Genomic DNA, 57,671 nt, shown 5'->3' with positions numbered 1-57,671 from the left:
TATCTAAAAGATTCACAGTGAGCGATCGCCATTCTACTATAACTTCCGAACCCGGCAAGTAACTCTGCTCAAAAATAGCCGAATCTTTTGCCCGCAGCAGCCCAATATCCAAACACAAACCGCCGTTTCGGTACTCCGGCAATCCCGTTAACTCATCCAATCCGGCGACTTCTAAACCAAGTTCTTGCAGCGGTTCCAACAGCGAATAAGTCAACCACTGCGATAGTTTGTGAAACGGCACGAATTCATCTCCCAGATTTTCTCCTTGTAATGCCCGATGCCGCCAAACATCGCCTAAATTAACACCACCAATTGCATATCTTCCCGGCCAAATTTCCCCAAAACCTGACAAAACAGCCCTCAATACTTCAGAAGCCTTCACAGTTTTGTCTCCAGAAACCCGACTGTCGAGCAAGTATTTTGCCAAATTGCCGGGACGCGGGTTTTCGCTGCCAAATAATAATGGATGCCGGCAAATCGCATTTCCCAAACGCTGCAATAATTCTAATCTGCCTGTTAAACCAACTAGCGGATTGTCTCGACTTACCTGAAATCCTGCAGCTAAGGTTTCTAGTTTTAACTGAGAAAGTCCGCGATAATCAGCTTGCCAAGGAAAATCGGGATTGCTGGAAAAAACACCTTGACAAAACATCCGCAAGCTGGCTATTGCTAACCCTTCAGAACGGCGGTAAACCTGTCCGGTTTCGGATTCGCAATACTGCCAATCTGCACCAGCACCGGCATCAAGCAAAACGCTGATAATTGCTAAATCAAATTTTATCTTAGCTTGCTCTATGGGTAAAAATTCGGCTATTGCTGCATCCAATTCAGCGACGCGCGGCAGGTTGTCGGCTGCAAAATGCCGCCAGCGACTGTGAAAGGGAATGTTAAAATCGGGATACTGTTGGCGCGTCGTGTCAATTACATAATTTGCTGCTTTGTCGAGTTGGGATAAATCGACGCGGAAGTAGCGGAGTTTGTCAAGGCGGGCTAAATCAAAAAGCCGATCGCACTTTTGGCGAATAGCAGTCGGCGTTCTCAGATATTCTACAGTCTCAAGTTCACTATTGCCCAACTTCATACTACCAAACACCGGTAAACATCGTTTTCTTGAAAAAAGTCAAACTGACTGTAATCTAAAAGATTATCTAAAATCGCATTTTTATCGATTTTTATCAGCTTGTATTCCCACTTCGAGCCGCTGACTTCGCGTTTTATTTGATCGGAAACTATGACTGAATTTCTTTCTCTACCCGGAGTTACTATTTTACTTAAATCTTCCAGCCTGTCGGCTATGTGAATATCTTTTCCGTAAGTGCAAGACCTAAATATATATAAATTTCCCTTAGCAACTCCCACCGACAATCCGCAAGGTATTTGATTGGCGTTAATAAAAAGTTTCCAATTCTCGCACAGACTTTCCATTGCCGCTAAGGCTGAGTGAGCTTCCGGGAAAGTCAACAAATGCGAATCCCCAACAATACTCCGAATTGTGCCGCCGTATTCTTCGCAAATTGTTTTTTCAAAAGTATCAAAATTGGTGAGCAAATATTCCACATCTTTGATAGAATTAGATTCTTGATAAGCTATAAAACCTCTCAAATCTGCTTTAATTATTGCTTGATTCTTGATGATTCGCGTTTTGTAACTTTGGTCAACTTTGTATACTTTTTCAGGTTCGCTCATCCCTTTCAAAGAAAACTCGTTGACAAAAGACGTTTGCACTTCTGCTTTGTTGAGCGCCAGCCATGCTGCTTGGGACAAATATATTTCATCCGGCGGAGTTACTGATTCTATGCGCGCTGTTAAATTCACCGTATCGCCAAAGATATCTTTATCTTGATGCAAGACATCTCCTAATGTAATCGACACGCGAATAGCCAATCGTTCGTCGTTCGCCTTGCTAGATTGTTGCGCTCTCAATTCTTGCTGCATTTCTATGGCTGCTACGGCCGCTGCTGTGACGCTGGGAAAAATTATCCAAAATGAATCACCTTCCCCTTTAATCACGCTGCCTTCATTTCGGGCGCTAATATCTGAAACAAAAGTTTTATGCTCGTTTAACAAACTACTTAAGTCCGACTGAGATAATTTTTTGACTCTGGCGGTATATCCACAAATATCTGTTTTTACGATCACACTAGAACGCAAATTAGCCATAACCTACCCTGACTGATCAAAAACCAGCAATAAATTTTATGTAGCAAAGACGCGATGGTTCGCGTCCCATCGGTCGCGTCTTTGCCCTCTCAATCTCCTAAATCCCGTCCGATCGCTTCTGCAAGAATTGTAGCATCTGGCACAGGGTCTGGCGTGTAGTAGCCGGCGGCTTTCTTGGCGACGATTTCGACTTGTGCGTCTGCGGGAATCCAATCTTCAGGAATAGGGATGCGATCGACCACCTGAATGCCAGAATTGATAATCGCATTGTATTTCATATCGCTCATAGAAACTAAACTGTCAATGCGAGAGATCCCCAACCAGTGCAGCACGTCTGGCATTAGTTCTTGAAACCGCATATCTTGAACTCCCGCAACGCATTCAGTGCGCGTAAAATAGGCATCAGCTCGATCGCCGCCTTCCTGCCGTTTTCTGGCATTGTACACCAAAAACTTAGTCACTTCCCCCAAAGCTCTCCCTTCCTTGCGGAAGTAAACTATTACCCCAGAACCGCCTGATTGTGCCGTTTGGATGCAAATTTCCATCCCGTGTACCAAATAAGGGCGACAAGTGCAGATATCGGAACTGAAGACATCAGAACCGTTGCATTCATCGTGTACCCGTACCGCCAACTGCTTATCCGGGTCAGAAATATTCGCGACATCGCCAATAATATAAACCGTAGTTCCGCCAATTGGTGGTAAGAAAACGTGCAAGTCCGGCCGCGTCACTAAATCCGAGAACATTCCGCCTGTTTGCTCGAACAGGACACGGCGGAGAACGCTTTCTTGGGCGCCGATTCGCCTAGCAATTCCCGGCAAATACCACACCGGATCGATCGCAATTTTAGTTACTGCTAAATTGCCACCTGCTTTGACTATTTTGCCATCAATTTGCACTCGCCCCTTAGCAATAGCATCTTGCAATTCCGGCATATTCATGTGAGCTTTAGTGACAGCAATTGTCGGTCGAATATCATATCCCTGCTGGAGAAATGAAGTATAAACTTCGCTGACCAAACCCCCAAAGGGATCGAGAGAAACAATCAAATTGCGATCGCCCCAACTCGGGTGCGGCCCGATGTGTGCGGCCGGAGAGGTGTTGGTAAAATCGGGGCGGTGATCTGCTTGGAGTGCGCCGGAAGCAACTGCTAGCGCGCGATAAACAGAGTAGGAACCCGAATGAGTGCCGATCGCATTCCGGTGAGACGATTTGGTGAGGCTGCCAATCACAGGCCCCCGTTTCAGCGGCTCGATTTCTCCCCAGGAAATCGGATGAGGTTTTGTGCCGGATCTGTCGGGATGGGATGTTAAAACTATATGCTTTGGTTTTGACACAGTTGTTTTTGGCTCTTGCTATGGATGCTGCTGTTAGTTGAACGTGAAATTGCAATTTGAAGCAGTGATTTATGATAGCAACAGGATTCAGGCTCTGGAAGTATCCGGCGTAGGCCAACTCGTGACGCTGACTTTCGCGCTGTCCTGAAAATATAAAAATTTTGCATATGTGCTTCAGTGATTAGGGCGGGAGTGCGAACAGCAAAGCTACCTATTTAATCCAAGTTTTTTTAGTGATTCTATTTCATTTGTGCATGAGATTTTTTTGAACTAACCACAGAGGGCGCAGAGGACGCAGAGGCTCTATAAAAGAGAAAAAGAGGAAAAGAGAGATGTTCACAATTCCTGCCAGGGTTGCTATAGTTACAACTGGTAGTGCTGAACGATCGAGAAAATACATACTAACTCACAAAATTAATGTTGCCAAGTACATCTAATTATTTGCTCAAAAATAGTCGCGTACCCGCGTCTCTTCTAGAGATGCAATCGATCGCCCCGTCAGCTTCTACTGTCGCAACAACGGGGAGTGAGAGCAATTTATGTGCGGTGGATATGGAAATTGCAGCGGGTACGATCGCCGAAATTATCCCAGCAGGTACAAAACCTATATCCTCCTCTGCAGATATCCCAGTTATAGATTTGCAGGGCGGCTTAATCTGGCCTTGTTTTGTGGATATGCACGCGCATTTAGACAAAGGTCAAATTTGGGAACGATCGCCCAATCCGGATGGAACTTTTGCCAGCGCGATCGAAGCGGTAGGCGCTGATGCCCAAAAAAACTGGAATGCAGAGGATGTTTACCGCCGGATGGAGTTTGGCCTCAAGTGCAGCTACGCCCACGGAACCAAGGCTATCCGCACTCACATCGACAGCGCGGGCGAACAGGGAACCGTTAGTTTGGGAGTATTTGAAGCCCTGCAAGCCGAATGGGGCGATCGGCTGATCTTGCAAGCAGTTTCCCTGGTTTCCCTCGACTATTTCCTGACACCAGCCGGCGAAAAATTAGCCGATCGCATAGCCCAAATCGGCGGCATTCTCGGCGGCTTCGCCTATATGAATCCCGACTTAGACAAACAACTCGATCGAGTTTTTGCCTTAGCCAAAGAACGAAATTTAAACCTCGACTTCCACACCGACGAAAACGACGATCCAGATTCAGTAACACTGCGGGAAGTCGCAAAAACCGCCATCCGCCACGAATTTTCCGGTCAAATTATCTGCGGGCACTGCTGTAGTTTAGCCGTACAACCCTCAGATTTAGTAACAGAAACTCTGGAATTAGTCAAGGAAGCAAATATCGGCATTGTCAGCTTGCCGATGTGCAACCTTTACCTGCAAGACCGAGAATCTCAGCATACACCGCGCTGGCGGGGAGTGACACTGCTGCACGAACTCAAAGCAGCCGGAATTCCCGTTGCAGTTGCTAGCGACAATTGTCGCGATCCGTTTTACGGATTTGGCGATCACGATGTTTTGGAAGTTTTTAATATGGCAGTCCGCATCGCTCATTTAGATAGGCCTTGGGGGGATTGGCACTGTGCAGTGACAAAGACTCCAGCAGATTTAATGGGATTGCCGAATTTAGGACGAATTGCAGTTGGTTTACCAGCAGATTTGATTTTGTTTAAGGCGCGGAATTTCAGCGAACTGTTATCTAGGTCGCAGCGCGATCGCACAGTTTTGCGGCAGGGCATTAAAATTGATACAACTTTGCCCGATTACCGCGAACTAGATGACTTGTTAGCAATTTAAATCTGACATCCTGCATCAATCTCAAGAACAGGCTTTCCGGCCTGTTCCACAAAAGATGAATTTTCTTTCTACTGGTTACTAGGCTCTGGCAACCAGTTAAACAGGCACTATAGATTATCAAGCAACGTCCCTTCTCTTTTCTTTCTTCGCGTACTTCGCGTCTTCGCGGTTCGTTCAAAAAAATATCTTTTAACAAGCATTTAGCATTGCTATCTTGTCAATTTGCAACTAATTTGATATAAATATAAAAGCTAATTCGAGTGAGGATGTTTTAAGTGAAAGCAGTTATTTTATTGTCGGGAGGGCTGGATTCCTCAACTGTTTTGTATCAAGCCAAAGCCGACGGCTGCGAGTGTTACGCTATTTCCTTTGACTACAAGCAAAGACATCGGCGGGAGTTGGAATCAGCAAGGGCGATCGCACTTTCAGCCGGTGTTAAGGCACATCAGATAGTAAACTTTGACTTGACACTGTGGGGCGGTTCGGCTTTGACGGATAATGAGATGGAATTGCCGATCGATCGCAATCTTGCAGAAATGTCCCAAAACATCCCAATTACCTACGTTCCTGCCAGAAATACAATCTTTCTCAGCTTTGCCCTCGCCTACGCAGAAACTCTAGAAGCCGATCGCATTTACATCGGTGTCAACGCTTTAGATTATTCCGGCTATCCCGACTGTCGCCTCGATTACATCCAAGCCATGCAGGAAGTATTTCGGTTAGGAACAAAGCAGGGAAGAGAAGGAGAACCTATTAAAATTATAACACCTTTGATCGAACTTAAAAAAACCGAAATTATTCAATTAGGCAACAAATTAGGAGTACCTTGGGAGCAAACTTGGTCTTGCTACGCAGGCGGCGAAAATGCCTGCGGCGTTTGCGATTCTTGTCGGTTGCGGCTGGCTGCTTTTGAGGAATTGGGATTAAAAGATCCGGTGCCTTACGCTTAAATATGACTTACGCATTTCGTAGGGTGCGTCAGAGGTAAAACCTAATTATTTCGTACTCGCTTCAAGCCTGACGCACCTTACAAACAAAACTAAAATTTAGGCGGCTTATTTACCTTCCGGCTCATCCTCAACTTCCGGTTGACCCTGGTCTTCCTGGTTAAACTTAATTTCATTTTGCAGCGAATTCAACGGGACTAAAAGCATATCAGCTATTTGCGATTGTCCTCTAGCCCTGTAGATATCTATCGCTTTCTGAACATCTTCTACTGCACCCTGTAGGTTTTCTAATAAAGTTTGAGCATCAGCGCGAACCATATGCGCTTCGGGAAAGCTAGGATTGAGATTAATTGCTTGAGTTAAAAGTTCAACTGATTCTTTATATTGTCCTTTGCGAGCGAGGTCTAATCCTTGTTGATAAAGTTCTTGAGCTTTCATAATGTTTTTTAATTTCTGCTGTTCATCGCGCTTGCATAAAGGATCGAGTCTATTTACTTGACCTGATGAATCAATTATAAAGCACCCTGGTTCTTCCTGAGCAGTCGCTACAGTCTGAAAAAGAGGTAGAGACGCAATAATTACAGAAGAAAAAACAGAAATTAAGTAGGGGTGTTTCAGCATTACTGGTACTGTTTAAATATTATTTACAGCAGATTCCACGTTTATAAAGTACAACCGAAAGCGATCCCTGTAGGGACACGGCAATGCCGTGTCCCTACACTTCATAAACCTGCAATGCGCTATATGTAGACAGATATCATACCTGTCTGGTTCCAAATGTAACATTGGTCATAGCAATAGGTGATTTATATCACTTACAGTGAAATGCTCTGCTCGTAACATCCTATAAATCACGCTCTGCAATAAATTTTGTAAGCATCATGTTGTAAGTATCATTAGAGCTTCAGCTATGAACTACTTTCAAAAAACCGCATTATTTATCGGGGTAGCAACTGCTATTAATGGGCTTAGTTTTGCAGCTAAGGCTCAGTTCTGTGCAGACCCTTCTCATACAGCAGCAACCAAAGCTAGACTCGATGAAATTGCCGAGAGTCAAGGGATACCAATCAATAAAGTTGGAAAAGCTTATGAAAATTTTGCACGAGCTACAATTAGACCAGGTACTCCAATTCCAGAGAATTTTAGGTTATTTCCTTCACCCGCAAGGGCAGCAGCCACAGGTGGTGCTACCCGAAATGTACAACCTGATGGAGTTCTTCCACTTGTGTTCGTAAACTTTCCAGCAGGCCCAACTGAAACATATCCTGATAGCGTTTTCTATGAGGTAAAGGCACTGCAAGGAGGTCTCCTCCCCCCTAGTTACTCAGATTATCAAATTCTTGGTTTCATTGATGCGCTCGGTAACAGCCCTGCCAAGACAGCAGGCAAAATACCAGCAATCATTTTTATCACTAGCGCCGATATCAAGCAGATTAGTAATGCTACAGTAGCAGAAGCTTCATTGAGAGGTGTAGCTGTCTGGCACGCTATAGGTTGTGAAATTCCGGGCAGCTTTAATCAGCTTCAACTAGGTGAAGCTTCGCTGAGAAATCCCCAAGTTTACATTTTCCAGCTAACGATTCCAGAAGCAATAGGCCCTGGAATCCCCGGCAGGATTTTCATACCAAATCCGACTTAAATACCCCCTTGATGACTTGGCGGTTGAAACCGCTTTGGGGGTGCAAAATCGAATGTAGCTTCTCAAGTCATTGGATTTTTACCCCCAACTATACAAACGAAGCCCGCCTCTTTGGCTCGCGAGCTAGGACGCTCCTACTAAGGAATAAAAGTGACCCGAAACCCGGATTTTGTATCACCAATTAAAGGTTAATTATTTACTCTTTCATACTTTACTCAATGGTGAAAATCATGTCTATTGAAGAGCGCCGAGGTATTGAATCTATTGACGTAAACCAAAATCTACTTCTCGTTCGCGCTCCTATTGAATTAGTGGCGGAAAAGCTTAGTAGGGCGAGACGCGCGGATGTCTGGGAACGGGATATCTACGATCGCGAAATCGAAATTACGGCCGAAAGCTATATTGTATTTCAGTTCCGAGGACATCCTTGGACGATCGTTGAACAACTGAATTATCAGCCCGGTCACCTTGTATTTGGAGTAGGAGATGCTATCACCCTTTCCAGCTTCCCATCCACTCGCGCCCTCTACTACACAGGTAGCGACACTTGCGGCTATATTGGTTATAACTGCTACGACGGAGGTGCATTTGCAGAGATGCTGTACTTTGAAGCAGAAATGGATCTCCTATTCCTCTCTGACTTTCGTGAGGTCAAAGCTGAGGACATTGACAGTGCCTTTCGCTTTACTTACGCTTTTATGCAGGAGCAAGATATATATATTCCCAACGCACATTACGAAAATGTGAAGGTTGGCGATCGCATTAATTTACGCCCCAAAGGCCCGACGTTAGATGATTTAGTACGCAGCGACTTCGAGCGAGTAGATTATGTAGGCATTAGCTAAAATATGCTCAACTAGAAAATTTCGCCACACCACTCAACCCGCTATTCTTGCGCCCTTTCCCCACAACTTCCTCATCCGCTGCTGCAATTCCATCTAAAGCTCGATCGCCCGCAGCCCCTTCCAACAAGTGAATTTGAAGTTGCTCCAACCGCGGCCCGGACACAGAAACAACCGTAAGTTCCACATTTTCGCCGCGCCAAACTTCCCCAGCAGCCGGCATTCTTTGCAACTGATAACTCAGAAAACCTCCAATTGTCTGATATTCGTCAGTTACTGGCAAATCCAAATTCAATATTTGATTCACATCATCTACATTTAACTGCGCTTGCACTAAATAAGTGCGATCGTCCAATACTTGCAAAGCAATTTCTTTGCTGTCGGGCGACTCGTAGCTGCGGCCGATAATTTCGGCAATCAAATCCCTCAGCGTCACTAACCCGGAAATGCCGCCAAATTCATCAACTACGATCGCAATTTCTTCCGACGAACTCTGCATCAAAGGCAGCAGTTCCCCCAGCAGCATCATCTCCGGCACAAACCTCACCGAACTCATCCAAGGTAAAATTGGCGTGTCGGGAGATAGCAAACCTTCAGCTAGGGGTTTCGCAAGTTGTTTGAAGCCAATAATGCCGATAATTTCGTCTAAAGAATCTCCCGTCACGGGATAGCGGGAATGGTGAGAAATCGCCATTTCGTCGAGCAAAGTTTGAAAAGTTGCCGTCTTGGGAAGTGCGACAATGCTAGGCCTCGGCACCATCACTTCTTCTACCCAAACTTCGCCAAATTCAAACACGTTGTTAAGCAGTTCTCGCTCTTCTGCTTCCAAGCCGCTGGATTCGCTGGAAGTAGCTATAATTAATTGCAGTTCTTCGGGCGTAACCGGCCGGTGCCTCAGATCGTATTCGATGCCCCCAAACCGCAAGAGCGATCGAGTAGATTGATTGAGAAACAACACAAAGGGATTGAACAAACGGGCAATCAATAAACTCGGAGGCCCTAGAGTTCTGGCTAGCTGTTCGGAATACAGTAACGCTACAGATTTGGGAAAAAGTTCGCCCAGTACGATTTGCAGGTAAGCTAGCAACAAAAAAGTTACTATTGATATGCTAAAAGAATGGGCGATCGCCGACTTGATGTAAATTGGCAGCGGCAAAGAGCCGATCGACATTCTCACTAGCACGGCGATCGTACTTTCCCCAATCCAGCCGAGAGCTAAACTAGAAAGAGTGATTCCCAACTGCATTGTCGAGAGCAATCGCTCAATACTTTGCTGCAAAGATTGCACCGTTTGAGCTGCCACGTCGCCGGCATCCACTAACTGATTGATGCGCGATCGGCGTACCGTCACCATCGAAAACTCAGCCGCCACAAAAAAAGCATTGATCGCAATCAGCAACAGCACTGACAGCAACCGCGACAGCACCTCTGTCCAACTCATCGCGGGTAAATCAGATATCTCCTGCACTCTCGCCCCTAAAAGTGACACAATGCTCCCTAAAAAAAATTTCTCGATCGAACCTGAGAATCCGTCTGCCGGTTTGGTATCCTTTTATTTTACTTCGCCACTGGAATGCCAGATATTTGCAACTGAAGTTTTTGACCTGGATAATCTGTCAGCGTCAACGAAACTTCCTTAGCATTTTCCAGCAAAGCTGTGGGAATACTCACCGTACCGTAAAACACCTGCCCGTTGGGGGGCAGTTCCGACGGCAAATCCTCGGCAGTCGCGCTCAGGGCCCGGCCGCGATCGTCAGTGACGTTCAAGAAACTGTAGAGAAACCTCACAGCTTGGGAGCCTTCATTTTTCATGCTCACGTCTAGCAGCATGGAATTGTTGCGCTGACTGGCCGCGCTTACCTCCAGGGTTATTCCCCCGTCGCGACTGTTCAGGGGAAACTTGGCGCTGGCATTTTGTGCCGCCGGTTTTTTGGCCGCGGCTGGTTTAGAGCTTGCCTTCTCCGTTTTCGTATTTGCCCCGGCCGTTGTTTTTTCGGGATCGCGACCTTCTATCCGTGCTTTGACGGTTGTGAGAATGTCTTTTTCTTTCAAAATGCTCGCTTGGTCTTTGCTAGCGGTCGTTCCAGGCTTGCCGCTGCCAGCATTGTTGCTGGGACGAACATCGGGTTGAGTCGTTCCTTGTAAGGCTTCGCGACCTATAGTAAATCCCCAAACAGAACTCGTCACGCCTGCTCCAAACATGAGAGCCAGCAGAATTAGAGTCAGCACTACCGTCGAATTCACTGCCATTGCCTATAAGTTTATGCCGAGTCGTAGAAACTGCTTTGTCCGGTCGATCGGCTCCAGCACATTGGCTAACAGGCGATCGGGACTCAGCAGATCTAAAGATTTTGATTTTTGTTCTCTAGTTCTAGCACGGACTGGGAAATTATGTTATAATTCATTTTGAGTTAGGTCGAGGAAATCGATTTAACGGCAGTTGGCCGAGCGGTTTAGGCAGCGAACTCATAATTCGCCCCAGGCAGGTTCAACTCCTGCACTGCCGATTTTCAATAAGTCAAGACGCTCCGCGCGCGAAAAACCCCGTTTCTTCCTAAAGGTTTGCTGACCCAAAAGCCCCAATTCTGGTAGAAACCGGGTTTTTTACGTTGTCAGCGGGCGGAAACGAAGTATTTTGCTCGGTGATGGACGCAAAAACTGGCTTGACGCGCTAGTTACAGCCCACCCTAAGTAGTTTATTTAGCTGGACTTTGTTTAACAGTCAGTTTTGCCCATCTAAAATCTCAAATCTAAAATCGTATTATCCCTTAATTAACTCCACTCCGTCCCACCCGTCTAGTTCTTGAACGTAAACCTTAACTTGTTCTTCCTTTGCAGTCGGCAACTTTTTACCTGTAAAATCTGGCTGAATCGGTACTTCTCGGTGGCCGCGATCGACTAATACCGCCAACCAAATTTTCTCCGGCCGCCCGTAATCGTTTACCGCATTCAAAGCCGCTCTAGTCGTTCTGCCTTTATAGATAACATCATCTACCAACACCACGGTTTTGCCCGTCAAATCGAAAGGAATTTCTGTTTTCGCCGGTGTCCGCATCGCAACTCGATCCAAGTCATCTCGGTAAAAGGTAATATCCAAAGCGCCCACGGGTACTTTGACTTGTTCGAGGACTTCAATTTGATCTGCCAAAATTTGAGCTAAAGGCACTCCTCTACTATGAATGCCCAACAGCACTAACTCCGAGGGGTTCCCTGATTTTTCGACAATCTGGGAAGCGACGCGGGTGAGAGTGCGCCTCACTTCATCAGGCGATAAAATTTCGATAATTTTAGTCATTGGTTGCTGCGAGCTAATTGTTGGCTGTTGGCATATCGAACAATTTGAGATTTTAGATAGATGGACTTGACAGATGAATCTGGGGGTTTGAACAAAGGTCAATCGATTTGAGATTTGAGATTTGAGATTTGAGATTTTAGCATTGACTTGCGCGAGATAAATTCGGGGGCTCCTCGATCGGATACAGGTTTTTTATTTCTGGACGGATGAATCCGGGGGCTTGTATCCTGGATGCTCGATCGTCAAAACTTTTTTTACTCCTGTCGGTGGCGGATCTCTGTCTTCTGCTGGACTTACCTCTAACGGATGAAAAGCAGATGCTGCGATTGCAAGGCTTGGAGCGCGAACAATGACACAAATACGTTATTTATGCCTCCGGGACTGTTCGGGTAAGGTGATTAGTTAGCCGCTCAAAAATAATAAGGTATAAAAAAGCAATGATAGTCCCAACCAAATCAGAAAGCAATACCGAGTTAATTGCAATGCTTGGCAAATTAGCGGCGGTGTGATAGGGTGAACCGGCTCGCCTAACAGCGGTTTGTGTTTGAGAACTCCGCGATAGGAATTAGTACCTCCTAGTTGCACTCCCAAGATGGCGGCGTAAACGCACTCGCTCCAACCGGAATTGGGACTGGCATCTTTAACAGCATCTCTCTGACAAATCTGCCAAATGTAAATCGGTTTGCCAGATATAAGGGCTAAAGTAATCACTGTTAGCCGACAAGGAATCCAAGTCAGCACGTCTTCTAGTTTGGCGCTAAACCATCCTAAATCAGTGTATGGCGCTTCTTTGTAGCCGATCGTAGAATCTAATGTGCTGGCTGCTTTGTAAGCGATCGCCAAGGGGACTATAGCACTCGCCCACATCGAGTTAGGATCGATCTGCCCAGCGGTAACACTTAATAATAGATGCGGCCCAGCGAACCCAAGTAAGGCATAAAATAGCGGTGCTGTCACGCCATCGACTGCATTCTCTGTTACAGTTTCTAACAATGCTCGCAGAATTTCAGGCTCCGATAAGTTTTCGGTATCCCGGCCGACGTAAAGGCTCAACCTTTCTCGCGCCTTGACTAAATCTCCAACATTGAAAGGTGCTAGCACATCCTCCGCAGCCGCCCTCAAACTGCGACCTGCAAAACAGCTTGCCAGCAAAATGGTGTCTAGGGCAATACCTAAAAGAGGATGCACCCAACTAGCAGCTTGGACGATCGACCAACTGACAGTATAACTGCCTACAATCAGCCCGATCGCTAGTATTGTACCAGCACACCGTAGCAGCAGTTTGGGCCGATCGCCAGCGGGACGATCGCCTGCTTCAGGCATTTTGCCTGCGGGATTCTTCCATATATTAAAGACAAGTCGAGTATAGCGGTCGATCGCCCAACCCATCGCCTGCACGGGATGCGGCCAACCCCAAGGATCGCCGATCGAATAATCCAACACCGCAGCTAAAATCAAAACAGGAAATTCATCCGGCATCATTATATATTGTGTCAAACTTGATAGTCCGTCAATCGATTTTAGATTTGAGATTTTAGATTAAAGATTCAAGAATTGAAGAAAGCGACCCCACCGATCGATCCGGGGGCTGGCGATGGGGAGCGAGGAGCTTTTTTCTCGCTCCACGGATGAATCCGGGGGCCCGAACCATCTTCCTTGATTGTCACAGCAGGAGCGCTCGCAATGGTAGCGCAGGTTTTAACTACTCCTACCCTTGCGGACTTTGATGTTTGAGCTGCAATTTTAACTGCTGAGATTACTTTCGTCGCGGAGCAAGTGTACGTTCTCCTCCCAATTAACACCGTCAAAGGGTAGGATCTGAAAGTGTTCGATGGCATCTGAGTCAAGACAGCGGACGTTGACATCAAAATGATCGGGATGCGATCGGGGGCGATAGAACGAGTGAATGCCGCAAATTCGGCAGAAAGTATGTTGAGCAGTTCCTGTATTAAATGTATAGGTTGTCAAAACATCTTCGCCGCTGAGCAAGGTAAAACGTTCCGGCGGCACAATGAGGTGCAAAAATCCCTTCTTTTTACAGATTGAGCAGTTGCAATCAGATGCTTCGTGTTTGTCAACGGCGACACGGAAGCGGACAGCTCCGCAGTGACAGCCTCCAAAGTAAGTAACAAGTGTTGCGTCCATGTGTGCTTGCTGCCGATCGAATGAATGAACTTACCATTTAAATGATAAAGCTAGTTTCTTCCCCAAGAGCCGCTTGCCAACTGCGGACATCATAGTATAAGTCTTCGAGGGAAATACCGTACAGCGCTTCGGCAAGTTTTTTGTGCAATCGGTTCCACAAACTGAATGTTACCCAGTCCTCTGCTTGCGTCGCGTCGGGAAAATGTCGAGGTAAAGGTTCAATAGTTTCACCTACAGCCTCTAAGATTTGTCCTAAAGAGATTTGAGCGGGCTGGCGGGCCAATTGATATCCTCCTTGGGCACCCCGAACTGATTGGACTAAACCGGCTCGTCGCATTTCAATCAGCAATTTTTCTAGATACGGAGCCGGTAACTCCTGTCGCTTCGCTATCGATTTCACCGATGTCGGCCCAAAGCGAGGTTGCAAACTTAGATCCAGTAATGCTTTGACACTGTAGTGTCCGCGTGTGGTTAACTTCATGGGATTTTAAGAGCGGGGCAAATATTCAGCTAGCTGATAGCTGATAGCTTATGCTACCGAGTTTAGAGATTGCTCGCACCGGCCTCCGCTACTCCTCAAGAAAGACAGCAGGTTGTTAAAAATATTTAGATAATAGTGGTTAACAATTGAGCCGATCGGTGTAATATGGTTTTACGACCAGCTATAAAGCTAAAGTTTCTTGGTCCAACCAAAAACCAACCGAGAAAAAATCCGTACACCAGTTGAATATTTCAGGACTCAGTAAATGGCTAAAAAGAAAAATATCGAACCCCTTGAAGGCGAAGATCTGATCAAAAAGGTCAAAGACCTAGAGAACCTTACCAAGGAAGAAAAAGCTAGAGCCTGTGGCTACTATACCGTTACCAAGAACGGCGTAGAACGGGTCAACATGATGAAATTCCTGAATGCGCTGATTGATGCAGAAGGCATTCAGCTAGACGGGAAGCAAAACGGCAACGGACGCGGCGGACGCTCGGCCAGCTATCGGATTAGCGTTCAATCTAACGGCAACTTACTGATTGGAGCTGCCTACACCAAACAGATGGAACTCCAGCCGGGAGATGAATTTGAAATCTCTCTGGGACGCAAGCACATTCACCTGCGCCAAATCGATCGAGAAGAAGAAGAATCCTAGGCTTTTACGACGTGCTTTGACTTCTTGCTTGAACTTGTTGGTTTGACTTCAAGCATTGACTGCAAGCAGAGAGTTGGCTCTAAAATCTTTCTGTGAGCCTAAAACAGTATGGCTTCTATAGATGGCAATGGCTGGACAAAAGCCACTGCCACTAATTTATATTTTCCGAGAATACCTATTCTCGCCCCTCGCTATATCCATTTGGACAAGCGGGGGATTTTCCGCGTAGCTGTTCAAGAGAAGTTCGGCAACGGATGGTGTACCGGATGTAACGGATGTAACGAATGGATGTTAACCAAGGGATTGTATAGCGGATTTAACGGATGAATGTTGAGTTTCGATGGTCGAGGTTCCAGGCAAGAAGCAGGTTAGGTTGAGCTACGAAACCGAACAAAGCAAGAAAATGGCGGAGGTATTCTCAGCCAAGAGTGCGTAATACCAGTTAAAAAAAATGCAACTGTCGGCAAGCTCCAAAGCACGAGCTTCCTCATTCATCCCCAATTATTTAATCTTTAATCTAAAATCTAAAATTGTAGAATTCTTGTGCTTGCTGCTGATTTGTGTCTGTGGGGGAGGGGCTTTGAGGACAAGGAAACACCTCGATCGCCCCTAAGTGAAATTACAGGCTGGAACAGTTAAAGTGTTAGGGAGCAATTAGTCATCAGCCTATGCCGTTGCCCCGATTCGCGAGCAAAACTTCTCAACACCAAATAAAAATCCCCCTGCGTCGCCTTCTAGTGACCTCTTTTGTGTTGCAAATCGTCGCAGCAGTTGGGATTGTCGGGTATCTGTCCTTTCGCAACGGAGAAAGAGCAGTCCAAGAGCTCGCCCAGAAATCGATCGCGGAGACGGGGAAGAGAGTTGAAGAAAAGCTGACTTCTTTTCTCGAACATACCCAGTGGGTAAATCAACTTAATGCTGAAGCGATCGACCGTGCTGAATTAAACTTACAGTTAGAAAGGCCGCAGCCTCGGGGAGAGAAGTTCCTCTGGCAACAAATGCGATCGCAGTTCCCAAATCCGATTTTCTGAAAGAAACTAACAGAAATACCCAGACTACAATTTTACTTTGCTTGGTGGAGCTGCTGCGACAATAGTCCTGAGATGGCATAACTTCCTCGCTCAGACGCTCAATACAATATTACAGCGTTATTCCCGCTTGATGAAGTACACCCCGCTCTCACGCCCGTTTCTTGACAGTTCTCGCCTCTGCTACTGATTCTGTTGCTCGAAACCCGGTCGATCGCGATCTACATCTACATGGAATATGCTGTATAATTGCCATGCTTGATTTGCAGCTAATCATTGAGTGTTTGACTTAAATTTTTTGAAGCTAGAGTGAACCCCCCCGATCGCCCTTTGGGTAAGGAGAAATCGAGGGGGTTAACTGTTATTTGTCAAGTATCTGAGGATATCAAGCAGGGTTCGCTTCGGCTCGTCTTTGTAGCAGGCGGGCAATTTCAGCTTTTTCTACAAGTCCGACGAGGACACCGTTTTCGCGAATGACGGGGAGTTCTTGTACTTTGAGTTGTTCTAGCAGGGTGACGACTTCGAGGAGGGACAATTCTGGTTTGACGGTTGTAGAAAATTCGATCGGCTTGACGAGTTCTTTCACTAAAACTTCGGGCCAGCGTCCGGTAGGAATGGTTTTGAGGTCATCAAGGTCGATCGCCCCTACCAATTGTCCCGCATCATCAGTAACTAGGAACCTGCGCCAGGTTTGAGTCTTACCGATCACGTGGTTGTTGGCAAATTCTCTGAGGGACAAGTCTTGGAAGACGATCGGACTTTCGGGGGTAACAGCATCTGCGGCTGTCAATCCTGCCAGTTGATTTTGGACTGTGGCATATTGGGCAGATTGACCGGCATTTTGCAGTAAGAACCAACCGATTACTAGATTCCAAATATTGCCGAATATGCCTGTAGCAATGGCAATCCAACCAATTATTTGACCGACGCGGCTAGCAAAAATTACACCTTTGTAAGGGTTGCCAGTAATTTTCCAGACGATTGCTTTGAGAATGTTGCCGCCGTCGAGGGGCAAACCGGGAATTAAGTTAAATAAGGCTAAAACTAAGTTGATGGAAGCTAAAAGTCCGACGATGGCGGCTGCGGGGCCTGTGAGACCAGCACCGATGCCGATCGCTGTTAACAAACCGGATAAAAATAAGCTAACCAACGGGCCTGCAATTGCTACCCAAAATGCTTCGGCTGGGGTTTTGGATTCTCTTTCCAAATTAGCCAGTCCCCCAAACAGAAATAGCGAAATTGATTTCACGCCAATTCCCTGTTTGATGGCTACCCAACTGTGTCCTAATTCGTGGGCTAAGACGGAAGCAAATAACAGTAACGCTGTGAATAATCCCAGCATCCAGGGCGCTACGGGGCCCAATGCGGGAAACAGGGCAGCTAGTGCGCCGCCGTACTGCCAGGTTACTAAACCCAGAACTAAAAACCAAGATGCGTTGACAAAGAAGGGAATCCCAAACAGGCTGCCGACGCGAAATGTACCGTTCATAATGGCTACCTCTGATTTTACGAATGAGAGGTTTTTCTCTCTGTCTCCTTATCGTAACGAAACGTAACGGCGATGTTAATGCTTCAATTAGGGTGTTATCCGTCTGTGGAGGTTCGGTTTGCGGCAGAATGACCGCCGACTGCGATTTTGCCCGCCTGGGGTGAAAAACTTCTGTCTCAAAGCGTCATCAACAGGCTTTCCGGCCTATTTCACAACTGATGAATTTTCTTTTTGCACCTCTGTCATCAACAGGCTTTCCGGCCTGTTTCACAACTGATTAATTTTCTTTTTGCACCTCTGTCATCAACAGGCTTTCCGGCCTGTTTCACAACTGATTAATTTTCTTTTTGCACCTCTGTCATCAACAGGCTTTCCGGCCTGTTTCACAACTGATTAATTTTCTTTCTTGTGGGGAGTAGGGGTTTGGCAGGCGAGCCCGCCCATAAAAGCCTGATTGAGAATGGTACAACCTCTGAGTTTCAAGCAACTTTAGCTATAGCGCTTCTCATAAAGATGAGGTATTTACTAATTAATTAACAATTCCTCAATCCCCCAATCTAAAATCTAAAATCTAAAATCTAAAATCTAAACTTGTACCTCATCTATCTAAAAAAGGCTATATAATGACTGACCGTAACAATAGTTTTGGTGCTAATAATTATGCCAGAATCTTTTTTGCTCGGTCGGCTGCTGCTGCAATTCAACAGCGAAGCCGCTGATATTATTACAGACTTATCCGCTGTTGCTTTAACTCCCGATGGTCATTTGTGGCTGGGTTCCGATGAAACGACTTCGATCGAGCGTTTGTCGCCTGTCGCGCCTCATATTTTTGGAAAACATCAAAGATTTGCGATCGCAGATTTGATCCATCTATCTGGAGAATCCGAAATTGATATCGAAGGAATTGATTTCAGCAGGGATTATCTTTGGCTGGTCGGTTCTCACAGCACAAAACGCAAGAAAGCTAAAGGCAAAGACGCAGACAAAGACATTGAAAGATTAGCACAAATCGAGACTGATGTCAACCGCTATTTGCTGGCGCGCATTCCTATGAAAGACGGAATTTTGTGCGAGTCAATTTCCCATTCAGACAATCCCGAAACCCAACTGAAAGCGGGATGTCTTCAGCGGACAAAAACGGGTAATTTGCTGACAGACGCGCTCAAAGATGACAGCCACCTCGGCTTGTATTTATCTGTGCCGATTCCCAGTAAAGAAAATGGCTTTGATATTGAAGGGTTGGCGGTGCGGGGCGATCGCATTTTGCTCGGTTTGCGGGGGCCGGTGCTGCGGGGTTGGGCGATAATTTTAGAAATAGAAGTTGAAGAGGCAGAACCGGGAGTTTTAAGGCTTAAGGAAATTGGGGAAGGAGGGAAATTGTACAAGAAACATTTTGTCGATCTGAACGGTTTGGGGGTGCGAGAATTGTGCTGGAACGGGGAAGATTTGATGGTTTTAGCCGGGCCGACGATGACTTTATCTGGGGCGATGAGGCTTTTTCGGTTAAAGGGGATTTTAGGGCGATCGGGCGACAGTATTACTGGGCAAGATGGGGGAGATTTGGAGGTATTGTTTGACTTGCCTTTTAAGGTTGGTACGGACAATGCTGAGGGATTGAGCCTGTTTCCATATTTGGGGAAGGAGAATTCGCTGTTAGTGGTTTACGATTCGCCGGATGCGGGGAGAATGGTTGAGCAAACTGCTATTCTTGCTGATGTTTTTAAATTAGGTTCGTAGTAGTATGGTGCGTCATAACTGGAGATTTTTGGGATAATTAATCAGCCATGAAGTGACGCGCCATGCGATTAGGAAGGTGCGTCAGATGTAATTTTTCCTAGAATTAATTAGACGTGAACTGACGCACCCTACAAATTAAGTTAATTGTCGATCGCATCCCTTCGCCCCTGGCTGTAGCGTTTCAATTCATCAATTAAGTGAGTATCGTTAGAAGCTGTTCTCGCGCCCGCTTCCGCCGCCCACCGTTTCAAATCTTCAATTTGCGATCGCGCGATCGCAGCTAAAGGTACTGTATCCTCGATCGACCTCAAAATATCCTCGGTCATCAAATCCCGGCGCTGCCCGTTGACAAAGGTGCCAAAGGCTCGATACAATCCATCTATTACCACTTGCTCGATTTCTGCACCGCTAAAATTCTCAGCGCGTTTCGCCAAAACCCCCAAATCAAACTCGCGCAATCTAGTCGGCCGCAAACGCTGCAAATGCACTTTAAAAATATCTTGCCGTTCCGATTCTGAGGGCAAATTCAAAAAGAAAATTTCATCAAACCTGCCCTTTCTCAGCAACTCTGCCGGCAAAATCCTGACGTTATTTGCAGTTGCGACAATAAACACCGGACTGGTTTTTTCCTGCATCCAAGTAATCAAACTGCCGAATACCCGGCGCGAAGTTCCCGAATCGCCGTCGCTGCCGCTGATAATGTTGCCGAAGGCTTTATCTATTTCATCGATCCACAAAACGCAAGGTGCGATCGCCTCTGCTAATTGTATCATTTGCCTGACGCGGCTTTCGCTTTCCCCGACCACGCCGCCAAACAATCTCCCAGTATCCAACCGCAGCAGCGGCAAACGCCATTCGCAAGCAATAGTTTTCGCAGATAAAGATTTGCCAGTGCCTTGAATTCCTACTAACAAAACTCCTTTCGGATTCGGTATACCGTAGCGGCGCGCTTCGTCAGTAAAAGCATCTTGCCGCATCTTTACCCACTGCTTCAAATTCTCCAATCCGCCCACACTTTTTAGGGATTCTCTGGAGTTGAAAAACTCCAAAATGCCCGTTTGGCGAATTGCTTGCTGTTTTTCCTCCAAAACTCCGTCAATATCTGACTCGTTAATTTGCTGTTTGGCGGCCAAAGCTTTAGCCAAAACCCGCCCGATTCTAGCGCGACTCAAACCCTGACAAGCTTTAACCAACTGTTCCCTTGCTAAACCGCTAACTTGCAACTGTTGCGGCTTTTCGACAACGTGGGAAATTAAACTGTCGATTTCTTGCACGTTGGGCAAAGGAAAATCAATTACTGTGACTTCTTCTTTCAATTCCTCCGGCAATTCCAGCGTGTGAGAAGTAAGAACTATAGTTTTTTTGCTGCGCTTCAATTCCCGCGTTAAATTCCGCAATTCTCGCACTACCGCCGCGCTTTTTTCGCTGTATGGATATTTCAAAATCGGGTGCAAATCCCGCAGGACAAATATGGTATATTCTTCAACAGCAGTTTTGCTGACGCGATCGAGCGCCGCCATTACCGAACCTTTCCCAGAACCGTTATCCTCCCAGCCCCGCACGAGATCCCAGAACAACACCCGGCGCGCGGGAGTTACTTGCAGCGCTACTTGGGCAATTACGGCTTCGACAGGTTCCTCCTCCGCGCCGACAATGTACAGCAGCGAATAGCGGGCGCGAATCATCAAATCCAGCCGCTTTACCAGTGCCTCGAAATGGTTATTTTTACTGCCCTTGACGATATCTAATTCTTTGGGTTTTGGGTTATTTTCTGTCATTTTAGTGGATATTTTAGAGGTATATTCAACTTTATTAAATATTTTGTTCGCAGTCAGGATTTTAGTCGTTAAAATGATTTAACCAAACTCAAGGTTTGTAGTAAGGATGTTAGTCCTTAACAACTATTTAAGCGGACTAAATTCCGTACTGCAAACATTAAAATTATAACAGCCTAGTATGCAAGTGACTACTTAGCAACTTTTCGAGCTTGTTTCACCATTTCAATGAGAGTGTGGTGAGCATCTTCGGCGTCTTTTAAAGTGCGATCGAATTTAACTCTGACAGGCACTGTTTCGTCGTTGACTTTAGCGGTTAAATCCATGCCGTTGGCATCAATAGCGAGCATTTGAGCTTCCGTTGCCTGCGGTTGGTCGCCAAATGCTTGAGCGTATAGCACCACAGCACTAGCATGGTCTTCGTTCATGTGAGTGCAGATGCGATCGCTAATCTCAGTGGAAAACTGTTCTGACATGGGGAGATTCCTCAGATGCAATATCGATCGATTGTACTGCGATCGGTACAAAGTTTTCAACCGCGATCAATTGCCTCAAGAGTTATGAGGGATAAATAACTAAATTATATCCGCGTTAATCGGCGTTAATCTGCGGTTAAACAATTACATCATTCAACTAAAACGATCAAATATTACTTGCTTAATATTGCCTAGTTACATGAACAACTCTAGCGCTTATATCGAACTACTCAAAACATTTCCTCCCCGACCCATAACTGGTGAATAGGAATTAACTGCAACTCAAAAAAAGATCGACTCTCTGTTGGACAAAGGCGAACTGACTCCCGACGAACGCGACTACCTCAACGTACTGGGAACCCTTGTTTATCAGTACGAGCAAACTTGAGAACCCATACCTGACATTTACGGAGTAGAACTGTTAAAAGCTTTAATCGAAGAATTTAACCTGAGACAAAAAGACCTAGTTCCTATTTTTAAAACCGAGTCTATTGTCTCAGATATCCTCAATGAAAAGCGTCAACTTACAACTGAACACATACAAAAACTTGCAGAGTTTTTCAGTGTCTCGCCTGCTGTTTTCTTTCCACTGCATCCAGTCAAAAAAACTGCTTGAATTTCCAATGCTTCCCCTTGTATTTTGAAAAAGGTAGATGAATATTTACGGTTGGGTGGGGGCGGGTTTATGAAATTATCTGTTTTAGGCACAGATGGTTGGTGAACCCGCCCCTACAGTGATCATTACAAAATTCACAGCCTAACTAAAAGATCGATCGTCAAACGGCAATTCATCAAACAGCGAATCAATATCAGCCTCAGAATTCGCAACAGGGGAATTAGCGCGAGATGCCGGCGGCTTAACAGAATTTACCTCGGCTACTGGTAACTTGGCCGCAGGTTCCGATTTCGGTAACTTAACTACCGGCAACTCCCCGCCATTTTCTCCATTTTTGCTCGTTTGATTCCACATCATCATCCCCAGCAAACCGTCAACTAAACCCCCACTGCTACCGTTGCCTGTTACCGCAACATCCGGCACAACTCGCACTTTGCGATCGCCTATAATTTGCATTAACTGCAAAGCCGTATAACCCGAACCTCCCAAAGCTACAACACCCGCGCGATAAGCTTCAGCTTGAGCATTTCCCTTCACCCGAATCGACTCAGCTTCGCCTTGAGCTTGTTTAACCTGAGAATTGGCTTTCAACTCAGAAATCTTCACGCCTTGTTCGGATTTCACCATCTCTTGCTGAATCTCAGCCAGCGCCGTTTCCCGCACCAATTGTTGCCGCTGAGTTTGTGCTAATTGCTGCACCTCATAAGTTTTGCACTGTTCCTCAGCAATTTTGCGATCGGTTTGAGTTTGCATCAACTCTGCAGGCGGCAATATATCCCCGATTAAAGTATCAATTGCCTGCACGTCGTAGGTACGCAAAGCTGCTTTGATATACTCGGCTGCTTCCGCTTGCCTGCCGCTTCTTGCGGAGAGAAAATCTAATACAGAATAAGCTTGAGCCGAATTGCGGAAATAATTCCCAATTGTCGGCTGCAAAACGTGGTCTACTAAATTCTGCATCGAACCGACGCGAGAGATGACTTTTGGAGCATCCAAAGCGCCGACGTGAATAATCTGAGCTACTTCTAAATCAAAGGCAAAACCGTCTTGAGAACGCACGGTTAAAGACGAAAGTTTAGAATCGTAACTGTGGCGTTCTGTTTTACCAGACCAATTCAATACTATATTAGTAGTCGGCACTAACTCTACTTTCAAAATGCGAGTGTTCAGCGGATGTTTCCCCGGATAAAGGGGAGTTACCCACACCCCTTTATTGCCCACATTTACTAAATTTCCGTGAGTGAAAGCAGCGCCGCTCACATCTTCTGAGGTTTTGCCGACATAAGAAATCACCGCGCCGACATAGCCGATCGGGATTTCGGTCATCGCCACTGGGTCAACCCCGACAAACCAAGGATTTAGGTTCCACGAACCGGAAAGCAAAACCTGTTCCTGCAAGCCGCGCCGCCCGCCGGCAGTGATAAATTTTTGCGCGTTTTGGAAGTTGTCGTGATTCGGAATAATCGGGCCGGCAATTTCGCCATCTTGAATTGGAATGCCGTCAAAAGTTGTGACGATTCCTACTTTATCTGGGGCAATTTTGTACAGCTTTAATTGTTCGGGTGTCATCCCGTGTTTGGCAGCATTTGCCGCTGTAATTACTGTAAATAATGCTGTATTAATTCGATAGCTACCGCCAGTCAAGATGCCGAGTTGTCTACCTTTTTCGCCGCCGCCTTTGAGGAATTGGCGAGCATCTTGAAAGTTGTCGCATTCTGTGATTTTGCCGAGGATGCGCTGCGGTGGAATTGACTTACCACCTGCGGCGATAATCAGGGCAATTTCACCTTGGGGAACTACAGTCAGAGACTCTTTGCGAACGTTGTACTGCAAAGGCCAATAACCCCAGTGCCAACCGGGGGGCAAAGTATCAGCTTGATATCCAGCTTCTCCGTTTAAGGCAATTAAGTCTCCGGGCGGTAAAGACTTGCCGCCGAAGCTAAACTTTTTACTGACAATGCCAACTTCGCGATCGCCAATTACTACCAATCCGCCAAAAAATAGCGGCAGCACCAGAATAATTATCATACCGCCGATCGCGATCGGGATAAATCCGCCCGGATCGAGCTGCATTGTCTGCACGGGAACAGTGGTACGCAACTGCCCTAGCTGCAAGCTAGAATTAGGTTTGGCGACTAACTGAGTCGAGGTTTGAGTTGCGGGGGGGATATTGCTAGCTGCTAATACCGGCGAGGGTTTCAAACTGGTTGTTGCACTAAGTGCTAAAGACGCCGAAACAGCGGCTGCAAACTGTTTTAAAACGCGGACTTTGACTTGAGATTTGGACAAAAATGAATAAAGCATTTTTTTTGAGCAGGGCTAATTTGTCCTAGGAGTTCCAGCTTAGCCTTACTAAAAAGTTTTTACATAAAACTTAAGGTCTTATTTATCATTATTTGCAGTCATAATAGTCATATTTATCAGTAAAAAAAATACCGATCGTTCAACTACAGGCTGACAATCCCCCGTTTTAAGGCGGAAATCGCGGCCTGCGTGCGATCGCTAACTCCCATTTTGCTCAAAATATTGTTGATGTGAAACTTGACGGTGCTTTCGCTGATGTGCAGAACTTCACTAATCTCGCTGTTGCTTTTACCAGCGACTATGAGGCGGATGACTTCTAATTCGCGATCGCTCAATTCAGGCCCACTCAGGCGATCGGCTAACTTAACACCCACTGCCAGCGGAATGTACTTTTTACCCTCAAAAACCGCCCGAATTGCTGCTAAAAGCTCCTTTGGTTCCGCATCCTTAAGCAGATAGCCCTTAGCACCAGCTTGCAATCCGCGATAGATGTTTTCATCGCCGTCATAAGTCGTCAGCACCACAATCCGGGCGCTGGGAAACTCCGCACAAATCGCAGCAATGGCGGCGACTCCATCCATTTGGGGCATCCGCATATCCATCAGCGTTACATCGGGCTGATGTTGGCGAAACATTGTCACAGCTTCCTGCCCGTTGCTTGCTTGCGCCACAACTTTAACATCTGATTCATGATTCAGCAGCGCCACTAAACCTTGCCGCACAATATAATGATCGTCGGCAATTAAAACGCGAATAATATTTGATTGGTTAATCATGTTTACCCTGTTAATTTTATCAAAAAAACTGAAGTTATCACTACAAACTTACTATGTATAGTCATCCTAAATCATTTGTGAATTTCTTACTCCCTCCCAGCGGGTTCGGGGAGGGTTGGGGTGGGGTAAAAAATTTACTACTTATTGATTATTGCTATATGGTGCGAAATATGCACCTTACTTTACTGGCGATTAACTGAAACTATAACTTCTGTTCCGTCTCCGGGGTGGCTGTTTACAGTTAGCTGCGCGTTAATGCGATCGGCCCGTTCTCTCATTCCCAATAAACCAAAGCCATTCCTAAAACAGAGACTTTCCGTATCAAATCCCTCTCCGTTGTCTTGCACCCGCAAAAGGAACTTGGATGTTTCGTAAACCAACTCAATTTTGATCGCTGTAGCTTTGGCATATTTGAAAGTATTTGTTAATGCTTCCTGCCCGATCCGCAACAGATTATTTTCTACCTCTAATGGTAGAGAATATGCCGGGCCAACCACTTCAACAATAGTTTGCGTATCAGTATCTGATGACATTTGTTTGGCAATTTGGTTGAGAGCGCTATACAAGTCGCCATCTTCTAACAGTTGCGGCCGCAAAGATTCTACGGATCGCCGTGCTTCAGCAAGTCCAGAGCGAGCCAATTCGCAGACTGTTTTCATGTGTCCTTGTGCTTGTTCTGGATTCGCTGCTATTACCCGTTCAGCAGATCCCAAATGTATGATAATGCCTGCAAAAGTTTGCGCTAAAGTGTCGTGAATTTCCCGCGCCATGCGGTTGCGCTCTTCGAGAATATTTTGGTCTATGAGTTGTTTAGACATCCTTCTCAGACGCAATTGATTTTCCACCCGCACTAAAACTTCTTGTTGTTGAAAAGGTTTTGTAATGTAGTCTATTCCGCCCAGAGAAAATGCTTTTACCTTATCGAAAACTTCTTGCAAAGCGCTGATAAAAATTATTGGGATATCTTGAGTTTTCGGAGTAGCTTTGAGCTGCTCGCAGACTTCATAGCCATCCATGTGAGGCATCATAATATCGAGTAAAATTAAGTCTGGTAAGTTAGCCTTGATAAAGTTAAGAGCTAATTTCCCACTGGGAGCTAGGTGAACTTTATACCCAGCGGCCGATAGTATCCCGCTTAAAAGTTTTAAGTTTTCAGGACAATCATCAATAACTAAAATACTTTCTTCGCGGGTAAAACTGAGGTTTTTCTTCATGTCTCATCCCTTAATGTGTGTATTAAATTTAGCAACTGTTCGTACTGAAAATTTTTAATGCAAGCTGCGCTCGCCCTAGCTAAGGGCTGATTGATTTCGCGAATTTGACTGATGACTGTTTGCATCTGTTCTAAATCGAGATTGCTAATGGCTTGCTGGAGATTGGCTACTAACTCAGGAGGCAATTCAGAAAAAGCGGTTTTTGTCAATACATTTACTTCATTTTCTGTGAAAGTGGGGGCAGCATTTAGCTCTTCAAAAACGAATTGTACTCCGATATGTTTGTGCAGAACATCAAATATGTTTGCTTCTCTAAATGGTTTGCGAATAAAATCATCGCACCCGGTAGAAAGAACAACGGCTTTCTCTTCCTCAAAACTACTTGCTGTTATGGCAATAATTGCTGTCTGGGGTAGGCACGGGGGCACTACCCCTACAAAATCCTCGTTTTCCGTAGGGGCAATCCCCCTGTGGTTGCCTTCTTTAATTTGTTTGGTTGCTTCATACCCATCCATCACCGGCATCCGCATATCCATAAAGATTAAGTGCGGCGAATATTGCTCCCACTTTTCTATTGCTTCTCTCCCATTTTTGGCTTCGTAGACTTCAAAACCGATCGCGGAAAGCAGTTTAACTAGCAGTTGGCGGTTGTCAAAAGCGTCGTCTGCAACGAGAATTCGATAGCGGGGTTGATTCGGGGCGATCGCCATAACTCGTCTGGTGGGCTGTTCCCGTTGGCGATCGGCACTTTCAACTGAATTAACTTTAATGTCAAATTTGAAAATAGTACCGCATCCCGCACGAGAACTGACTGTCATTTCACCGCCCATTAACTGCACAAAAGAACGTGCGATCGTTAAACCTAATCCTGTCCCTTGTTGCGATTCTTCCCCGGTTTTGGTTTGAACAAAAGCTTCAAATATCTTGTCTAATTCACTAGCATCAATTCCCGCTCCCGTGTCTTCAACCTCAAAGTAGATTTGATGAGCAAGCTCGGAATTTTTAATTTTCACATAAATGCCGCCTTCGGAGGTGAATTTAATCGCGTTAGAAATCAGGTTAATCAAGATTTGGCGCAATTTTATTTCATCAGTTCGCACATATTGGGGAACGCCTACCATCCGCTCTACTAATAACTGCAATCCCTTATTTTGTGCCGGAAGTTGGAACATATTTTCGATGTCGTCCAGCAGGCGGTGGAGGTCAAAATTTGTCTGGTTGAGCGTCGCGCGTCCAGCTTCTATTTTGGACAAATCTAATACTTGGTTAATCAGTTCGAGCAAATGTTCTCCGCTGCGGGTGATAATATTCAGGTGTTCTTGCTGTTCTTGCAGTAGGTTAGAAGAACGATTCAGCAGTTGGGAAAAACCCAGAATTGCATTGAGGGGAGTCCGCAATTCGTGGCTCATATTTGCGAGGAATGTACTTTTTGCTCGGTTGGCTGCTTGTGCTGCGTCTTCGGCTCGTTGTCGCTCGATGATTTCTCGCTGGAGTTCGAGAGTGCGATCGCTCACTTGCTGTTCTAAAGTGCGGTTGTAATCGGCTAAAACTTTTTCGGCTTGTTTGCGATCGGTGATGTCTTGAAATGTGGCGATCGCATAATTAATTTTACCTGTTTCGTCAACAATTGGAGTGCTGGAAACTTCCAAGGAAACAATTTTATCAGGTCGGTGGAACTCCATATCATCTACTTTGACAGTTTCACCCCTCAAAGAACGCACTATTGGCATTTGTGCGGTGGGATATAACTCGTTAGTTCCTGCTAAATAAGCTTGACCGATTTCGGCAAATTGAGCGGAATTTAATTCGGGTATATAATTGATGCCGCTGAGTTGGGAAGCTGTTGAATTTGCGTAGGAAATTTGTCCGGCGCTGTCAATTACTGTTACTCCAATCGGCATCGCATTGATAAATTGAGTCAGCCGGCTTTCGCGTTCCTTGACTTCAGAGAAGAGTTTAGCATTGGTAAGTGCGATCGCCGCTTGTCCCGATAGCAATTGTAATACTTCCAGGCGATCGGGAGTAAAAGCTTGTGCGGTGAGGTTATTTTCGAGATAAACAATAGCAGCGAGTTGACCTTGATTCATCAAAGCAGCACACAAAATAGATTTAGGCTGACGTGCTTTAATGTAAGGGTCATTCGTAAAGTTACCTTCACGAGTGGCATCATTTAACACTAAATTTTCTTTAGTTCGAGCGACATAATTGATAATAGCTTCGGAAAGTTCCGGGCAATTTTCAACAGGCTCAGATTGCAACACTGTTATCCGTTCATCATTGATTGCACCTTCAGCTTCAATCAGCAATTTTCCCTGGCTTTCTAAAATTAAATATCCTTTTTGAGCGCCGACATTTTCAATCAAATTTTTCATCAACCTGGAGAGTAACTTATCCTGTACAATTTCGCCAGAAATGGCCTCGGAAGCTTTCATGATTGTAGCGATATCCAAGGAATCACTAGAACGGCTGCCCGTAGTTGATGTAGTAGTTGAAATGGGTTTAGTTGTAGGTCGATCGATAGTAAATAATTGCGGATATCGCGTTTCTAAATCTTTGACTTTAGCCGCCGCACCCCAGAGTTGATAGCAGTAACGAGCTTCCTGCATATAAGCTTTGGCTGTTAGTTCTTTCTCCCTGGATAAATAGAACTTGGCTGCGAGTTCGTAAGCGAGGGCGGCTTCGTGGATGTACTCGTTTTCTTTGGCGAGGGAGATTGCGCGATCGTAACAGTCGATCGCCCGTGCATCTTTACCAATAACCCGATATCTTTCTGCCTCAACTAAATTAAATTTGTGCAAGTGATTCATTGGGGCGTGATGCGCCCATTTTTTCATTTTTTTCTGATTAGCCGTGACTGTTTTTAAACAGTGCTTTCGCTCCTCAAAAGAAGCATTAGAATAGAACGAAAGCTGAGCCAGCGACTCATAAAAATAGCAGTATGATACTTGAAGAGTTCCAGCAGCACTCTGTACATACTGCATGGTGGAAGCTGCATTTGATACCGCTTCAGCATATTGCCCGAATAAATAACAGAGAATCATTTTATAAAAATGCAGGGCAAAAATCGAAGTGCGATCGTTAGCTTCCGTTAACAGTGATAGCGCAGTCCGCTCATCATAGGCTTCCCCAATTAAATAGCAGGGATTTTCCGACTTACCTAATAAATTAAAAACCGACTGCTTTAAAGGTTTAATCTGCCAAATAATCGGGTCATATTTTGATTGTTCTATTGCCTCGCCATAAGTAGCAATATCGCCTTCCAGCCCTGACAATTCAGCGCCGAAGAGGTACGAATAACCGCAGTAAGTTTGAGACGCACAAGCACGTTCTTCCACTTGTCCTGTTTCCAATCCGCTTTTGTAAGCCTCTAACAAAGATGGCAACGTTTCTTTAGCTGGCGCTTTCCAATGACGGATGAAGTCATTAAATGGAAGAAGGACTTTAGTTTTTAATTCTGGCTTACCAAATTGATCCAACATCCTCAATGCTAGCTGACCAAATTTATAACCACCTTCAATATCTCCCACCACTCCGCACAAAATTAATCCATAAACTGCATAAGCATGGAGAGACTCAGGATAGTTGCCATACTTGACAGATAAAATCACCTGCTTAAACACAATTAAAGGCATCAGTTGAGGGGCAACGCCATAGGCGACAGTAGCCATAAATGACAAGATACGCAGTGCAGCTTGTTTAGCAGGATCGCTTCCTTGAGGTAGATTGGCTAAATCCTCAATGCGTTTCCCAGCTAGGGTTAACTTAACTTCCAGCAATCCGATTATGCTATCTAGATTGTTAGGCTTTGCGGGCAGTTTGACTCCCAACTGCCTCAAAAATTCCAGACCCAGATTAATTGCTATATCTAGTTGATTTTTGGCAGCATGAGTAGCCATTTTTACCTCAATTACTTTGGCTCTGCCGAGGACTGTTTTAGCATTTTTTAGTACAACAGCACCTAAACTTTCCATGCGCTCGAAATCGCCCAAAAGGTAAGCTATCTCTGCGGCTTCTTGATGCAATTGCAAGCTGAGGTTGTATTGCACCAGCCAACTGTTTTCTCCCAGCAAATTTATGCCTGTTTGCAGGTAGTTGAAAGCTGACTGAAAAGCTGCTGATGCCTTGGCTTTATTGCCAGCAATCAGATTTAACTCAGCCAGTTCATCTTTTTCGGACAGATCGGAAATTAATTCATTGCCGAAATTCAGTTGATTAACAATGTCAAATATTTTTTCCTCTCTTCGCTCTTCTGGAGTATTTTGCAGCAGCATTTTCCCGATTTTTCTGTGGACGATCGGCTTATCTCGATCGGCAATTAGCGAATAAGCAGCTTGCTGAATTCTGTCATGAACAAATTTGTATTCTAGCGATTGGCTGCTGGGTAATTTACCTGCAATTTCTAATTCCACATCTCCCATATTCCCCAGCAACACGACTAAATTTTCAGCAACGGCTGCGTACAAATCATCCGCCGTTTGTTCCACAGATTTTTCGCAAAGTGAGGCTAATATTTTCAGATCGAATTGATTGCCAATGCAGGCTGCTATCTTTAACGTTTCCTGCGTATTATCGGGCAGTTGTTGAATTTTGCCAGCCATCAATTCGACAACATTATCAGTGAAATTCCTCGCTTGAATTTCTTCTAAATCCCACTGCCAACCCCCTTGTGTCCCTCCCTGGTGAGGCAGAGGAGTAAAGTCAAATTGTAACAGTCCTTCTGTATAAAGCGATTTGAGAAATTCATTCATAAAGAAAGGATTTCCGCCGGTTTTGAAAAACACTAATTCGGCAAGGGAGTTGACTCTTGCTTCCTGGCAATTCAGGGCATCAGAAATCAGTTGAGTAACAGAGGATAAATCCAAAGGTGACAGGAAAATGCGATCGACTTTTGCCCCATTTTTGACAATCTCTGCAATCGTTAGCATTAACGGATGAGCAGCAGAAACTTCGTTATCCCGATAAGCCCCAATTAAAAACAGTCCCGTTGACGAAGCGCTCATCAACAGTTGCATCAGTTTCAGAGATGCCCCGTCAGCCCACTGCAAATCATCGATAAATATTGTCAGAGGATGTTCGGGTTTGGTAAAAACTTTAATGAAGTTTTGAAACACAAAATTAAAGCGGTTTTCCGCTTCTGCCGCACCCAATTCTGGCGGCGCGGGTTGCTTGCCGATAATTAATTCAATTTCAGGAATCACGTCAATCATGACTTGACCGTTGATTCCCAATGCTGCTAAGAGTTTTTCCCGCCATTCATTGAGATTTGCTTCGCTTTCTGTCAACAGTTGTTTGGCTAAATCCTGAAAAGCGTTGACAATTGCGCTGTAGGGAATATTGCGCTGATATTGGTCAAATTTGCCGGAGATAAAATAACCGCGCTGTTGAGTAATCGGTTTGTATAATTCTTGCACCAAAGCTGATTTGCCGATGCCAGAATATCCCGAAATCAGCATCATTGAACTTGCGGCACTGGTATTTTGCCCGTGTCCGTTTGTAGCATCTTCCCCATGTCCACTTGTGGCACAGGCATCTTGCCTGTGACTGCTTGTGGCATCTTGCCTGTGACTGCTTGTGGCATCTTGCCTGTGACTGCTGACTGTTTCAAAAGCTGTTAGTAAGCTATCAATTTCTCGCTCTCTGCCGTAAAGTTTTTGCGGAATTTGAAACCGATCGGAAATATCTTGACATCCTAGTGGAAAAACTGGTATATTGTTATTGCTGTGCAGTTGGTTTAAACATTTCTCTAAATCCGCTTTAATGCCGATCGCACTTTGATAGCGCTCCTCAGCATTTTTTCCCATCAACTTCATCACAATATCGGAAATAATTTGCGGAATTTCGGGATTCACCTGAGAAGGAGATAACGGCTGTTTAGCGAGATGACTGTGTACCAATTCCAGCACATCCTGAGTCTCAAAAGGCAATTTGTTTGTCAGCAGTTCGTAAAAGGTAGCCCCCAGGGAATAAAAATCCGTGCGGTAATCTAGACTGCGGTTCATTCTGCCGGTTTGTTCCGGCGACATATAAGCAAGAGTTCCCTCTAAAATGTTGGGATTTTTGATGGTGTAATTCTCGCGCGTCAACTGCGTGGAAATGCCAAAATCGATAATTTTTAGTTCGCCGCTAGCTAGATTGAAGACAATATTTGAAGGGTTAATGTCTTTGTGAATGATGTGGGCGCTGTGAAGTTGTTGTAAACTTTCTGTGGTGGCGATCGCAATTCGCAAGAATTCTGCAATACTAAATTTTTGCTGCTGCATCCAAATTTTCAAGGATTCGCCGCCAAAATCCTCGACAAACATCACCAGCGTGTTTTGATATGGCTGCAACTCATAGGCTTTGATACAGCCACTCAGATTCAAAGATTGTGTAATTTTATACTCTGTGCGATAGCGGGCGAGTTCTTGGGGTGTGGGATAATTTTCTTTGAGGACTTTGAGGACGACGGGGAGACTGTCGGGTTGTCGGAATGCTCGGTAAACCAGGGAGTTTGCGCTTTCGTAGATGAGATCTGTGACTTCAACGCCAGGAAAAGTGAGCATATTTAGCCTGCGGTCAACTTTGCAGTCGAACATAGCATAAATTTGCTCCTCACACCAGAGGTACGTGAGCCATCAGTCGATTTTAGATTTTAGATTTTAGATTTTAGATTTGACTCCACATCTTAGATTTTAGATTTTAGAAGCCAAGACAGGCTTCCCAGTCAATACAGCTTGTTCGATAATATCCGCGGCGCGCTTGACTCCTCCCGATCGCCCGATCGCCTCTTGCATCTCGATCGCCCTTTGTTTGTACGACTCTTGGGTTAGGACTTTCACAATTGCCGATCGGACTTTAGAAACGCTCAATTCCTTCAAAGCAACCACTTCACCAACACCCGTCCAAGCAATCCGCGCTGCCACTCCCGGCTGGTCATTTGCCACAGGAATTGCTACCATTGGGACTCCATTGCTCAACGATTCTAAAGTCGTATTCATCCCAGCGTGAGTAATCGTCAGAGCAGCTTTTTGCAGCAATTCTAATTGCGGTGCATAACCAACAACGATCGGATTTCCCGGCAAGGGCGGCAGCGATTCGGGAGTCGCACCACCTCCGAGAGATATTACCAATTGGGCATCTAATCCTTCACACGCAGAGGCGATCGTTTGAAAAACATCTAGCAAGCGATTTTGAATAGTTCCCATCGAAGCATAAATCAATGGTTTGCCGGTTAATTGTTCAAAAGGAAAAGGCACTGGTTTGCGAGTGGCTGGATTGTGATAAGGGCCGGTGAAATGAAAATGCGGGGGTAAATTTTGTCGGGGAAACTCTAATTCAGCCGACTGCTGAGTGATTTGAGCGAGTTTCGAGTAATAATCGTTTGGGTGGGAGTGCAAAGGTAATTTCCACTTTCTGCGATACTCAGAAATCCCTTCTCGAATCGGTCTGGCAAGCAAACTGAGTAACTGATAGCTGACTTGATTCCGTAAGCGTCCTTTCCAAGTCGGATCGTACTGCCAAAGGGTACAAATCGGTGGAATGTTGGGGTCTCGATTTAATAGTAACGCACTGCAAACTGTGATAAAAGGAATGTTTATAAATTCTGCAATTGTTCCTCCTTCGATACAAACTTGGTCTACAAGCAGAGCTTCTACACCAGCTTTTTTAATGGCCATCGGAGCCTCTCTGAGAATAGCATCCGAAGTCTTCGCAACTGCCTTAAAAGTATGTCGCAATGCCGCAAGTCCACTAAGTTTTCCCCGTTGGCTAAGGATTTCTGCAAACCAGCCGACGGGAAACTCTTGTTCAGCGAATGGCTGGAATTCTAATCCGGTGGCTAGAGTTTTGGCTTTAGCATCGAGGAAGTTAAATACGGTGACTCGATGGCCTCGGCGAAGCAGTTCGCAGCCTAATGTTGTCATGGGGTTGAGGTGGCCGGTGTCTACTGGACAGTGAATGCCGAAGTGGGTCATTAGTAAAGGCTCCGTGTGAATTTAACCTTTTTAGGATTTAATCGGCGGTATGAGGGGTTTTTGTTGGGGGGTTGGGGCGATCGCGCCTCTTGGCTACAATTTATTTTTGCTTTTCTAGGAGCTTAAAATCAGCGCCAAAAAGTATTATTTCCCAGCCAAGACAGGTTTCCCAGTCAATACAGCTTGTTCGATAATATCCGCGGCGCGCTTAGTTCCTCCCGATCGCCCGATCGCCCCTTGCATCTCGATCGCCCTTTGTTTATACGACTCTTGGGTTAGGACTTTCCCAATTGCCGATCGGACTTTAGAAACGCTCAATTCCTTCAAAGGAACCACTTCACCAACACCCGTCCAAGCAATCCGCGCTGCCACTCCCGGCTGGTCATTCGCCACAGGAATTGCTACCATTGGGACTCCATTGCTCAACGATTCTAAAGTCGTATTCATCCCAGCGTGAGTAATCGTCAGAGCAGCTTTTTGCAGCAATTCTAATTGCGGTGCATAGCCAACAACGATCGGATTTCCCGGCAAGGGCGGCAGCGATTCGGGAGTCGCACCGCCTCCGAGAGATATTACCAATTGGGCATCTAATCCTTCACACGCAGAGGCGATCGTTTGAAAAACATCTAGCAAGCGATTTTGAATAGTTCCCATCGAAGCATAAATCAATGGTTTGCCAGTTAATTGTTCAAAGGGAAAAGGCACTGGTTGGCGGGTCGCTGGGTTGTGATAAGGGCCGGTGAAATGGAAATGCGGGGGTAAATTTTGTCGGGGAAACTCAAATTCAGCGGGTTGTTGGCTGATTTGAGCCAGTTTAGAGTAACCATCATTCGGGTGAGAGTACAGAGGTAATTTCCACTCTTTGCGATATTGGGCAATAACATCTCGAATTGGTTTGACAGCCAGATTTAGTAATTCATAGCTGACTTGATTGCGGAGACCGTTTGCTAAAGTTGGATTGTATTGCCAAGGAGTACAAAACGGAGGAATGTTATGGTCTCGATTTACCATCAAGGCACTGCACACAGTGACAAAAGGAAGGTTGAGAACTTCGGCAATTGTTCCTCCTTCAAATGAAACTTGGTCTACAAGCAAAGCTTCGACACCGGCTTTTTGAATGGCAGTTGGAGCCTCTGTCAGAAGAGCAGCCGAAATCTCTGTGAATGCTTTGATAGTATATCGAAAGGCTGTGAGTCCGCTGAGTTTCCCCAGTTGGGCCAAGCCTTCTGCCATTGAGCCTGCGGGAAATTCATTTTCAGCTAATGCCTGGAATTCTAAGCCGCTGGCTAAGGTGGTGGTTTTAGCATCGAGAAGGTTAAATACGGTGACTCGATGACCTCGGCGAAGCAGTTCGCTGCCTAATGTTGTCATGGGGTTGAGGTGGCCGTTGGCTGCGGGACAGATAATGCCGAAGTGGGTCATGAGTCAAGGCTCCGTGTGAGTTTAAACTTGTTTTAGCATTGAATCGGCGGTGTGAGGGGTTTTTGTTGGGTGTTGGGGCGTTGGGGCGATCGCTTAGAGAAACTCAGGAATTGGACGCAGGCTTTAGATTGAAACAGAGTGTTACCAGTATATATTTGTATGCGCTCTGCGATACCTAGCCAAAAGTTCAGCTAATCTCCTCAGCTAAAGGCGAGTTAAAACTCAGTTGTTTTTATAGGTTCAAAACTCTACTTTGAGCTAGCTACTTTAGCCAAGAAATTTTCTAAACTAAATTTACGCATAGGTCAGCCATAGCCTAGCCGGAAAAAATCAATTAAGGAGTAACTTCCTTAACAATTAAATCAGGAGCAAATCTCATGTCTTTTGAATTTGAAAGCGTCAATCATTTTTTTCAAGAAGTCTCGCAAGATCCCGAACTCCAGCTACAGTTTCGATCGATCGCAGATTGGGAAAGCTTAGTGAATAAAACTGTGGAACTTGGCAAAGAAAAAAGCTACAGTTTCTCGCCAACAGAAGTTTCAGAGTGGCTGGATTCGATCGCAGCGCAGCATCAGAGTCAGTCAGATACTTCAGGTGAGTTGTCTGACAGTGAATTGGAAGCTGTTGCCGGCGCAGGACCATTGGGGGGTGTTCTAGGAGTATTTAGCGGATTTTTGAGCGCTATTGTCACAGGAAAATTCGATGAAATCGGCGAAAAAATGGTAGAAGGGGGTATCGCAGGTCTCCTTGCTCCAGGGCTGTAGCTCATCTTTTTCGTAATACAAAACCCAAGCCAAAAGGAGAAATCAGATGGACAGCACTAATCAGTTTTCCCAAGAAGTTGAGCAAGATTCTGGCGTGCGGCCGCAACAGTTGTCTGCCAATCCAGATGCTGAAGAATTGAATGATACGGAATTAGATGCGATCGCAGGCGGTATGGCTCAGTATGATTATCTTAACTGGACAGGGCTGATACTTGACCACTTTGGCGGCTTCGATCCGAGAATTTATAAAGCTAACGGATTTGTGGGTAAAAAAGCTTGATAGCAGGCCACTTTGCTAGGAGTTCTTTCAATCGCTTTTGGAAGCAAATTTCACTAATTATGTCAGGAGAAAACATCTGATGGAAAGCAACAATCTATTTTGGCAAGAATTACCATCCGAGTCGTCCGCAATCACAGCATCCGCCCCGGACAACTCAACTAATCAAGAATTGAACAATTTGGAATTAGATGCGATCGCGGGTGGCTGTTCCGATGCTGTCGATCGAGCTCAGGCTGCTGGTATCCCTGTTCTCACAATCAGCGGTCCAGGGCCCAAATTTCGGGGCCCGTCCATGCAATTAATTGAAGCAGCGACGCGCGCTTTCGGCAATCAGCAATGAGCAAATTGTAATTGCCAAAAGCCGCTCGATAATGGATAAAATTCGCGAAGCAATCGCAGAGTATGCGATTGCTTTTAAGTTTCAAAATCACAGATATAACAATCCCAACCTACAGAAAATATGGATGCGATACAGCCAGTTCACCTGATGCAGCAAGCCCCCGACATGAGTAACACTACAATATTTAGCGTTGGCTTAGTTATCCTCAGCTTGCTGTTACTAATTTTGTTGTGGCTGCCCGATTTACTAACAAAAGAATAAGCATCATTCTGCTCGATTCATAGTGAGGGCTGTAGGGGCGGGTTCGCCAAAATGTCGAAGGTCGATCGAACAATCCCATAAACCCGCCCGACCCGCCTTGATTTACATCAACATTTTACCCGATAAATTAGCGGTACATTTGTATTTTTTTGTGGTGGGGGCGGGTTTACGAGATTGTAGATTTTTGCCTGAGATTGTTGGTGAACCCGCCCCTACGGGTTTGTGAAATTGCTGTCGAGGCGGGCAATTTTATCCCATAAATTAGCGGTACATTTGTATTTTGGGCGGGGTGGGGGCGGGTTTACGAGATTGTTGATTTTTGCCAGATATTGTTGGTTAACCCGCCCCTACGGGTTTGTGAAATTGCCATTACTCTAACTGCCGCGCCACTAATCGAGCAAATAATCCTCCCTGTTTTACCAATTCCTCAAACGAACCAAATTCCACCAAACGGCCGGCTTCAATTACATAAATGCGATCGGCATTGCGAATCGTACTCAGGCGGTGGGCGATGACAACTCGCGTCACATTCAACTTATCCAAACTCTCAGTAACGATCGCCTGCGTGCGGTTGTCCAAAGCACTCGTAGCTTCATCCATCAGGATAACCTTTGGTTTGACCACCATGGCGCGCGCAATTAATAACCGCTGCCGCTGTCCTCCCGAAAGATTCGTGCCCCCCTCGCTGACAACCGTGTGCATTCCCATCGGCATTTGTTCGATATCAGCCGCTAAACCGGCCATTTGCGCTGCTTCCCAAGCTTCCTCCTGCGTTACCACCGCCCCGCAGGTAATATTGTCAAACATCGAACCAGCATTAATTCTGCCGTTTTGCAGCACTACTCCTAACTGCCGCCGCACAGCTTGAACTTCGAGGCCTGCTAAATCTTGATTGTCGTAATAAACAGTGCCGCTTTGTGCTATTTCAAATCCCAATAACAGCCGAAATAAAGTTGATTTGCCGCTACCAGACGGCCCGACGATCGCGATAAATTCCCCCGGTTGAATATTGATGCTGACATCATCTAAAATTGGGGGCCCGTCCTCCCGGTAGCGGAAAGTTGCCCTATCGATCGTAATTTGACCTTTCAAGCGGCCGGGATCGGCTTTTGTCGGGTCAGATTCCGGGATGCCCTGGACGATCGGTTTGGCTCGCTCCCACAGCGGTACAATTCCTAAAATATCAGTTAGGGTATTGCTCAAATCTGTGACGCCAGAAAGAAAGGTGCCGAAGGCGGAATTAAAAGCAAGAAACGTTCCCATATTCAGTCCGCCTCCTCCTGTTTGAGAGGTTTGCATGAACACAATTGCAAACCAAAACATCAGAATAGAACTTACTAACGGTAGCGCTTCGTTAAATACAGAAACGCTGTCGTCAATTCGTTTAATTCCAGTTCTTAGTTTAATTTGCTGGCTGTATTTTTTCGCCCAAGCTGCAAAGGCTCGCCCTTCTGCGGCCGCTACCCGCAGCTTTGATACTCCGTTAATTAGTTCTACTGTCAGCCCGTTAATGTCGCCTTCTCCTGTTTCCATCTGCCGCTCTTTTGGGATTAAGAGCAAGCTGGATGTGACTGTTACTATAACCGCAATAAGAGTTAAACCAATTCCGACTAAAGTCAGCGGCAGGCTGTAAACAAACATCAGCCCCAAATTCAGCAGGGAAAATATGGCGCTCAAAAGTGTCCGCTGCGTCGCGCCGCTGAGTTGGGCGCGAATTTGATTAACTGCTAATAAGCGAGTCAGCAAGTCGCCAGAAGAATAGCTGCGAAAAAATGCCGGTTTTAATCTCAGCAATCGATCCCAAACTGCCGGCTGGAGAGTGCCGCTGGCAGCATTTTCGATCCGCAGCGTCAGGATGGTTTGGGCCATGCTAAATACAGCCCGTCCGATCGCCGCAACTAACAATACCAGCCCTAACTGCCACAGTAACAAAAGATCGCTGTCTGGAATAGCATCATTGACCAAAATCGAGGTAGCTTGCGGCGTCACCATCCCCAGCAGCGTTCCCAATATCCCCAGCCCGAAAGCAATGATAATATCTTTTTCGTAGCCCTTTGTTCCGAACCGAAACAGTTCCGCAGCGTTGCGAACTAATAGCGGCAGGGGCCGGTAAAACATGAGAGTTTCTGGCGACAAATCTTGCGCTACTGCTTTAGTTACTCGTTTGCGAGTGCGATCGATCGGATCGAACAATGTATAGCGAGATCCCTTACCGGGCAGCAATGCTACCGGACGGTTTTCTAACTTTGTATAAGCAAGCAGCGGGCCGCAGTTCTGCCGCCACCAATCCCCAGCCAGCAGCACTCGCCTAGTGCGAAATTGGGACGATCGCGCGATCGCCTCCATCGGATCTTTAACCCGGCCCAAATCTTCGGAACCCGCCGGGGGATTGACTGTTATCCCTTGTGCCTTACCTACAGCCCCAGCAGCGATTAACAGCGGCGTTCCTTCCTCAGACAAGGCAGTTTTCCGGGGATGCAGCACCTCGGTTAACTCTCCCAAAGCCGTCTGAGTTACCTGGCGGTTTAGCTGTTCGCGTTCCTGAAATCGGCGAAATTCCTCTGCTTTTTGCTGGGAAACCAGCAAGTTCAAGCAACAGCAAAAATACTCGTGCAGCAAAGCTAAACTCGCGCGCAGCCAGTCGGCATTTTCCACTTCTGCTGTTGAGAAAATTTGCACCTCAACTTCCCCGGATGCCGCCAGCAGCATATTCCCAGCCAAAGGAAATGCTGGGGAAGCGGAATTTAACTTCAATTCCCCGACACTCGCATCGCCCGACTGGACGCGCACCCAGACAACAGTTTCCGGGGGCGATCGCAGAATTTGACCGGGAAGCAGCGATATCTGCTGCGAGGCTGCTACAACGGCAGTTTCTGGGGCAACTATTTCCTCTGGCGCGTGAAGCGGGTCTATCCCGTACGGAATCGCCCGTTCTCCCAAATGCTGTATCCACCCTTCCACAAGCGATCGCATTTTGCTGTCACCCGCAGCAACTAAAGCGGCACAATCTGCGATCGCGATCGGTTCCAGTTCCGTTTCGGCGATCGCGATCGCCAGCAGTCCCCACCCATCCCCCAGGGCAGTACCGAACAAAGCCTCCCCTGCACCGACGCCGAACAGGTAATGGCGGTTGGTGGCAGTTTTCTCACTTTGTATCTTGGCTGCAAAAAGTGCGATCGCGCCCGTTAGCGAAGCCCTCGAAGAGGATCGAACAATCCATACCTGATGCGGGTCATTCAGCAGCAGCGGTTCATTGCCTTTAATTCGGTGCAGTTTCTTAACAGGATTTAGATCGAGCATAGCTAGTAATTGGTAATTAGTAATATCAAGTCGGGCAGGGGTTTAAAGCCTTGCCTCAAAGAAGACAGTGCGATCGAATCGATCGGGCTTACCCGAAGATCCGCCGGGGATTAAAATCCCCGTCTCATAGCTAAAGTCGGTTAAAACCGACTGAATAGCCAAATCAAACCATCGCTCATTTCAGTCCTCATAGCGAGGACTTTAGCCCGCCGGGGATTAAAATCCCCGTCTCATAGCTAAAGTCGGTTAAAACCGACTGAATAGCCCAATCAAACCATCGCTCATTTCAGTCCTCTTCAGAGGACTTTAGCTATTAGACAGGGAATTCATTCCCTGGCGGACTATCGGGCTGGCGGACTGTATTTCTGCTGTTTATTGTTCGTTCCCAACCAAACGAGCATAAGCACCTCCCAGCTTTTGCAACTCCTCATGAGTCCCTCTTTCAACTACTTTCCCCCCTGCGAGCATAATAATTTCATCGCAATCTCGAATCGTACTCAAACGGTGAGCAACCACAATACAAGAAGTACCGCGACGCCTCAAATTGCGATCGATAATTAACTCTGTTTCAGCATCCAGAGCACTCGTTGCTTCATCCAGCACCAACACCGCTGGATTCCTGACTAATGCCCTGGCAATTTCCAAGCGCTGCCGCTGTCCGCCGCTCATATTTGTCCCCCCTTCATTGAGTTGAGCATCGTATCCTCCCGGCATATTCAAAATAAGTTCGTGAATTGCCGCATCAATGCACGCTTGCACTAAATCTGCTTCCGGTACTGTCGGGTCCCAAAGCGTCAGATTTTCGCGAACAGTGCCGGCAAATAGAAATATCTCTTGTTCGACCATTGCCAGCGAATTTGCTAGGATAGAACGGGGAATCAAATTGCGGGGAACCCCGTCAAATAAAATTGCACCATTCATTGGTTCGTAAAGACCGGTAACAAGTTTGGCAATAGTAGATTTCCCAGAACCGCTGCCCCCCACTAACGCTACCCGCTGACCGGGTTTTACGGTTAAGTTCAAGTTATCAATTAGCGGCGCTTCCAAGCGACTGTAGCCAAAACTGACACCGCGCAATTCAATCCAGCCCTGCAAATGAAAAGAATCTGGTGCAAGGGCGGCGCGGCCGTTTCCACTATTAAAAGAATCGCGGTCTGCTTCTGGATCGATCGGGTTTTGCAGAACGTCATCAAGTCGGTTTAAATCGGCTTCTAATTCTTGCAGAGTGCTGCCAAAATTGACTAGATTGTTAACAGGTCGGAGGAATTGTTGAGTGAGACTTTGATAGGCAATTAACATTCCGATACTCAAACCGCCGTTCATCACCCGCAAGCCCCCGACAACTAAGATAGCAGTTGCAGCTAATGCCGTTAAAAATGCTGGTAATATTGACAATACTTGAGTGGGCAAAGCCAATTCTTGCTGGGCGTTGCTCATTTTGGCATAGTAGCCGGCAAACTTAGAAAATAAATCGAATTCTAAACCGCTAGCTTTGACAGTTTCAATAGATTGAATGCCTGCAATTGCAGCACCGCCCACCTTACCTGTTTCCTGAGCTAATCGGGTGTTAGCATCGACGCGGCTGCGGGATAAAGATTGCAGTGCCAAAAAGTTTAAGGCTGCAAAAACAGCCGCAACACTGGTCAATACCCAGTCGTACATCACCATAATTATCGCATAGAAAACCATCATCACCGCGTCGATCGCAGTTGCAGCAAGTTTCCCCGATAAAATTTCAGCAACCTTGTCATTAACTTGGCAGCGGCTGCTAATTTCACCTGCAAACCGCTGGGCGTAAAATCCAACAGGCAAGCGCAAAGTATGCCAGAGAAACTGTCCCGACATCGAAATCGAAAGCTTGTTTGCCAGCCGCCGCAAATAGAAAAGCCGCATCCGCGCTAGCAGCCCTTGAATAGCGGCGGCAAACAGCATTCCCAATATTAAAGGACGCAGCCACTCGTGACGGTTTTCGACGAGAATTTCATCTACAAAAATTTGGGTAAATGCCGCGCCAGCCAAACGGGGAACAGTCAGTAATAAACCAGCAATTAAACAAAATGCGATCGCCCAACGCGAACTTTGCAATCGGGAATCTAAAGCACGGGCAATACTCGGTTTTTTCCCACCTTTTTTAAACTCCGGCCCCGGCTCAAAAATCAAAACAACGCCAGTGTAAGCAGACTTAAATTCTTCTAGAGAAACAGTCCTCGGCCCCGATGCGGGGTCGTTGAGGTAAACGCGCTTTTTCTTAATCCCCTCGACGACCAAAAAATGATTGAAATTCCAAAAAACAATAAAAGGCGGCGGTACAGCTTTCAACTCTTCGACAGTTTTTTTAAACCCTTTAGCATCTAAGCCGTAAATTCGGGCTGCTTTAAGGATATTAGAAGCTTTACTGCCATCGCGAGAAACGCCGCACTCGCTTCGCAATTGGGCTAAAGGTACCGGGTGTTCCCAGTAACTCAAAATAATTCCTAAAGCAGCAGCACCGCATTCTACTGCTTCCATTTGCAGCAGGGTGGGAGTGCGAACTCGCCTTAATTTTGGCGGTGTAAAAAACTTGTGAATCCAGGGAATTTTCATTGCTTATTAACGGGTAATTAGTAAATGAACAAGACTTACGCACCGCAACTTATAAACCGGGTTTTTTTACGAAAATACTTCGTGAGGGCGAGCAGATTAGGTAAAAAACCCGGTTTCTGACTACCCATACGTCAGCCCTGTTGTTAGTAAACTCCTGTCAAAGACCGAAAAATAGGAATCACGTAAGAAATCGGCGCTAACTGCCCAATTTGAACCCGAACTAGCGCCGTAGTACCGGGCGAAATCTTGAGAGGAGGCCCGTTCGAGGAAGACCATTTATAACCGCTGATAGTGTTCGGATCTTGTTGCAATTCCACAAAAACTTGCACGGGAGCACCGCCGCCAGCGATGTTTTTTGCGATGCTGTCAGCCAAATTTTCATTGCCGATAATTGCCGACATATCTTGATTAGTAACCGGAAAAGGAGAAACTTGGGTTACTTTGCCGACAATGCCGCCGTAGCGTTCCCGCTTGACGACGCTAGGGGTAACTTGTACGGTCATTCCAGGTTTAATTTGCTTGCCGTCTCTGTCAGCAAAATAAACAAGACTGACCATTTTTTCGCGAGAATTCTCAGATTCAACTGTCCCGATTCTTGTACCGACGTTCAGCATTTGACCTGCAACGGCGCTAACTTCTAAAACGCGACCGTCGTATTGGCTGGTAATTTTGCTGTCGGCGGTCAACTGATTCTGCAAGTGGGCAATCTTGCGTTTAACTTCCTGAATTTGATTTGTTTGGGCGATCGACTTTTCTAAATCTTGTTGAGCGAGTTTGACCGCTTGGGTTTCCATGTCTTTAATTTTAGTTTTGATTTCGTCAATTTTGTTCAGGTTTTGCAGGTACTCCCGTTCGGTGTTACTTTTCTGAACTTTAAGTTCTTGGAGATTGTTTTTAATTTCATTAAGGCGGTTGAGATTTTGCAGGTACTCTCGTTCGGTATTCGTAGCTTCAACCTTGAGTTGCTGCTTGCTGTTTTTGAGGTCGTCAATTTTATTGAGATTTTGCAGGAATTCGCGATCGCTATTGGTTTTCTGAACGTCGAGTTCCTTTAACTGCGTTTCAATATCCGCCAATTGCATCTGAGAGTCCGCGAATTCCTGTCTCGCTTGCAGCATTACATCCTCGCTGATCGCCCTCTCTTGTTCGTAAAGAACGCGGCGAGTTTCAAACCGCTGCTGCAAAGTTTCTACCAAAGAAGTGATGTGCTGTTTTCGCTGCAAAAGACTGTCGCGTTTTTTGGCGATCGCCGCGAGAGTTTGCTGCCGCAATATCGGTGCAACTTGTTCCCGCCGCAAACTTTCTTCCAAACTTTGCCGTTTTTCTGCTAATGCTGTCAGAGTTTGCTGCCGCAGTACCGGGGCAATTTGTTCTCGGCGCAAACTTTCTTCCAAACTTTGCCGTTTTTGCTCTAATGCGGCCATACTTTGCTGGTGCAATATCGGTGCGACTGACTCCCTATTCAAGCTTTCTTGAAGGTCTTTTTGCTGCTGTTCTAGGGTTTTTAATTCCAGGGCAATTTGCTGTTTTTGCAGCTTATTAGTATCTTGCTTTTGCCCTTGCAGTTCAGCTAATTTTGCTTTTTCTTGCTCTAACTGCTGCTTGAGGTCTAGTTTATCAATTCTACCGATTTCCTGACCCCGTTTGACAGCATCTCCCGGCTTGATATTCAGCTTTACCAATTGACCGGAACTAGCAGCTTGAAATTGCACGACGCGGCGGGGCAGAAGCAATACGCCTTGACCGGAAACAGTCAGCGGAATTCGCCCGATCGCACTCCAAACCCCTGCAGCAGCAACTAAACAGCCAATTGCAGTTAGTGGCAGCCACGATCGAGGACTAACCACCTGCATCATTTCGTCGAGGCGTTCCGGTGAAGATAAGCGATCGATCGCTTCAGTAGTGAAAAGTTTGTTTTGTTTTACCTGCATCAGCTAGTCCTTTCGAGAGTGCGATCGCGGCTGTAAGCAGGGGTGTATTTGAAGGGGAAATTCCTTGCAAGTCAATTGAGGCACAAACAATTTCCCAACAAACGTTCAAAGCTTCCGTACACTTACTTGAATGTTCTCACTCCTGTTTGCAGCTTGCCTGTAAAATCACTTTACGGCAATTAACCCTCGTAAGACCTAACTAACAGTAGAGTTTTCAGCTAACAAAAAGACCAGCGTACAGCCAGTCTTCAGACGGGGGAACGACCCGAACTTTCGGCTAGGTATCGCCCGCAGCCAGTGCCTACACATTGGTCACCCGTTAAGGAATGAGAATTAAATAACTTACAATTTTAATGGTACTTGTGGGATGGGCCCATGAGCCCGTCCAGAAAGGGCGGGCTATAAGAGCCCACCCCACTTTCAAGAGTGTAAATTATTTAATTCGCGATCCTCAGCTAAAAATACTTTTGTCAATGAGTAGAATTACTCCAAGGTATTGAAGTAGCAACTTAAAAGGTTATAGTTTTGCTGGTGTTTCTCTAATTTATACGCAGTAAACTGGGGGCAAAAATCTTTATTTCAAAAGCTTACTCTACAATAAATCTGCCTTTTGTCAGTTGGGAAAGTTCAGTGTAATTGTAGGTGGGGTATAAGGAAGGGAAAACCCACCTACAATTACTATTAACAGTCAAAGTCAACAGTTAACAGTCAAAAGTTAACAGTCAACAATTAATTCTTAACTGTTGACTGTTAAACTGAATGCCTGTGCCGAACGAACTCACTCGAAACTGCCGGAAGGGCTGTTCATTATCTCGATTTAGAACTTTTGGATGGCTTACCCTCAAAAGGTTGAACTCCACTATTTGGATAGTTGTCATCGCTGGGGCTAAAAATCCGCACCGCTGCTTCCGAAACGTAACGCATCGCGTTTGTCAAAGATTTAGAAAGATTCATAGAATCTGCCTCTCTTGTCTGAGTTCTGATACTTTTAATATTACTTTAGTTTTTGGGCTGTGGATGAGTTTAGCAATATTTATTTGAATTACTTATTGGTCTGCAACAATGAAGCAAGCTGAAGGTTTGAGAAATTACGCATTTTTGGACGATCGACCTTTTGCTGGTAGATTTTTCCTTGCTCAACTCAAGCACTCGCGATCGCCCTCCCGACGCTCAGAAACCGCGTTGTCTAACTCTATTCAAAGGCTGCAAGGAAATATTTTCGCCAAAAACCCAGAACGCTTGAGTGTTTGCGGTTAATTCCTGAGTTTGTTAAATTCAGGAATTATATTGATTTTACCATAATATTAATGTACAAATTAACCTAAATCCGCTATCAAAGGGCATGATCGGCGAATTTTTGCGAAAAAATCTGCTATCTTTATCAAAAATTTACAAAAAGATATGGTGTTTGTCACTATAATTAAGGAAAAGAAGTTTGTCCGGGGTTTTTCTTATGAAAACTACCACAGAAAGCCTGCAGCTCACAGGTTTTGACGAAATCTTAGAAGACCGGGAACTGACGGTTTCTTCAGCAGATTACAGCCTGTTGACGGATCTCTACCAGCTAACGATGGCCGCTTGTTACGTCGGGGAAGGGCTCGACGGGCGGGCCGCGAGTTTTGAGTTGTTCGCGCGCAGGCTGCCAGAGGGTTTTGGCTACGCGATCGCGATGGGTTTGGCGCAAGTTATCGATTATTTGGAGAAATTTCGGTTTTCGCCGGCGCAAATTCAGGCTTTGCAGTCCACTGGGATTTTTGCCGGCGCAGGAGAGCGATTTTGGACTTTACTCGCCACAGCCAGTTTTACTGGCGATGTTTGGGCGGTGCCGGAGGGGACGGCGGTGTTTGCCAACGAGCCTCTGCTGCGAATTGAGGCTCCTCTGTGGCAGGCTCAGTTGGTGGAAACTTATTTGTTGAATGCCGTAAATTATCAAACTTCGATCGCGACGCGGGCAGCGCGGCTGCGCGATGTGGCGGGCCCGGAGGCTAAGTTGCTGGAATTCGGGACGCGCAGGGCTTTTGGGCCTCAAGCTTCTGTGTGGGCGGCTAGGGCTGCCCTGGCTGCGGGGTTCGACGGAACTTCTAATGTTTTGGCTGCTTTGAAGTTGGGCCGCAAGCCTGTCGGTACTATGGCTCATGCTTTGGTAATGGCTGTGGCGGCCCTCGAAGGCAGCGAGAATCAGGCGTTTGCAGCTTTTCACCGCTATTTTCCGGGGGCGCCGCTGCTGATCGATACTTATGATACTGTGGCGGCGGCGCGGATGTTGGCCGATCGAGTAAACAGCGGTGAAATGCAGTTGGAAGGCGTGCGCCTGGATTCGGGCGATTTGGCGGTGCTGTCTCGGGAAGTTCGATCGCTCCTTCCGGGCGTTCCAATTTTTGCTAGCGGCGATTTGGACGATCGAGAAATTGCTAAATTAAAAAGTAGCGGTGCTTGCATTGACGGTTACGGTTTGGGAACCAAGTTGGTCAGCGGTTCCCCTGTGAACGGTGTTTATAAGTTGGTGGAAATTGACGGAATTCCGGTAATGAAAGAGGCAAGCGGCAAGGTAACATATCCAGGAAGAAAGCAAATTTTTAGACATATTGAAAATGGGCAAATTCTCGGAGATTGTTTGGGATTGTCGGGAGAAACTCTTCACAATTGCGATTCTTACTTACCATTAATGGAGTTGGTTGTCAAGGACGGCAAACGAGTGCAGAACCCGGAAAGTTTGGAGGAGATCGCCAAACGCACTGCTGCTTCTGTCGCCAGTCTTCGAGCCGAAACTCGCCAACTTGACAACCCGATTTCGCCGCCAGTGGAAATTTCAACAGATTTGCAGAGTCTCACCCAAAAAACGAAAAAGAGTCAATCGATTTTAGATTTGAGATTTGAGATTTTAGATTGAAGTCAACAGTCAACAATCAACAGTCAATCGATTTTAGATTTTAGATTTTAGATTTTAGATTGTTATCAATCAACAGTCAACAGTCAACAGTCAATCGATTTTAGATTTTAGATTGTTATCAATCAACAGTCAACAGTCAACAGTCAACAGTCAACAGTCAACAGTCAACAGTCAACAGTCAACAATCAACAGTCAACAATTCCCAATTACCGATTCCCTATGCAGAAGATTGCTCTTTTTGGAACCAGTGCCGATCCGCCCACAGCAGGACATAAAACAATTCTGAGTTGGCTTTCCCAACATTTTGATTGGGTAGCAGTTTGGGCGTCGGACAATCCTTTTAAGTCGCACCAAACTTCTCTAGAACACCGATCGGCAATGCTGCTGTTAATGATTCAAGAAATTAATGCGCCCAGACACAATCTTTGCTTGCATCCAGAACTCAGCAGTCCGAGGACGTTGGAAACTGTGGAACAAGCAAGATTGCTGTGGCCTAATGCAGATTTGACGCTGGTAATAGGTTCGGACTTGGTGGGGCAACTGTCTCGCTGGTACAAATTTGAACAATTATTAAAACAAGTAGAGTTACTGATAGTACCGCGACCTGGTTATCCATCAGAACAGTTAGATTTGTGGCAGTTGAGGCGGATGGGTGCAAAAGTGGCGATCGCATCTTTGAGTGCTCCCAATGTTTCTTCTACTTCCTATCGGGAAACAGGAGACAGGGAAGCTCTGACTCCGACCATCGAAGATTACATCCATAGGGAGCATTTGTACGCATGGCACGAGGCACAAAAAAGAGCGAGGGTTGCTCATTAGCTGACTTTAAAGTAGGAGTAGATAATGTTATTTTTTCCGTCGATACCGTGCAGAACCGCTTGTTGGTGCTGTTGGTAATGCGGCAAGACGAACCGTTTATCGATTCTTGGAGTCTTCCCGGTACTTTGTTGCGTCAGGGCGAGTCTCTTGAAAATGCGGCTTACCGAATTTTGTCTGAGAAAATTCGGGTAAAAAATTTGTATCTGGAGCAATTGTATACTTTCGGAGAACCGGGGCGCGATCCTCGGGAAATTACCAGGGGCGATCGTTATCTTTCGGTTAGTTATTTTGCTTTGGTTCGCTTTGAGGAAGCTGAGTTAATTGCTGGGAGTGTAGTGGCGGGTGTGGGCCACCGCGTCGGCGGTATTGCTTGGTATCCCGTGCAACAAGTTCCCAAGCTGGCTTTCGATCACAATCAAATTCTCGAATACGGATACCGGCGGCTGCGTAACAAACTTGAATACAGCCCGGTAGCTTTTGAAGTTTTGCCGGAACTTTTTACTTTGAGCGATTTGTATCAACTTTATACAACTATTTTGGGGGAAAGTTTTTCTGATTATTCTAATTTTAGAGCTCGATTGTTGAAATTGGGTTTTTTGTGCGATACCGGTGTTAAGGTTTCGCGCGGGGCTGGCCGTCCTGCTAGTTTGTACCGCTTTGATGCGGCCGCTTTTGCTCCTTTCAAAAATAAGCCGTTGGTGTTTATCTAGCTGTTCCTTGGATGACATTCGGGGAGCAATTTAGTAACATTAGAATAGAAGCTATTAAGGAGTGAAGGCTATGAAAGACCCTGATGAATGCGCTAATATTCACGAAGTGCGGGAGGAAATTGATATCATCGATCGAGAAGTGATCGAGGCTTTGAGCAAGAGATTTCAATACGTCATCGCTGCTGCAAGGTTCAAAACGAGTGAAGCTAGCGTTAGATCGTTCGATCGCTTTCACGATATGTTACAGCAGCGGCGCGAGTGGGCTCGAGAATCGGGTTTGAATCCTGATGTGGTTGAAAATATTTACCGGGATTTGGTAAATTATTATATTGAGGAAGAGTTGAAACATTACAAATCCGAGTAATCTTTCGCTACATTCAAATCTAGGACTATAGGAAAGTGAGTCCCCGCGGGCGGATTGTTAGCAATATTTATTAAGTGATTTGGTGATATGAAAATTGCGATCGCACAACTCAACCCTACTATTGGTGATATCTTTGGCAACTCCAGCCTAATTCTGGAGGCTGCGAAAAAAGCTGAGGTTGAGGGCGCAAACTTATTGCTAACACCGGAACTTTCCCTGATCGGTTATCCGCCGCGCGATTTGTTAATCAATCCGAGTTTCATTGCAGATGCAGGTGCACAGTTGCTGCAACTGGCGCAAGCTTTGCCACCGGAGTTGGCAGTCATAGCAGGCACTGCCTTACCTAATGCTAATGCTGTTAAACTCGGCGGAAAATCATTGTTTAATAGCGCTGTTTTGTTGCAAAATGGTGCCGTCAAACAAGTTTTTCATAAACGCTTGTTGCCTACTTATGATGTATTTGATGAAGATAGATATTTTGAACCGGGAGAAAACAGCAATTACTTTTATATTGGCGAAGTCAAAATCGGCGTGACAATTTGTGAAGATTTGTGGAACAATGAGGAGTTTTGGGGTAAACGCAGTTACGCGGGCGATCCTGTTTCCGATTTGGCAAAATTGGGCGTAGATTTAGTGGTGAATTTGTCGGCATCGCCTTATTCTGCGGGGAAGCGGGGAGTGCGATCGGCGATGTTGCAGCACAGCGTCATCCGCTGCGGGATACCGATTGTTTACGCTAATCAGGTAGGGGGAAATGACGATATTATTTTTGACGGCAGCAGTTTTGCTGTGAATCGAAAGGGTGATTTAATTCAGGTATTAGCTTCTTTTGAAACGGATTTTGCGGTGCTGGAATATGACGCAGCTAAACAAGATTTATTTGGCAGCGGCGGGAACGGGCAAGATGCCCGTTCCACAACAGATTTGAGTTTTCATCCGGCAGAGGGAGATGCCGAAATTTGGGCTGCTTTGGTTTTGGGAGTGCGAGATTATGTTCGCAAGTGCGGTTTTTCTAAGGTTGTACTCGGTTTGAGCGGCGGGATAGATTCGGCTTTGGTGGCGGCGATCGCCAGTTGCGCGATCGGGCCCGAAAATGTTCTAGGGGTGCTGATGCCTTCTCCTTACAGTTCGGATCATTCGGTTAATGATGCTTTGGAATTAGCCCGAAATCTGGGTATCGCGATCGAAATGTTGCCGATCGGCGATTTGATGAAAACTTACGATCGCACTCTCGCCGATTTGTTTGTCAACACAACTTTCGGGATTGCTGAGGAAAATATTCAATCGCGGATTCGAGGCAATCTGTTGATGGCAATTTCTAATAAGTTCGGACATTTGCTGCTTTCGACTGGCAATAAGTCGGAAATGGCGGTGGGTTACTGCACTCTCTACGGCGATATGAATGGGGGATTGGCGGTGATTTCCGATGTGCCGAAAACTCGCGTTTATTCGCTTTGTCGGTGGCTTAATTCTGGCGGATATGTAGGGGCGGTGCCCCCGTGCCCGCCCCTGGGAAAGGAAATTATTCCGGTTAATATTATTACTAAAGCGCCGAGTGCTGAACTGAAACCTGGCCAAATTGACCGAGATTCTTTGCCGGATTACGATGTTTTGGATGACATCTTGCAGCGGTCGATCGAACATCACGAATCGGCCCAACAAATTGTGGCTGCAGGACACGATGAAGCAGTGGTTAAACGTGTAGTAAAATTAGTGAGGCAAGCGGAGTTTAAACGGCGGCAAGCAGCCCCGGGTTTGAAAATTAGCGATCGAGCTTTTGGTACCGGTTGGCGGATGCCGATCGCCAAATCTTACTTCTATTAAACGCATCATTAAACGCAAAATGGTTAACATCGACGGTACTTTTGGCTTCGATTTTCTCCTGGGAACTCTCAGCAACGATACGATTAGAGGATTTGCAGGTAATGATACTGTTCGAGGTTTGGGGGGAAATGACCGAATTTTTGGCGATCGCGAAAATGATTTGCTGGCCGGAAATGAAGGCGCTGATACGCTGTCTGGCGGGCAGGGAAGCGATACAATCTATGGAGGACAAGAGTCGGATTGGATTTTTGGCGATCGGGGTAACGATTTGCTAATAGGCGGCGAAGGCGGGGATATCTTGACTGGAGGCGCAGGCGATGATTTATTTGTGATGGAAAAAACCTCCGCCGCATCTACTATTACTGAAGCAGATATAATTACAGATTTTGGCAACGGCAATGATAAAATTGTCTTGACACAAGGCATGAAGTTTAGCGATTTAGATATTTCTGTTTCCGACAACCAAACTATTATGAAAGATAAAAAGTCTGGTAATTATTTAGGAGTTGTTTCGGGAAACCCTAATCTGACTGAATCCAACTTTATATCGCTGTTTGGCGGACTAGATAGGGGTCAGCTTTTGCCAATTTCTGTTAACACGATTATAGCCGATCGCGCGATCGGACTGGAAGTGGCGCAAACTCCCCAAGAACAAGCGACAGGTTTAATGTTTCGCACAGAATTGCCAGACGACAGGGGAATGCTTTTCCCGATCGAACCCGCGCGAAACGTGCGTTTTTGGATGAAAAACGTGTTTATTGAGCTAGATATGGTTTTTCTGCGGGAAGGCGTCGTGCAGGCGATAATTCCTAACGTACCGCCGTGTTTGAGCGAAACCTGCCCCAACTACGGCCCGGATGTTCCCGTTGACGGAGTTATTGAACTCAGAGGCGGAAGGGCGGCCCAATTGGGACTCAAAGTTGGCGATCGGATTCCCAATTTACCCTAAAAAGGTAGATGAAATCATGTCTGTTTGATTCGGACTTGTATGATGTTAACTTTTGTAGGGGCGGGTTCACCAACAATAATTGCCCATAATCTACAATATAATAAACCCGCCCCCGCCCATACTACCGGACATGATATGATTTTATCGCAGCATTCAACATTTGTGCATCCCATGAATCCTATTGAATTAAAAATAATCCCCAATCAAACTCAAGACGGTTTAGCTTACCAACATTTGCGCTTGCGAATTACAACTCAAGACGGTATCATCACACCCGATGATTTACAAGGTTTGAAACTTCCTCAAAACGTTCAATTAAGCCAAGGAATTGTCATTGAAGGTAGAGGAGCAATTTGGCTGTACGGGTATTTAGTACACGAATGTCATCCTGCAGCTTGGGTGGGATGTTACGATCCGCGATTAGAAGGTGCGGTGGTAGTAGCGACGCACAAGCACGAGGTATCAGTTGGACAGGTATTAAAATTGAGTTTACCGAGCGATTAAGCCTCTCCTAAGTTTGAGGTGATAATAAATCAATCAAAATAAAACTTCCCGTGGTGGGGGAATCTTAAAATCCAGGAGAGTCGTGATTAAATTAGAGCGTTTTGGGTTGAGGGGGTGACAACCCCGTCAGTGCTTTTTGTTCACTCTAGCAATAGTCGCAAATAGTTGGGTGGGGGCGGGTTTTTGAGATTGTCGGTTTTTGGCCAATCTTGTTGGTAAAACCGCCCATACATGATTGTATAATCGGTTAAAACAGAGATATTGCACCATTTTCAATTAGCCTTTTATGAACAGGCAAGATGCCTGTGAAGCGAGAAAATTTATATTTTGTGGAACAGGCATCTTGCCTGTTGCTGAAAATGGTGCAAGATATCAGTTAAAACAAAAAGTATCGCTGCGCCATTGGCAAAACTGTTGCCGGTTCGCAAGTTAACAATTCCCCATCCGCCCTGACTTCATAAGTTTCTGGATCGACTTCCATTTGTGGCAAATAATCGTTGAGTTTCATATCTCTTTTGCTAATTTTTCGTGTGCCGGAAACTGCTACAGTGGGCTTTTGCAAACCTAGCTGTGCGGCAATATCTCGATCGCGCGCAGCTTGGGAAACGAACGTCAGACAAGTCGCCCCAATCGCACCGCCAAAACTGCCAAACATCGGCCGCATATGCACCGGTTGCGGCGTGGGAATGCTGGCGTTAGCATCTCCCATCTGTCCGTAGGCGATCGCCCCTCCTTTAATTACCAGTTCCGGTTTCACTCCAAAAAAAGCCGGCCGCCACAAACACAAATCCGCCAATTTCCCCTCTTCCACCGAACCGACATACTGACTAATTCCGTGAGTAATCGCCGGATTAATTGTATATTTCGCAATGTACCGCTTCACCCGAAAATTGTCATTTTCTCCCCCTGTGGAACGGGCATCTTGCCCGTCTAAATCACCTGTGGAACGGGCATCTTGCCCGTCTAAATCACCTGTGGAACGGGCATCTTGCCCGTCTAAATCACCTGTGGAACGGGCATCTTGCCCGTCTAAATTCCCCCTTTGAACCTTCATTTTATGTGCCGTTTGCCAAGTCCGAACAATCACCTCTCCCACTCTTCCCATCGCCTGAGAATCAGAAGAAATCATACTAAACGCACCTAAATCGTGGAGAATATCCTCAGCAGCAATAGTTTCCCTTCTAATTCTCGATTCAGCAAAAGCCACATCTTCAGGAATGCCTCGATCCAAATGGTGGCAAACCATCAACATATCTAAATGTTCTTCTAAAGTATTGACAGTGTAAGGGCGAGTCGGGTTAGTTGACGAGGGCAAAACATTAGCTTGTCCGCACACTTTAATAATATCCGGTGCGTGTCCGCCGCCAGCACCTTCGGTGTGGTAAGTGTGAATAGCTCGATTTTTAAATGCGGCAATTGTAGCTTCCACAAATCCCGCTTCATTGAGAGTATCCGTGTGAATTGCAACTTGCACGTCGTACTCGTCAGCTACACTCAAACAAGTGTCGATCGTTGCTGGTGTAGTTCCCCAATCTTCGTGGAGTTTCAAACCCATTGCACCGGCAAAGATTTGTTCGACTAATCCTTGGGGTTGACTGCTATTTCCTTTACCTAAAAACCCTAGATTTACGGGGAAAGCGTCGGCTGCTTGCAGCATTCGGTACATATGCCAAGGCCCGGGAGTGCAAGTTGTAGCGTTTGTACCCGTTGCAGGGCCTGTGCCGCCGCCGATCATTGTCGTGATTCCAGAGGCGATCGCCACTTCAATTTGCTGCGGGCAAATAAAGTGAATGTGAGTATCAATTCCCCCAGCGGTGAGAATCATACCTTCACCCGCAATTACTTCAGTACCAGGCCCGATAATAATATCTACCCTATCTTGAATATAAGGATTTCCGGCTTTACCAATTTTGTAAATTTTGCCGTCTTTAATGCCGACATCTGCTTTAACAATCCCCCACCAGTCTAATATTAAAGCATTAGTAATCACCGTGTCAACAGCACCGTCTGCATTAGAAATAGGCGACTGTCCCATGCCGTCGCGAATGACTTTGCCACCGCCAAATTTAACTTCATCCCCGTAGGTTGTGAAGTCTTTTTCAACTTCTATGAATAATTCTGTATCGGCTAACCGGACGCGATCGCCCACAGTCGGCCCGAAGGTTTCCGCGTAGGCGCGGCGATCCATTCTGTAACTCATGCTCGCTCCTAATATTAATAAATTTTTAGTTGGCAGTTGAGACCCACTTGAATTATAGTATGTGACGAGTTCCTCAACCTGAAACAGTCAAAAAAAATACAACATCAGGCAAGCTTTAAACCCCGATAGGCATCAATTCTTGCCAATCGAAAATCGAAAATGCTATAAACGGGCAAATTTACTCCAGCATTTTCTGGATTTCCCTTTTCAAAATCTCCACATCCACCGTCATATCCATGCCAATGAAACTCCAATCTTCCGCTACATTATTGTCATCAACCATACGGGAGTATTCTAATCCCAATAGCTGGCAAATGTAATAGAAATATGGCGGAGTGTACCCTCCATAAAAGAATTCCAATACTTTCGTTCCCGGCTGACTCCACAGCAAATTTGTAAAACCAGCCCCGTGAGGGCCGACAACCACCGCCGCTTCTGCAAACAGACGAATTTGTTCATCAACAGTGCGCGAGATATCTTCCAAAATTTCAAAATCAAATTCTTTCAAAACCTCTCGCACTTGTACTTCATTTTTAACCTTGCGCCGGCCGCTTCTAGACAGATAAAGTTTTCTAAAAGGCTTTACCTTTTCCTTAAGACAGAATTTTTTCCGCAAAAGCTCTATATCGTAAGGACTGGGAAAATACCAGTCTTGATTGTTTCCCACCACCACGCTTTCTGCATGATATCCCGTATCTCTAGCCCGAGTGTCGATTAGGGAACTTTCAGGAATACCGAGTTTGGTCATAAAGCCCAACTCAAAATCTGTATGTCGTAAAGGATAACAAATTTTGGCTTCTTGCCAAATTTCCTTACCTAAAGCCTCCTCAATTCGACAAAGTTTAGCCAGCACAAAAATGATATAATCATAATAACTGCACCACAAATGCGACCAAGGAGCAACTACAAGGGGATAAGTAATTTTGTTAGGTTTGTAAGGCCATTCCAGAATGCCCGCACCGCTAATCCGAAAATCCAAGTCTAAAAGCAACTTGTTATTCAGCAGCGTGTTGCCAGAGGTACAAATAGTGAGAGAATTTATTTTTTGATTCAGGAAAATCTTCCAAACATAATCTGGGTCAAAAGACAGGGTTTTTTCCGTGGCAAAAAACCGAGAAAGCCCTTTATTTACTGAGGTTAATGCGGGTATATTGATGGGTTCGTGCTGCTTTTTATAAACGATGCTGTCATCTAACAATTTGATGCTGGTGCGCCGGTCTAACGGGGTTCTCCAGACACGCCTTGATGTTGCCAGCAAGCTCTGCTTCAATGTCTGTTTTATCTGGTCAACTAATTTTGGGTTCATCATGCACTTTTGCTGTATATCTTTGCAGTTTTAACAACCACGGTATACCGCAAACGGCAGATTTTAACTCGCTCAAAAGTAGGAGATTGAACTAACAAAAAAAAGCCAGAAAGCACTTATACAGAAGGCACAGAAAAAGTTTTGAGCTTACTTTATCACTCTCCAGGCATAGGGCTGGAAATGACACGATTTTCGATTTTAGATTTGGGATTGGGATGACCGATCGCTATCATAGTGTGGAGATGGCTTACAGTTGCATTCTGTTTTGAAACTGCTTGAACTTTTAAGTTAAAAAGTTTCCAATTCAAAATTCAACCATCGTGAACTACCTTCTGGCTTCATACTTCAGCATCCAGATGACCGTTCACTTTTCCATTAAAGCCGTAGACTTGACGACTACCCACAAACGGCACTAATTGAACTTCCCTTTCATCTCCCGGTTCAAACCTGACTGCTGTACCTGCGGGGATATCCAACCGCATTCCTTTTGCTTGTTCTCGATTAAATTCTAAGGCTTCGTTAGCTTCGTAAAAATGGTAGTGGGAACCGACTTGTATCGGGCGATCGCCTTTATTTCCTACAAGCAACCGCACCGTTGGGCGAT

Annotated in this window: 47 protein-coding genes and 1 tRNA gene (2 of these 48 running past the window's edge); 22 read left to right on the top strand and 26 right to left on the bottom strand. The window is 45.8% G+C overall.

What is annotated here, in order from left to right; all coding sequences use genetic code 11:
* The 3 genes from OSC7112_RS29845 to OSC7112_RS29835 form a co-directional block, all read right to left on the bottom strand.
* Positions 1 to 1,081, bottom strand: the 5' portion of a protein-coding gene (locus tag OSC7112_RS29845; RefSeq protein WP_015179409.1) for a URC4/urg3 family protein. 167 nt of this gene lie to the left of the window's left edge; only the first 1,081 of its 1,248 coding nucleotides appear in the window; its start codon is at positions 1,079 to 1,081; its stop codon lies beyond the left edge, outside the window.
* On the bottom strand, positions 1,078 to 2,160 hold the full coding sequence (locus OSC7112_RS29840) for an adenylate/guanylate cyclase domain-containing protein (RefSeq protein WP_015179408.1): 1,083 nt from the start codon (positions 2,158 to 2,160) through the stop codon (positions 1,078 to 1,080). Before OSC7112_RS29840 ends, OSC7112_RS29845 begins: the two co-directional genes overlap by 4 nt.
* 89 nt (positions 2,161 to 2,249) lie before the next feature.
* Positions 2,250 to 3,497: a GTP cyclohydrolase II gene (locus tag OSC7112_RS29835; protein WP_015179407.1), complete on the bottom strand. Its 1,248-nt coding sequence runs from the start codon at positions 3,495 to 3,497 to the stop codon at positions 2,250 to 2,252.
* 417 nt (positions 3,498 to 3,914) lie between these two features.
* Between OSC7112_RS29835 and OSC7112_RS29830 the strand changes: the two genes are divergently transcribed.
* Both OSC7112_RS29830 and queC read left to right on the top strand, forming a co-directional pair.
* Positions 3,915 to 5,249 carry a cytosine deaminase gene (locus OSC7112_RS29830; RefSeq protein WP_015179405.1) on the top strand — a complete coding sequence of 445 codons (1,335 nt, stop codon included), beginning with the start codon at positions 3,915 to 3,917 and terminating at the stop codon, positions 5,247 to 5,249.
* A gap of 275 nt (positions 5,250 to 5,524) precedes the next feature.
* Positions 5,525 to 6,199 (top strand): 7-cyano-7-deazaguanine synthase QueC, encoded by a 675-nt coding sequence (queC, locus tag OSC7112_RS29825; protein ID WP_015179404.1) that lies wholly within the window; start codon positions 5,525 to 5,527, stop codon positions 6,197 to 6,199.
* Between the two features lie 105 nt (positions 6,200 to 6,304).
* On the opposite strand, the gene OSC7112_RS41365 is transcribed toward queC, so the two are convergent.
* Positions 6,305 to 6,817: a tetratricopeptide repeat protein gene (locus OSC7112_RS41365; RefSeq protein WP_015179403.1), complete on the bottom strand. Its 513-nt coding sequence runs from the start codon at positions 6,815 to 6,817 to the stop codon at positions 6,305 to 6,307.
* A gap of 289 nt (positions 6,818 to 7,106) precedes the next feature.
* On the opposite strand from OSC7112_RS41365, the gene OSC7112_RS29815 reads away from it, so the two are divergent.
* The gene (locus tag OSC7112_RS29815) at positions 7,107 to 7,835 is read left to right on the top strand and encodes a hypothetical protein (protein ID WP_015179402.1); all 729 of its coding nucleotides are present in this window, start codon (positions 7,107 to 7,109) and stop codon (positions 7,833 to 7,835) included.
* Positions 7,836 to 8,065: 230 nt separating this feature from the next.
* The gene (locus OSC7112_RS29810) at positions 8,066 to 8,680 is read left to right on the top strand and encodes a hypothetical protein (RefSeq protein ID WP_041622800.1); all 615 of its coding nucleotides are present in this window, start codon (positions 8,066 to 8,068) and stop codon (positions 8,678 to 8,680) included.
* Positions 8,681 to 8,687: 7 nt separating this feature from the next.
* On the opposite strand, the gene OSC7112_RS29805 is transcribed toward OSC7112_RS29810, so the two are convergent.
* Together OSC7112_RS29805 and OSC7112_RS29800 are read right to left on the bottom strand one after the other, a co-directional pair.
* Positions 8,688 to 10,166: a hemolysin family protein gene (locus tag OSC7112_RS29805; protein WP_015179400.1), complete on the bottom strand. Its 1,479-nt coding sequence runs from the start codon at positions 10,164 to 10,166 to the stop codon at positions 8,688 to 8,690.
* Between the two features lie 68 nt (positions 10,167 to 10,234).
* Positions 10,235 to 10,927 carry a hypothetical protein gene (locus OSC7112_RS29800; protein ID WP_015179399.1) on the bottom strand — a complete coding sequence of 231 codons (693 nt, stop codon included), beginning with the start codon at positions 10,925 to 10,927 and terminating at the stop codon, positions 10,235 to 10,237.
* 184 nt (positions 10,928 to 11,111) lie between these two features.
* On the opposite strand from OSC7112_RS29800, the gene OSC7112_RS29795 reads away from it, so the two are divergent.
* Positions 11,112 to 11,184, top strand: a tRNA-Ile gene (locus OSC7112_RS29795).
* 254 nt (positions 11,185 to 11,438) lie between these two features.
* Here the strand turns inward: OSC7112_RS29795 and pyrR are convergent.
* The 4 genes from pyrR to OSC7112_RS29775 form a co-directional block, all read right to left on the bottom strand.
* Complete coding sequence (gene pyrR, locus OSC7112_RS29790; RefSeq protein ID WP_015179398.1) at positions 11,439 to 11,972, bottom strand: bifunctional pyr operon transcriptional regulator/uracil phosphoribosyltransferase PyrR; 534 nt, start codon at positions 11,970 to 11,972, stop codon at positions 11,439 to 11,441.
* Positions 11,973 to 12,374: 402 nt separating this feature from the next.
* Positions 12,375 to 13,454 carry an adenosylcobinamide-phosphate synthase CbiB gene (gene cbiB / locus OSC7112_RS29785; RefSeq protein WP_015179397.1) on the bottom strand — a complete coding sequence of 360 codons (1,080 nt, stop codon included), beginning with the start codon at positions 13,452 to 13,454 and terminating at the stop codon, positions 12,375 to 12,377.
* Positions 13,455 to 13,715: 261 nt separating this feature from the next.
* Positions 13,716 to 14,117, bottom strand: a complete 402-nt coding sequence (locus tag OSC7112_RS29780) for a GFA family protein (protein WP_015179396.1) — start codon at positions 14,115 to 14,117, stop codon at positions 13,716 to 13,718.
* 37 nt (positions 14,118 to 14,154) lie between these two features.
* Positions 14,155 to 14,598 (bottom strand): Rrf2 family transcriptional regulator, encoded by a 444-nt coding sequence (locus tag OSC7112_RS29775; protein ID WP_015179395.1) that lies wholly within the window; start codon positions 14,596 to 14,598, stop codon positions 14,155 to 14,157.
* A 265-nt stretch (positions 14,599 to 14,863) separates the two neighbouring features.
* Here OSC7112_RS29775 and OSC7112_RS29770 point away from each other — a divergent pair, with 265 nt between their 5' ends.
* The 3 genes from OSC7112_RS29770 to OSC7112_RS29760 all read left to right on the top strand — a co-directional run bounded on the left by OSC7112_RS29770 (position 14,864) and on the right by OSC7112_RS29760 (position 16,284).
* Positions 14,864 to 15,253 carry an AbrB/MazE/SpoVT family DNA-binding domain-containing protein gene (locus OSC7112_RS29770; protein WP_015179394.1) on the top strand — a complete coding sequence of 130 codons (390 nt, stop codon included), beginning with the start codon at positions 14,864 to 14,866 and terminating at the stop codon, positions 15,251 to 15,253.
* A gap of 108 nt (positions 15,254 to 15,361) precedes the next feature.
* Positions 15,362 to 15,580, top strand: coding sequence for a hypothetical protein (locus tag OSC7112_RS29765; protein ID WP_015179393.1), 219 nt, complete (start codon positions 15,362 to 15,364; stop codon positions 15,578 to 15,580).
* A 422-nt stretch (positions 15,581 to 16,002) separates the two neighbouring features.
* The gene (locus tag OSC7112_RS29760) at positions 16,003 to 16,284 is read left to right on the top strand and encodes a hypothetical protein (protein WP_150111632.1); all 282 of its coding nucleotides are present in this window, start codon (positions 16,003 to 16,005) and stop codon (positions 16,282 to 16,284) included.
* A gap of 382 nt (positions 16,285 to 16,666) precedes the next feature.
* On the opposite strand, the gene OSC7112_RS29755 is transcribed toward OSC7112_RS29760, so the two are convergent.
* Positions 16,667 to 17,770, bottom strand: a complete 1,104-nt coding sequence (locus tag OSC7112_RS29755; RefSeq protein ID WP_015179391.1) for a site-2 protease family protein — start codon at positions 17,768 to 17,770, stop codon at positions 16,667 to 16,669.
* A gap of 660 nt (positions 17,771 to 18,430) precedes the next feature.
* Here OSC7112_RS29755 and OSC7112_RS29750 point away from each other — a divergent pair.
* Positions 18,431 to 19,507 carry a DUF3616 domain-containing protein gene (locus OSC7112_RS29750; protein WP_015179390.1) on the top strand — a complete coding sequence of 359 codons (1,077 nt, stop codon included), beginning with the start codon at positions 18,431 to 18,433 and terminating at the stop codon, positions 19,505 to 19,507.
* Positions 19,508 to 19,647: 140 nt separating this feature from the next.
* Here the strand turns inward: OSC7112_RS29750 and OSC7112_RS29745 are convergent, their stop codons facing one another.
* Together OSC7112_RS29745 and OSC7112_RS29740 are read right to left on the bottom strand one after the other, a co-directional pair.
* Entirely contained in the window at positions 19,648 to 21,285 is a 1,638-nt protein-coding gene (locus OSC7112_RS29745; RefSeq protein WP_015179389.1) for a Ycf46 family AAA ATPase, read from the bottom strand.
* Between the two features lie 188 nt (positions 21,286 to 21,473).
* Positions 21,474 to 21,758, bottom strand: coding sequence for a DUF2470 domain-containing protein (locus tag OSC7112_RS29740; RefSeq protein WP_015179388.1), 285 nt, complete (start codon positions 21,756 to 21,758; stop codon positions 21,474 to 21,476).
* Positions 21,759 to 22,152: 394 nt separating this feature from the next.
* Between OSC7112_RS29740 and OSC7112_RS42490 the strand changes: the two genes are divergently transcribed.
* Positions 22,153 to 22,374: a helix-turn-helix domain-containing protein gene (locus OSC7112_RS42490; protein WP_339374336.1), complete on the top strand. Its 222-nt coding sequence runs from the start codon at positions 22,153 to 22,155 to the stop codon at positions 22,372 to 22,374.
* 141 nt (positions 22,375 to 22,515) lie between these two features.
* On the opposite strand, the gene OSC7112_RS29735 is transcribed toward OSC7112_RS42490, so the two are convergent.
* From OSC7112_RS29735 to OSC7112_RS29710, 6 genes are all read right to left on the bottom strand, one after another.
* A complete protein-coding gene (locus OSC7112_RS29735) occupies positions 22,516 to 24,678 on the bottom strand; it encodes an SPFH domain-containing protein (RefSeq protein WP_015179387.1) in 2,163 nt (720 codons plus the stop codon).
* Between the two features lie 143 nt (positions 24,679 to 24,821).
* Positions 24,822 to 25,454 (bottom strand): response regulator, encoded by a 633-nt coding sequence (locus OSC7112_RS29730; protein ID WP_015179386.1) that lies wholly within the window; start codon positions 25,452 to 25,454, stop codon positions 24,822 to 24,824.
* Positions 25,455 to 25,636: 182 nt separating this feature from the next.
* Complete coding sequence (locus OSC7112_RS29725) at positions 25,637 to 26,668, bottom strand: ATP-binding response regulator (protein WP_015179385.1); 1,032 nt, start codon at positions 26,666 to 26,668, stop codon at positions 25,637 to 25,639.
* A complete protein-coding gene (locus tag OSC7112_RS29720; protein ID WP_041623640.1) occupies positions 26,665 to 33,210 on the bottom strand; it encodes an AAA family ATPase in 6,546 nt (2,181 codons plus the stop codon). The genes OSC7112_RS29725 and OSC7112_RS29720 overlap by 4 nt, the downstream gene beginning before the upstream one ends.
* Positions 33,211 to 33,339: 129 nt before the next feature.
* Entirely contained in the window at positions 33,340 to 34,620 is a 1,281-nt protein-coding gene (locus OSC7112_RS29715; protein WP_015179383.1) for a glycosyltransferase, read from the bottom strand.
* Positions 34,621 to 34,764: 144 nt separating this feature from the next.
* The gene (locus OSC7112_RS29710; RefSeq protein WP_015179382.1) at positions 34,765 to 36,042 is read right to left on the bottom strand and encodes a glycosyltransferase; all 1,278 of its coding nucleotides are present in this window, start codon (positions 36,040 to 36,042) and stop codon (positions 34,765 to 34,767) included.
* A 377-nt stretch (positions 36,043 to 36,419) separates the two neighbouring features.
* Here OSC7112_RS29710 and OSC7112_RS29705 point away from each other — a divergent pair, with 377 nt between their 5' ends.
* From OSC7112_RS29705 to OSC7112_RS40340, 4 genes are all read left to right on the top strand, one after another.
* A complete protein-coding gene (locus OSC7112_RS29705) occupies positions 36,420 to 36,806 on the top strand; it encodes a Nif11-like leader peptide family natural product precursor (RefSeq protein WP_015179381.1) in 387 nt (128 codons plus the stop codon).
* 46 nt (positions 36,807 to 36,852) lie between these two features.
* Positions 36,853 to 37,086, top strand: coding sequence for a hypothetical protein (locus tag OSC7112_RS29700; protein WP_015179380.1), 234 nt, complete (start codon positions 36,853 to 36,855; stop codon positions 37,084 to 37,086).
* Between the two features lie 79 nt (positions 37,087 to 37,165).
* Positions 37,166 to 37,426 (top strand): hypothetical protein, encoded by a 261-nt coding sequence (locus tag OSC7112_RS29695; protein WP_015179379.1) that lies wholly within the window; start codon positions 37,166 to 37,168, stop codon positions 37,424 to 37,426.
* Between the two features lie 120 nt (positions 37,427 to 37,546).
* Positions 37,547 to 37,687, top strand: a complete 141-nt coding sequence (locus tag OSC7112_RS40340; RefSeq protein WP_015179378.1) for a hypothetical protein — start codon at positions 37,547 to 37,549, stop codon at positions 37,685 to 37,687.
* A gap of 369 nt (positions 37,688 to 38,056) precedes the next feature.
* On the opposite strand, the gene OSC7112_RS29690 is transcribed toward OSC7112_RS40340, so the two are convergent.
* The 4 genes from OSC7112_RS29690 to OSC7112_RS36425 all read right to left on the bottom strand — a co-directional run bounded on the left by OSC7112_RS29690 (position 38,057) and on the right by OSC7112_RS36425 (position 46,455).
* Positions 38,057 to 40,987, bottom strand: a complete 2,931-nt coding sequence (locus tag OSC7112_RS29690; protein ID WP_015179377.1) for an NHLP bacteriocin export ABC transporter permease/ATPase subunit — start codon at positions 40,985 to 40,987, stop codon at positions 38,057 to 38,059.
* A 372-nt stretch (positions 40,988 to 41,359) separates the two neighbouring features.
* Positions 41,360 to 43,570 (bottom strand): NHLP family bacteriocin export ABC transporter peptidase/permease/ATPase subunit, encoded by a 2,211-nt coding sequence (locus tag OSC7112_RS29685; protein WP_015179376.1) that lies wholly within the window; start codon positions 43,568 to 43,570, stop codon positions 41,360 to 41,362.
* Positions 43,571 to 43,713: 143 nt separating this feature from the next.
* Positions 43,714 to 45,501 carry an NHLP bacteriocin system secretion protein gene (locus OSC7112_RS29680; protein WP_015179375.1) on the bottom strand — a complete coding sequence of 596 codons (1,788 nt, stop codon included), beginning with the start codon at positions 45,499 to 45,501 and terminating at the stop codon, positions 43,714 to 43,716.
* An 807-nt stretch (positions 45,502 to 46,308) separates the two neighbouring features.
* Entirely contained in the window at positions 46,309 to 46,455 is a 147-nt protein-coding gene (locus tag OSC7112_RS36425; protein WP_015179374.1) for a hypothetical protein, read from the bottom strand.
* 108 nt (positions 46,456 to 46,563) lie between these two features.
* Here OSC7112_RS36425 and OSC7112_RS29675 point away from each other — a divergent pair, with 108 nt between their 5' ends.
* The 8 genes from OSC7112_RS29675 (at position 46,564) to crn3 (ending at position 53,561) form a co-directional block, all read left to right on the top strand.
* Entirely contained in the window at positions 46,564 to 46,758 is a 195-nt protein-coding gene (locus tag OSC7112_RS29675; RefSeq protein WP_015179373.1) for a hypothetical protein, read from the top strand.
* A gap of 196 nt (positions 46,759 to 46,954) precedes the next feature.
* Positions 46,955 to 48,391: a nicotinate phosphoribosyltransferase gene (locus tag OSC7112_RS29670; RefSeq protein ID WP_015179372.1), complete on the top strand. Its 1,437-nt coding sequence runs from the start codon at positions 46,955 to 46,957 to the stop codon at positions 48,389 to 48,391.
* Between the two features lie 219 nt (positions 48,392 to 48,610).
* Entirely contained in the window at positions 48,611 to 49,210 is a 600-nt protein-coding gene (locus tag OSC7112_RS29665; RefSeq protein ID WP_015179371.1) for a nicotinate-nucleotide adenylyltransferase, read from the top strand.
* Positions 49,171 to 49,920: an NUDIX hydrolase gene (locus OSC7112_RS29660; RefSeq protein ID WP_015179370.1), complete on the top strand. Its 750-nt coding sequence runs from the start codon at positions 49,171 to 49,173 to the stop codon at positions 49,918 to 49,920. The genes OSC7112_RS29665 and OSC7112_RS29660 overlap by 40 nt, the downstream gene beginning before the upstream one ends.
* 70 nt (positions 49,921 to 49,990) lie before the next feature.
* Positions 49,991 to 50,284 carry an isochorismate lyase gene (locus tag OSC7112_RS29655; protein WP_015179369.1) on the top strand — a complete coding sequence of 98 codons (294 nt, stop codon included), beginning with the start codon at positions 49,991 to 49,993 and terminating at the stop codon, positions 50,282 to 50,284.
* 87 nt (positions 50,285 to 50,371) lie between these two features.
* On the top strand, positions 50,372 to 52,108 hold the full coding sequence (locus tag OSC7112_RS29650) for an NAD+ synthase (RefSeq protein WP_015179368.1): 1,737 nt from the start codon (positions 50,372 to 50,374) through the stop codon (positions 52,106 to 52,108).
* 19 nt (positions 52,109 to 52,127) lie between these two features.
* The gene (locus OSC7112_RS42240) at positions 52,128 to 53,057 is read left to right on the top strand and encodes a DUF192 domain-containing protein (protein ID WP_015179367.1); all 930 of its coding nucleotides are present in this window, start codon (positions 52,128 to 52,130) and stop codon (positions 53,055 to 53,057) included.
* A 171-nt stretch (positions 53,058 to 53,228) separates the two neighbouring features.
* Positions 53,229 to 53,561, top strand: a complete 333-nt coding sequence (gene crn3, locus OSC7112_RS29640) for a CRISPR-associated ring nuclease Crn3/Csx3 (RefSeq protein WP_041623637.1) — start codon at positions 53,229 to 53,231, stop codon at positions 53,559 to 53,561.
* Between the two features lie 376 nt (positions 53,562 to 53,937).
* Here crn3 and ureC read toward each other — a convergent pair whose 3' ends face one another.
* The 3 genes from ureC to OSC7112_RS29625 form a co-directional block, all read right to left on the bottom strand.
* Positions 53,938 to 55,761, bottom strand: coding sequence for an urease subunit alpha (ureC, locus tag OSC7112_RS29635; protein ID WP_015179365.1), 1,824 nt, complete (start codon positions 55,759 to 55,761; stop codon positions 53,938 to 53,940).
* Between the two features lie 178 nt (positions 55,762 to 55,939).
* Positions 55,940 to 57,070: a glycosyltransferase family 61 protein gene (locus tag OSC7112_RS29630; RefSeq protein ID WP_015179364.1), complete on the bottom strand. Its 1,131-nt coding sequence runs from the start codon at positions 57,068 to 57,070 to the stop codon at positions 55,940 to 55,942.
* A 335-nt stretch (positions 57,071 to 57,405) separates the two neighbouring features.
* Positions 57,406 to 57,671, bottom strand: partial view of an urease subunit beta gene (locus OSC7112_RS29625; RefSeq protein ID WP_006635320.1) — the 3' portion only. 52 nt of this gene lie beyond the right edge of the window; 266 of the gene's 318 nt are visible here — the last part of the coding sequence; its start codon lies off the right edge, out of view; the stop codon is at positions 57,406 to 57,408.

The organism is Oscillatoria nigro-viridis PCC 7112 (assembly GCF_000317475.1).
Classification (GTDB): Bacteria; Cyanobacteriota; Cyanobacteriia; order Cyanobacteriales; family Microcoleaceae; genus Microcoleus; species Microcoleus nigroviridis.
This window is presented reverse-complemented; position numbering and strand designations above follow the sequence as displayed.

Coding starts and splice junctions, on each gene's coding strand:
- crn3 (WP_041623637.1), top strand. CDS start 53,229: ATGAATCCTATTGAATTAAAAATAATCCCCAATCAAACTCAAGACGGT.
- OSC7112_RS42240 (WP_015179367.1), top strand. CDS start 52,128: ATGGTTAACATCGACGGTACTTTTGGCTTCGATTTTCTCCTGGGAACT.
- OSC7112_RS29740 (WP_015179388.1), bottom strand. CDS start 21,758: ATGTCAGAACAGTTTTCCACTGAGATTAGCGATCGCATCTGCACTCAC.
- OSC7112_RS29800 (WP_015179399.1), bottom strand. CDS start 10,927: ATGGCAGTGAATTCGACGGTAGTGCTGACTCTAATTCTGCTGGCTCTC.
- OSC7112_RS29720 (WP_041623640.1), bottom strand. CDS start 33,210: ATGCTCACTTTTCCTGGCGTTGAAGTCACAGATCTCATCTACGAAAGC.
- OSC7112_RS29770 (WP_015179394.1), top strand. CDS start 14,864: ATGGCTAAAAAGAAAAATATCGAACCCCTTGAAGGCGAAGATCTGATC.
- cbiB (WP_015179397.1), bottom strand. CDS start 13,454: ATGATGCCGGATGAATTTCCTGTTTTGATTTTAGCTGCGGTGTTGGAT.
- OSC7112_RS29705 (WP_015179381.1), top strand. CDS start 36,420: ATGTCTTTTGAATTTGAAAGCGTCAATCATTTTTTTCAAGAAGTCTCG.
- OSC7112_RS40340 (WP_015179378.1), top strand. CDS start 37,547: ATGGATGCGATACAGCCAGTTCACCTGATGCAGCAAGCCCCCGACATG.
- OSC7112_RS29755 (WP_015179391.1), bottom strand. CDS start 17,770: ATGAACGGTACATTTCGCGTCGGCAGCCTGTTTGGGATTCCCTTCTTT.
- OSC7112_RS29680 (WP_015179375.1), bottom strand. CDS start 45,501: ATGCAGGTAAAACAAAACAAACTTTTCACTACTGAAGCGATCGATCGC.
- OSC7112_RS29710 (WP_015179382.1), bottom strand. CDS start 36,042: ATGACCCACTTCGGCATTATCTGTCCCGCAGCCAACGGCCACCTCAAC.
- OSC7112_RS29700 (WP_015179380.1), top strand. CDS start 36,853: ATGGACAGCACTAATCAGTTTTCCCAAGAAGTTGAGCAAGATTCTGGC.
- OSC7112_RS29780 (WP_015179396.1), bottom strand. CDS start 14,117: ATGGACGCAACACTTGTTACTTACTTTGGAGGCTGTCACTGCGGAGCT.
- OSC7112_RS29675 (WP_015179373.1), top strand. CDS start 46,564: ATGAAGCAAGCTGAAGGTTTGAGAAATTACGCATTTTTGGACGATCGA.
- OSC7112_RS29730 (WP_015179386.1), bottom strand. CDS start 25,454: ATGATTAACCAATCAAATATTATTCGCGTTTTAATTGCCGACGATCAT.
- OSC7112_RS29670 (WP_015179372.1), top strand. CDS start 46,955: ATGAAAACTACCACAGAAAGCCTGCAGCTCACAGGTTTTGACGAAATC.
- OSC7112_RS29725 (WP_015179385.1), bottom strand. CDS start 26,668: ATGAAGAAAAACCTCAGTTTTACCCGCGAAGAAAGTATTTTAGTTATT.
- OSC7112_RS29815 (WP_015179402.1), top strand. CDS start 7,107: ATGAACTACTTTCAAAAAACCGCATTATTTATCGGGGTAGCAACTGCT.
- OSC7112_RS29655 (WP_015179369.1), top strand. CDS start 49,991: ATGAAAGACCCTGATGAATGCGCTAATATTCACGAAGTGCGGGAGGAA.
- OSC7112_RS29715 (WP_015179383.1), bottom strand. CDS start 34,620: ATGACCCACTTCGGCATTCACTGTCCAGTAGACACCGGCCACCTCAAC.
- OSC7112_RS29735 (WP_015179387.1), bottom strand. CDS start 24,678: ATGCTTTATTCATTTTTGTCCAAATCTCAAGTCAAAGTCCGCGTTTTA.
- OSC7112_RS29745 (WP_015179389.1), bottom strand. CDS start 21,285: ATGACAGAAAATAACCCAAAACCCAAAGAATTAGATATCGTCAAGGGC.
- OSC7112_RS41365 (WP_015179403.1), bottom strand. CDS start 6,817: ATGCTGAAACACCCCTACTTAATTTCTGTTTTTTCTTCTGTAATTATT.
- OSC7112_RS29840 (WP_015179408.1), bottom strand. CDS start 2,160: ATGGCTAATTTGCGTTCTAGTGTGATCGTAAAAACAGATATTTGTGGA.
- OSC7112_RS36425 (WP_015179374.1), bottom strand. CDS start 46,455: ATGAATCTTTCTAAATCTTTGACAAACGCGATGCGTTACGTTTCGGAA.
- OSC7112_RS29660 (WP_015179370.1), top strand. CDS start 49,171: ATGGCACGAGGCACAAAAAAGAGCGAGGGTTGCTCATTAGCTGACTTT.
- OSC7112_RS29810 (WP_041622800.1), top strand. CDS start 8,066: ATGTCTATTGAAGAGCGCCGAGGTATTGAATCTATTGACGTAAACCAA.
- OSC7112_RS29630 (WP_015179364.1), bottom strand. CDS start 57,070: ATGATGAACCCAAAATTAGTTGACCAGATAAAACAGACATTGAAGCAG.
- OSC7112_RS29775 (WP_015179395.1), bottom strand. CDS start 14,598: ATGAAGTTAACCACACGCGGACACTACAGTGTCAAAGCATTACTGGAT.
- OSC7112_RS29750 (WP_015179390.1), top strand. CDS start 18,431: ATGCCAGAATCTTTTTTGCTCGGTCGGCTGCTGCTGCAATTCAACAGC.
- OSC7112_RS29685 (WP_015179376.1), bottom strand. CDS start 43,570: ATGAAAATTCCCTGGATTCACAAGTTTTTTACACCGCCAAAATTAAGG.
- OSC7112_RS29665 (WP_015179371.1), top strand. CDS start 48,611: ATGCAGAAGATTGCTCTTTTTGGAACCAGTGCCGATCCGCCCACAGCA.
- OSC7112_RS29650 (WP_015179368.1), top strand. CDS start 50,372: ATGAAAATTGCGATCGCACAACTCAACCCTACTATTGGTGATATCTTT.
- OSC7112_RS29830 (WP_015179405.1), top strand. CDS start 3,915: ATGTTGCCAAGTACATCTAATTATTTGCTCAAAAATAGTCGCGTACCC.
- OSC7112_RS29765 (WP_015179393.1), top strand. CDS start 15,362: ATGGCTTCTATAGATGGCAATGGCTGGACAAAAGCCACTGCCACTAAT.
- OSC7112_RS29690 (WP_015179377.1), bottom strand. CDS start 40,987: ATGCTCGATCTAAATCCTGTTAAGAAACTGCACCGAATTAAAGGCAAT.
- ureC (WP_015179365.1), bottom strand. CDS start 55,761: ATGAGTTACAGAATGGATCGCCGCGCCTACGCGGAAACCTTCGGGCCG.
- pyrR (WP_015179398.1), bottom strand. CDS start 11,972: ATGACTAAAATTATCGAAATTTTATCGCCTGATGAAGTGAGGCGCACT.
- OSC7112_RS29695 (WP_015179379.1), top strand. CDS start 37,166: ATGGAAAGCAACAATCTATTTTGGCAAGAATTACCATCCGAGTCGTCC.